The sequence below is a fragment of the Paraburkholderia ferrariae NBRC 106233 genome, from assembly GCF_000685035.1.
Lineage (GTDB): Bacteria > Pseudomonadota > Gammaproteobacteria > Burkholderiales > Burkholderiaceae > Paraburkholderia > Paraburkholderia ferrariae.
The window spans coordinates 1-56,523 of sequence record NZ_BAYB01000012.1 but is presented as its reverse complement, the minus strand read 5'-3'; the positions used below and the strand labels follow the sequence as shown (position 1 = coordinate 56,523).

At 66.6% G+C, this 56,523-nt stretch carries 53 protein-coding genes (1 of these 53 only partly in view); 25 read left to right on the top strand and 28 right to left on the bottom strand.

The window, feature by feature from the left end; translation table 11 throughout:
- Positions 1-957: the 3' portion of an ABC transporter substrate-binding protein gene (locus BFE01S_RS14120; protein WP_028226072.1), read on the top strand. 213 nt of this gene lie to the left of the window's left edge; only the last 957 of its 1,170 coding nucleotides appear in the window; its start codon lies beyond the left edge, outside the window; the stop codon is at positions 955-957.
- A gap of 18 nt (positions 958-975) precedes the next feature.
- On the opposite strand, the gene BFE01S_RS14115 is transcribed toward BFE01S_RS14120, so the two are convergent.
- From BFE01S_RS14115 to BFE01S_RS14085, 7 genes are all read right to left on the bottom strand, one after another.
- Positions 976-2,121 carry a Gfo/Idh/MocA family protein gene (locus BFE01S_RS14115; protein ID WP_028226071.1) on the bottom strand — a complete coding sequence of 382 codons (1,146 nt, stop codon included), beginning with the start codon at positions 2,119-2,121 and terminating at the stop codon, positions 976-978.
- 65 nt (positions 2,122-2,186) lie between these two features.
- Entirely contained in the window at positions 2,187-3,236 is a 1,050-nt protein-coding gene (locus BFE01S_RS14110) for a sugar phosphate isomerase/epimerase family protein (RefSeq protein ID WP_028226070.1), read from the bottom strand.
- Between the two features lie 109 nt (positions 3,237-3,345).
- Entirely contained in the window at positions 3,346-4,314 is a 969-nt protein-coding gene (locus BFE01S_RS14105) for a substrate-binding domain-containing protein (protein ID WP_028226069.1), read from the bottom strand.
- A 144-nt stretch (positions 4,315-4,458) separates the two neighbouring features.
- Complete coding sequence (locus tag BFE01S_RS14100) at positions 4,459-5,484, bottom strand: ABC transporter permease (RefSeq protein ID WP_028226068.1); 1,026 nt, start codon at positions 5,482-5,484, stop codon at positions 4,459-4,461.
- Positions 5,465-6,952, bottom strand: a complete 1,488-nt coding sequence (locus tag BFE01S_RS14095; RefSeq protein ID WP_028226067.1) for a sugar ABC transporter ATP-binding protein — start codon at positions 6,950-6,952, stop codon at positions 5,465-5,467. Before BFE01S_RS14095 ends, BFE01S_RS14100 begins: the two co-directional genes overlap by 20 nt.
- 189 nt (positions 6,953-7,141) lie before the next feature.
- Positions 7,142-8,221 (bottom strand): LacI family DNA-binding transcriptional regulator, encoded by a 1,080-nt coding sequence (locus tag BFE01S_RS14090; protein WP_042337660.1) that lies wholly within the window; start codon positions 8,219-8,221, stop codon positions 7,142-7,144.
- 54 nt (positions 8,222-8,275) lie between these two features.
- A complete protein-coding gene (locus BFE01S_RS14085; RefSeq protein WP_156967006.1) occupies positions 8,276-8,533 on the bottom strand; it encodes a hypothetical protein in 258 nt (85 codons plus the stop codon).
- Between BFE01S_RS14085 and BFE01S_RS14080 the strand changes: the two genes are divergently transcribed.
- The 14 genes from BFE01S_RS14080 to ureG all read left to right on the top strand — a co-directional run bounded on the left by BFE01S_RS14080 (position 8,519) and on the right by ureG (position 22,407).
- Positions 8,519-9,172, top strand: coding sequence for a protein-L-isoaspartate O-methyltransferase family protein (locus tag BFE01S_RS14080; RefSeq protein WP_028226064.1), 654 nt, complete (start codon positions 8,519-8,521; stop codon positions 9,170-9,172). The two genes, BFE01S_RS14085 and BFE01S_RS14080, sit on opposite strands and share 15 nt — an antisense overlap.
- Positions 9,173-9,248: 76 nt before the next feature.
- Positions 9,249-9,572, top strand: coding sequence for a rhodanese-like domain-containing protein (locus BFE01S_RS14075; protein WP_028226063.1), 324 nt, complete (start codon positions 9,249-9,251; stop codon positions 9,570-9,572).
- 543 nt (positions 9,573-10,115) lie between these two features.
- Positions 10,116-11,414: an urea ABC transporter substrate-binding protein gene (gene urtA, locus BFE01S_RS14070; RefSeq protein WP_028226062.1), complete on the top strand. Its 1,299-nt coding sequence runs from the start codon at positions 10,116-10,118 to the stop codon at positions 11,412-11,414.
- Between the two features lie 82 nt (positions 11,415-11,496).
- A complete protein-coding gene (gene urtB, locus BFE01S_RS14065) occupies positions 11,497-13,116 on the top strand; it encodes an urea ABC transporter permease subunit UrtB (RefSeq protein WP_028226061.1) in 1,620 nt (539 codons plus the stop codon).
- Position 13,117: 1 nt separating this feature from the next.
- On the top strand, positions 13,118-14,338 hold the full coding sequence (gene urtC / locus BFE01S_RS38585; RefSeq protein ID WP_042337659.1) for an urea ABC transporter permease subunit UrtC: 1,221 nt from the start codon (positions 13,118-13,120) through the stop codon (positions 14,336-14,338).
- Complete coding sequence (gene urtD / locus BFE01S_RS14055; protein ID WP_407668211.1) at positions 14,335-15,240, top strand: urea ABC transporter ATP-binding protein UrtD; 906 nt, start codon at positions 14,335-14,337, stop codon at positions 15,238-15,240. Before urtC ends, urtD begins: the two co-directional genes overlap by 4 nt.
- Before the next feature lie 69 nt (positions 15,241-15,309).
- Positions 15,310-16,005, top strand: coding sequence for an urea ABC transporter ATP-binding subunit UrtE (gene urtE / locus BFE01S_RS14050; protein WP_028226059.1), 696 nt, complete (start codon positions 15,310-15,312; stop codon positions 16,003-16,005).
- An 820-nt stretch (positions 16,006-16,825) separates the two neighbouring features.
- Positions 16,826-17,722 carry an urease accessory protein UreD gene (locus BFE01S_RS14045; RefSeq protein WP_028226058.1) on the top strand — a complete coding sequence of 299 codons (897 nt, stop codon included), beginning with the start codon at positions 16,826-16,828 and terminating at the stop codon, positions 17,720-17,722.
- A 297-nt stretch (positions 17,723-18,019) separates the two neighbouring features.
- Complete coding sequence (gene ureA / locus BFE01S_RS14040; RefSeq protein WP_017773123.1) at positions 18,020-18,322, top strand: urease subunit gamma; 303 nt, start codon at positions 18,020-18,022, stop codon at positions 18,320-18,322.
- Between the two features lie 15 nt (positions 18,323-18,337).
- Entirely contained in the window at positions 18,338-18,643 is a 306-nt protein-coding gene (locus BFE01S_RS14035) for an urease subunit beta (RefSeq protein ID WP_028226057.1), read from the top strand.
- 49 nt (positions 18,644-18,692) lie between these two features.
- Positions 18,693-20,399, top strand: a complete 1,707-nt coding sequence (ureC, locus tag BFE01S_RS14030) for an urease subunit alpha (protein ID WP_028226056.1) — start codon at positions 18,693-18,695, stop codon at positions 20,397-20,399.
- Positions 20,400-20,449: 50 nt separating this feature from the next.
- Positions 20,450-21,091 carry an urease accessory protein UreE gene (ureE, locus tag BFE01S_RS14025; protein WP_028226055.1) on the top strand — a complete coding sequence of 214 codons (642 nt, stop codon included), beginning with the start codon at positions 20,450-20,452 and terminating at the stop codon, positions 21,089-21,091.
- A complete protein-coding gene (locus BFE01S_RS14020; RefSeq protein ID WP_028226054.1) occupies positions 21,078-21,758 on the top strand; it encodes an urease accessory protein UreF in 681 nt (226 codons plus the stop codon). The genes ureE and BFE01S_RS14020 overlap by 14 nt, the downstream gene beginning before the upstream one ends.
- Positions 21,759-21,771: 13 nt before the next feature.
- Entirely contained in the window at positions 21,772-22,407 is a 636-nt protein-coding gene (gene ureG, locus BFE01S_RS14015) for an urease accessory protein UreG (protein ID WP_042337658.1), read from the top strand.
- Between the two features lie 72 nt (positions 22,408-22,479).
- Here ureG and waaA read toward each other — a convergent pair whose 3' ends face one another.
- From waaA to BFE01S_RS42225, 15 genes are all read right to left on the bottom strand, one after another.
- Entirely contained in the window at positions 22,480-23,835 is a 1,356-nt protein-coding gene (gene waaA, locus BFE01S_RS14010) for a lipid IV(A) 3-deoxy-D-manno-octulosonic acid transferase (RefSeq protein ID WP_028226052.1), read from the bottom strand.
- A gap of 46 nt (positions 23,836-23,881) precedes the next feature.
- Positions 23,882-24,766 (bottom strand): Kdo hydroxylase family protein, encoded by an 885-nt coding sequence (locus BFE01S_RS14005; protein ID WP_028226051.1) that lies wholly within the window; start codon positions 24,764-24,766, stop codon positions 23,882-23,884.
- Between the two features lie 300 nt (positions 24,767-25,066).
- On the bottom strand, positions 25,067-26,068 hold the full coding sequence (gene waaC, locus BFE01S_RS14000) for a lipopolysaccharide heptosyltransferase I (RefSeq protein WP_028226050.1): 1,002 nt from the start codon (positions 26,066-26,068) through the stop codon (positions 25,067-25,069).
- A gap of 174 nt (positions 26,069-26,242) precedes the next feature.
- Entirely contained in the window at positions 26,243-27,673 is a 1,431-nt protein-coding gene (locus BFE01S_RS13995; protein ID WP_028226049.1) for a pilus assembly protein TadG-related protein, read from the bottom strand.
- 58 nt (positions 27,674-27,731) lie between these two features.
- Complete coding sequence (locus BFE01S_RS41885) at positions 27,732-28,244, bottom strand: TadE/TadG family type IV pilus assembly protein (RefSeq protein ID WP_052420877.1); 513 nt, start codon at positions 28,242-28,244, stop codon at positions 27,732-27,734.
- 44 nt (positions 28,245-28,288) lie between these two features.
- Positions 28,289-28,807 (bottom strand): TadE/TadG family type IV pilus assembly protein, encoded by a 519-nt coding sequence (locus BFE01S_RS13985; protein ID WP_084169823.1) that lies wholly within the window; start codon positions 28,805-28,807, stop codon positions 28,289-28,291.
- 40 nt (positions 28,808-28,847) lie between these two features.
- The gene (locus BFE01S_RS13980) at positions 28,848-29,828 is read right to left on the bottom strand and encodes a type II secretion system F family protein (protein ID WP_028226047.1); all 981 of its coding nucleotides are present in this window, start codon (positions 29,826-29,828) and stop codon (positions 28,848-28,850) included.
- A gap of 40 nt (positions 29,829-29,868) precedes the next feature.
- Positions 29,869-30,846, bottom strand: a complete 978-nt coding sequence (locus BFE01S_RS13975; RefSeq protein WP_028226046.1) for a type II secretion system F family protein — start codon at positions 30,844-30,846, stop codon at positions 29,869-29,871.
- A gap of 18 nt (positions 30,847-30,864) precedes the next feature.
- Positions 30,865-32,238, bottom strand: coding sequence for a CpaF family protein (locus BFE01S_RS13970; RefSeq protein WP_028226045.1), 1,374 nt, complete (start codon positions 32,236-32,238; stop codon positions 30,865-30,867).
- The gene (locus BFE01S_RS38575; RefSeq protein WP_063834418.1) at positions 32,225-33,493 is read right to left on the bottom strand and encodes an AAA family ATPase; all 1,269 of its coding nucleotides are present in this window, start codon (positions 33,491-33,493) and stop codon (positions 32,225-32,227) included. The genes BFE01S_RS13970 and BFE01S_RS38575 overlap by 14 nt, the downstream gene beginning before the upstream one ends.
- Before the next feature lie 20 nt (positions 33,494-33,513).
- A complete protein-coding gene (locus tag BFE01S_RS13960; RefSeq protein ID WP_028226044.1) occupies positions 33,514-33,822 on the bottom strand; it encodes a hypothetical protein in 309 nt (102 codons plus the stop codon).
- Positions 33,823-33,842: 20 nt separating this feature from the next.
- A complete protein-coding gene (locus tag BFE01S_RS38570) occupies positions 33,843-35,705 on the bottom strand; it encodes a type II and III secretion system protein family protein (RefSeq protein ID WP_084169821.1) in 1,863 nt (620 codons plus the stop codon).
- A 113-nt stretch (positions 35,706-35,818) separates the two neighbouring features.
- Positions 35,819-36,655, bottom strand: coding sequence for a Flp pilus assembly protein CpaB (cpaB, locus tag BFE01S_RS13950; protein ID WP_028226043.1), 837 nt, complete (start codon positions 36,653-36,655; stop codon positions 35,819-35,821).
- A gap of 48 nt (positions 36,656-36,703) precedes the next feature.
- A complete protein-coding gene (locus BFE01S_RS13945) occupies positions 36,704-37,264 on the bottom strand; it encodes an A24 family peptidase (RefSeq protein WP_028226042.1) in 561 nt (186 codons plus the stop codon).
- Positions 37,265-37,392: 128 nt separating this feature from the next.
- The gene (locus BFE01S_RS42225) at positions 37,393-37,563 is read right to left on the bottom strand and encodes a Flp family type IVb pilin (protein ID WP_062871680.1); all 171 of its coding nucleotides are present in this window, start codon (positions 37,561-37,563) and stop codon (positions 37,393-37,395) included.
- Between the two features lie 412 nt (positions 37,564-37,975).
- Between BFE01S_RS42225 and BFE01S_RS44265 the strand changes: the two genes are divergently transcribed.
- The 5 genes from BFE01S_RS44265 (at position 37,976) to BFE01S_RS38560 (ending at position 43,514) form a co-directional block, all read left to right on the top strand.
- Positions 37,976-38,179 carry a hypothetical protein gene (locus BFE01S_RS44265; RefSeq protein WP_156967005.1) on the top strand — a complete coding sequence of 68 codons (204 nt, stop codon included), beginning with the start codon at positions 37,976-37,978 and terminating at the stop codon, positions 38,177-38,179.
- Positions 38,180-38,599: 420 nt separating this feature from the next.
- A complete protein-coding gene (locus tag BFE01S_RS13935; RefSeq protein ID WP_028226041.1) occupies positions 38,600-39,841 on the top strand; it encodes a glycosyltransferase family 87 protein in 1,242 nt (413 codons plus the stop codon).
- A complete protein-coding gene (locus tag BFE01S_RS38565) occupies positions 39,838-41,112 on the top strand; it encodes a glycosyltransferase family 87 protein (protein ID WP_042337657.1) in 1,275 nt (424 codons plus the stop codon). The genes BFE01S_RS13935 and BFE01S_RS38565 overlap by 4 nt, the downstream gene beginning before the upstream one ends.
- The gene (locus BFE01S_RS13925; RefSeq protein ID WP_042337656.1) at positions 41,109-42,203 is read left to right on the top strand and encodes a glycosyltransferase family 2 protein; all 1,095 of its coding nucleotides are present in this window, start codon (positions 41,109-41,111) and stop codon (positions 42,201-42,203) included. Before BFE01S_RS38565 ends, BFE01S_RS13925 begins: the two co-directional genes overlap by 4 nt.
- Positions 42,204-42,230: 27 nt before the next feature.
- Complete coding sequence (locus BFE01S_RS38560) at positions 42,231-43,514, top strand: glycosyltransferase family 87 protein (RefSeq protein ID WP_169742630.1); 1,284 nt, start codon at positions 42,231-42,233, stop codon at positions 43,512-43,514.
- Here BFE01S_RS38560 and BFE01S_RS13915 read toward each other — a convergent pair.
- Together BFE01S_RS13915 and BFE01S_RS13910 are read right to left on the bottom strand one after the other, a co-directional pair.
- Positions 43,511-43,879, bottom strand: coding sequence for a GtrA family protein (locus BFE01S_RS13915; RefSeq protein WP_028226039.1), 369 nt, complete (start codon positions 43,877-43,879; stop codon positions 43,511-43,513). The genes BFE01S_RS38560 and BFE01S_RS13915 overlap by 4 nt on opposite strands.
- A 222-nt stretch (positions 43,880-44,101) precedes the next feature.
- On the bottom strand, positions 44,102-45,496 hold the full coding sequence (locus BFE01S_RS13910) for a phosphomannomutase/phosphoglucomutase (RefSeq protein WP_028226038.1): 1,395 nt from the start codon (positions 45,494-45,496) through the stop codon (positions 44,102-44,104).
- 305 nt (positions 45,497-45,801) lie between these two features.
- Here BFE01S_RS13910 and BFE01S_RS13905 point away from each other — a divergent pair, with 305 nt between their 5' ends.
- The 5 genes from BFE01S_RS13905 to cysC all read left to right on the top strand — a co-directional run bounded on the left by BFE01S_RS13905 (position 45,802) and on the right by cysC (position 51,760).
- On the top strand, positions 45,802-47,073 hold the full coding sequence (locus BFE01S_RS13905; RefSeq protein WP_028226037.1) for an oligosaccharide flippase family protein: 1,272 nt from the start codon (positions 45,802-45,804) through the stop codon (positions 47,071-47,073).
- Positions 47,070-47,888 carry a glycosyltransferase gene (locus BFE01S_RS13900; RefSeq protein ID WP_028226036.1) on the top strand — a complete coding sequence of 273 codons (819 nt, stop codon included), beginning with the start codon at positions 47,070-47,072 and terminating at the stop codon, positions 47,886-47,888. Before BFE01S_RS13905 ends, BFE01S_RS13900 begins: the two co-directional genes overlap by 4 nt.
- 883 nt (positions 47,889-48,771) lie before the next feature.
- A complete protein-coding gene (locus BFE01S_RS13895; protein WP_042337655.1) occupies positions 48,772-49,932 on the top strand; it encodes a glycosyltransferase family 4 protein in 1,161 nt (386 codons plus the stop codon).
- Positions 49,933-49,967: 35 nt separating this feature from the next.
- Complete coding sequence (gene galE, locus BFE01S_RS13890) at positions 49,968-50,999, top strand: UDP-glucose 4-epimerase GalE (RefSeq protein WP_028226034.1); 1,032 nt, start codon at positions 49,968-49,970, stop codon at positions 50,997-50,999.
- Positions 51,000-51,154: 155 nt separating this feature from the next.
- A complete protein-coding gene (gene cysC / locus BFE01S_RS38555) occupies positions 51,155-51,760 on the top strand; it encodes an adenylyl-sulfate kinase (protein WP_245621103.1) in 606 nt (201 codons plus the stop codon).
- Between the two features lie 54 nt (positions 51,761-51,814).
- On the opposite strand, the gene BFE01S_RS13880 is transcribed toward cysC, so the two are convergent.
- From BFE01S_RS13880 to BFE01S_RS13865, 4 genes are read right to left on the bottom strand one after another with little or no spacing between them, the layout of a single operon-like run.
- On the bottom strand, positions 51,815-53,698 hold the full coding sequence (locus BFE01S_RS13880) for a polysaccharide biosynthesis protein (protein ID WP_028226033.1): 1,884 nt from the start codon (positions 53,696-53,698) through the stop codon (positions 51,815-51,817).
- Positions 53,698-54,711 (bottom strand): MraY family glycosyltransferase, encoded by a 1,014-nt coding sequence (locus BFE01S_RS13875; RefSeq protein WP_245621102.1) that lies wholly within the window; start codon positions 54,709-54,711, stop codon positions 53,698-53,700. The genes BFE01S_RS13880 and BFE01S_RS13875 overlap by 1 nt, the downstream gene beginning before the upstream one ends.
- Positions 54,712-54,731: 20 nt before the next feature.
- Entirely contained in the window at positions 54,732-55,706 is a 975-nt protein-coding gene (locus tag BFE01S_RS13870; protein WP_028226031.1) for an NAD-dependent epimerase/dehydratase family protein, read from the bottom strand.
- Positions 55,703-56,521 carry a glycosyltransferase family 2 protein gene (locus BFE01S_RS13865; protein ID WP_052420874.1) on the bottom strand — a complete coding sequence of 273 codons (819 nt, stop codon included), beginning with the start codon at positions 56,519-56,521 and terminating at the stop codon, positions 55,703-55,705. Before BFE01S_RS13865 ends, BFE01S_RS13870 begins: the two co-directional genes overlap by 4 nt.
- Positions 56,522-56,523: the final 2 nt, after the last annotated feature.

Genomic DNA, 56,523 nt, shown 5'->3' with positions numbered 1-56,523 from the left:
GACGGCTCCGATCCGGGCGCGGCCGTGCGCAACATCCGCAAGCTCATCAACGAAGACCACGTGGACGTGATCGTCGGCCCGAACATCACGCCGGCCGCGCTCGCGGCGCTCGATCCGGCCGCCGAAAGCCACACGCCGATGATCACGCTGGTGGGTTCGGCTTCGGTGGTCGAGCCGCAGGAAGGGCCGCGCGTGTGGGCGTTCAAGATGGCGCAGACCGACGCCGCCATGGCCGACGTGATGACCCGCTACATGGCCGCGCACAACGTGAAGACGGTGGGCTTCATCGGCTTTGCGGACAGCTACGGCGACAGCTGGCTCAAGGAGTTCACGAAGTTCGCAGCCGGGCGGCACATCCAGATCGTGGCGACCGAGCGCTTTAACCGCACCGACGCGAGCGTGACGGGCCAGGTGCTCAAGCTGATCGCGGCGAAGCCCGACGCGGTGCTGATCGCCGGCGCCGGCACGCCCACCGTGCTGCCGCAGCGCACGCTGGTGGAGCGCGGCTACAAGGGGCCGATCTACCAGACGCACGGCATCGCCACGCCCGAATTCATCAAGCTGGGCGGCAAGGACGTGGAAGGCACGCTGTTCCCGACCCAGCCCGTGGTCGTCGCGCGCACGCTGCCCGCCGACGAGCCGGCGCAGAAAGCGGCACTCGCCTTCGTCGAGGCTTACGAGGCGAAGTACGGGCCCGGCACGGTCACGCAGTTCGCCGGCGACGCGGCAGGCGTGTATCCGCGCCTGCAGGACGCCGTCGCGCGCGCTCTCAAGACGGCCCAGCCCGGCACCGAGGCGTTCCGCGTCGCGCTGCGCAGTGCGCTGGAGCAGGCCCACGACGTGGTGGTGCCGAACGGCTTCGTCACCACGAGCCCCGCCGATCACGTCGGGCTCGACCAGCGCGCGAGCGTGATGGGGACGATCCGCGACGGCAAGTTCGTCTATCTCGCGCAGTAAGCGCCGGCGCGCGCCAGGCTAGCGCGCGATCTGCTGCCACGCGCCGTCCGCCGCGCTGCTCGCCAGCACGGCGGCAATGAAGCGCAGTCCTTCGACGCCGTCGTCGACGGTGGTCAGCATGTGGCTCTCGGGCGGCGCGGCCACGCCCGCCTCGCGTGCGGCGATCTGCGCCGCGGCGTCGCGATAGAGCTGCGCAAACGCTTCCAGGTAGCCCTCCGGATGCCCGGCCGGCACGCGCGTCGCATGGCGCGCCGCCGCGCCGCTCACCCGTGCGCGCGTGAGCCGCTGCGCCTCGCCGCCTTGCGGCGTGAACCACAGGACATTGGGCTCTTCCTGATCGAACGCGAGCCCGCCCTTCGTTCCGTACACGCGCAGCCGCAGCGCGTTCTCCGCGCCGCTCGCCACCTGGCTTGCCCACAGCATGCCGCGCGCGCCGCCCGCGTAGCGCAGCATCGCCTGCACGTGGTCGTCCACGCGCCTGCCCGGCACGAAGGTATGGACCTCCGCGGCCAGCGCATCGGGCACGAGGCCACTCACGAAGGCCGCGAGCTGGTACGCGTGCGTGCCGATATCGCCGAGACACCCGGCCGGCCCCGCGAGCGCGGGATCGGTCCGCCAGCCCGCCTGGCGGTTCGTGCCGTCGCGCTCGACGGGTGTGGCGAGCCAGTCCTGCGCGTATTCCACCTGCACGATGCGCACCTCGCCGATCTCGCCCGCCGCGACCATTTCGCGCGCGTGGCGCACGAGCGGATAGCCCGAGTAGGTATGGGTGAGCGCGAACACGAGCCCGGCTTCGCGCGCGTGCTGCGCGAGCGCCTCGCCTTCGGCGAGCGAAACGGCCAGCGGCTTGTCGCAGATCACGTGAATGCCCGCGTCCATGAAGGCGTGCGCCACGGGCGCATGCAGATGGTTGGGCGTGACGATGGCCACGGCGTCGATGCCGTCGCCGAGCGTGCCCTCCACGCGCGCCATCTCGCGCCAGTCGGCATAGCTGCGCGTGAGGCCGAGCGCCTCGGCGCTCAACTGGGCGCGCACCGGATCGGAGGAAAGCGCGCCGGCAACCAGCTCGAACGCGTCGTCGAGGCGCGCCGCGATGCGATGCACCGCGCCGATGAATGCGCCCTCGCCGCCGCCCACCATGCCGAGCCTGAGTCTTTGTGTCATTGCGTTGCTCCTTGCGTTGCACCCTTGCGTTGCGCCTGCGTTGGCCCTTGCACGAGCGCATTCGTTCAGATCCCCAGCACGCCCTTCAACTGCGCCGCATCCACGCCGCTGCCGGCGAAGTCGTCGAAGGCATGCTCCGCCACGCGGATGAGGTGGCGCCGGATGAACTCCACGCCCTCTTTCGCGCCATCGTGCGGATGCTTGAGCGCGCACTCCCATTCAAGCACGGCCCAGCCCGGGTAGTCGTACTGCGTGAGCTTCGAGAAGATCGCGCCGAAATCGACCTGCCCGTCGCCGAGCGACCGGAAGCGCCCGGCGCGCTCGACCCAGCCGCTGTAGCCGCCATAGACGCCCTGCCTGCCGGTGGGGCGAAATTCGGCATCCTTCACATGGAAAGCCTTGATGCGCGGGTGATAGAGATCGATGAACGCGAGGTAGTCGAGCTGCTGCAGCACGAAGTGGCTCGGGTCGTAGAGGATGTTCGCGCGCGGATGATCGTGCACCGCCGCAAGAAAGCGCTCGAACGTTACGCCATCGTGCAGGTCCTCGCCCGGATGCAGTTCGTAGCAGACGTCCACGCCCGCCGCGTCGAACGCATCGAGAATGGGCCGCCAGCGCTGCGCGAGCGCTTCGAAGGCCGTCTCGACGAGTCCCGCCGGCCGCTGCGGCCACGGGTAGAGATACGGCCAGGCGAGCGCACCGGAAAACGTGACGTGCGCCTTCAGGCCGAGGTTCTGCGAAGCGCGCGCCGCCAGCATGAGCTGATCGATCGCCCATGCGGTGCGCGCCTCGCGGTTGCCGCGCACGTGCGGCGGCGCGAAGCCATCGAAGAGCGTGTCGTAAGCGGGATGCACGGCGACGAGCTGACCCTGCAGATGCGTCGAGAGTTCGGTGATCGCAATGCCGGTGTCGTCGGCGATCCGGCGCAGGTCGTCGCAATACGCCGTGCTCGCGGCGGCCTGTTCGAGATCGACGAGGCATGGGTCCGTGGGCACCTGGATGCCCTTGTAACCCAGATGCGCGGCCCAGCCGGCCAGATGCGCGAAGCTGTCGAACGGGGCTTCGTCGCCGAGAAACTGCGCAAGAAAAATCGCGGGGCCCTGGATGGTCTTCATCGGCCGCTCTCCTCCGGGGTCCGCCGCGCCCTGCGATTGCCCGCATGCAGGTGCGCGGCGGCGGTTGACGATGGCGAACCCGCCACACTCATCGGCATCAGCCAGGCGATCAGAATGGCGAGTCGGGGAAGTAGAACTCCTTCGCGTTCTCCTTCGTGATGAGCACCGAAGGAATGATCGTCTTCGCCGGCAGCGCCTTGCCCGCGAGGCGCGCCTCGGCCGTCATCCTGATCGCGTCGTAGATGAATTTCGGCGAATAGGAAACGTCGGCGCGGACCAGCGGGTCGCCGTCCATCACGCGCTTGACCATGTCCTTCGAGCCCGCGCCGCCGAACACGATCTTGACGTCGGTGCGCTTCGCCTGGTCGATCGCCTTGAGCACGCCCACGGCCATGTCGTCGTCGGCGGCCCAGACGGCGTCGATGTGCGGGAAGCGCGTGAGGTAGTCCTGCATCGTGCGGAACGCGTCGTCGCGATTCCAGTTGGCGTACTTCGCGTCGAGAATCTTCATGTTCGGGTAGTGCTTCAGCACCGACGTGAAGGCAGTCCAGCGCTCGTTGTCGAGCGTGGTGGGAATGCCGCGCAGCGCCACGATGTCGCCACGGCCGTTGAGCTCCTTCGCGAGGTATTCCGCGGGAATGCGGCCGAACGCCGTGTTGTCGCCGGCCACGTAAGCGTCCTGCGCGCTCGTGTCGGTGAGCCCGCGATCGACCACGGTCACGTACACGCCCTGCTTCTTCACCTGCGCGACAGGCTGCGTGAGCGACGCCGATTCGTACGGGAAGATCACGAGCGCGTTGATCTTGTTGACGGTCACGAGATCCTGGAGCTGGTTCGCCTGATCGGGCGCGTTGGCCGCGGTCTTCACGATGATCTTCAGATCCGGGTGCGCCTTTTCGAGGTCGCTCTTCGCCTTGTTCGCCCACCATACGATGCCGCCCGTAAAGCCGTGGTCGGCGGTGGGAATCGCCACGCCCAGCGTCACCTTGTCGTCGGCGCGCGCGATCCCCGCGCCGAACGTCGCCGCGAGGCCAAGCGCGAGTGCGCCCGCGCCGACGGCCCGAATCATCTTCTTCATGGTGTTGTCTCCTGTCATGCGCTCACGCGCGAGCGTCTCGGTGAAATTAGCGCTGCCTCCTTCGACTGCCGGTCTGCGATGCTGCGTGCTGCCTTCTTCTCTTGTTTCGCACTACGTATTTTTTCCGATGGGCGTGCTTTCGCCCTACCTGCGCCCGCGCTGCAGAAACGCCACGGCGATGATCGCCACGCCCTGCACGGCCGCGTTCAGATACACGCTGATGATGCTCGTGAGGTTGAGGATGTTGGCGATCACCGAGAGCAGCACGGCGCCGACCACCGTGCCGGCCACGCGCCCTTCGCCGCCCTTGAGCGCCGTGCCGCCCACCACCACGGCGGCGATCGCTTCGAGCTCCCAAAGCAGGCCCGTCGTGGGCGTGGCCGAGCCGAGCCGCGGCACGTAAAGCACGGTGGCGACCCCCACGCACATGCCGAGCAGCACATAGGTCGCGCACTTCACGCGATCGACGCGAATCGCCGCATAGCGCGCAACCTGTTCGTTCGAACCGATTGCCTGGACATGCCGGCCGAACGCCGTGCGATTGAGGATCAGCGCGCCGCCCAGCGCGACGAGCGCGAACACCCACACGGGCACCGGCACGCCGAAGAGGCTCGCGTAATACACGGGGCCGTACAGATCGACGAGATTGTTCTGCAGCGTGAGCGCGCCGCCGTCCGCGAGCCAGGTGAGCACCGAGCGGAAGATGCCGAGCGTGCCGAGCGTCACGATGAACGGCTCGATGCGTCCGCGCGTGATGAGCAGCCCGTGTGCGAGGCCGAAGAGCGCCCCGAGCACGAGCGCGAGCGCCATGCCGGTCAGCACGATTGCGAGCGGCGCCAACGTATGCGTACCCACGCCGGCTGCGAGCGTGTTCATGGTCCAGATCATCGCGCCCGCGATCAGCGCGGCCATCGAGCCGACCGAGAGATCGATGCCGCCCGAAATGATCACGAAGGTCATGCCGACGGCGATGATGCCGATAAACGAGGTGCGCGTGAGCACGTTGAGCAGGTTGCCGGCCGTGGCGAAGTCGCGATTGAGCGCGGTGCCCAGCACGCACAGCGCGATCAGCCCGAGCAGCGGCCCCACGCCCGCGAGGCGCTGCACGAGCGCGGCGAGCCGGCGCGCACGGCCGTGCGCCGCGGCGGCTTCAGTGGGTGCCGGTTGCATGGGCGATCAACTCCTCTTCGTTCAGATGGTCGCGCCCGAGCGTCGCGACGAGGCGCCCCGCCCGCATCACGGCAACGCGATGCGCGAGGCCGATCAACTCCACGAGTTCGGACGAAATGACGACTACCGCGCGCCCGGAGGCCGCGAGCCGCTGGATCAGGAAATAGATGTCGCGCTTCGCGCCCACGTCCACGCCGCGCGTCGGTTCGTCGAGCACGATCACGCGCGGGTCCGGTTGCAGAAACTTGGCGAGCGCGAGCTTCTGCTGGTTGCCGCCCGAGAGCATGCGCGCGCGGCTCGCCAGATCGCCCGTGCGGATGCCGAATTCGCGCACGGCTCTTTCCAGTGCGCGGCGCTCGGCCTTCGGGTCGAGCAGCAGCTTGCCGTAGCGATCGAGCGTCATGAGCGTGAGGTTGTCCTGCAGGCTCAGGTTCATGTGCAGGCCCCGGCCCTTGCGGTCCTCGCTCAGATACGCGAGCCCGTGGCGCACCGCGTCGCGCGGATGGCGCAGCGGCACCGGCCGCCCGTCGATCTCGACGACGCCCGCGCTGCGCTCGCGCAGGGCCACGATCGCCTCGAAAGCCTCGGTGCGCCCCGCGCCGACCAGCCCCGCGAAACCCAGGATCTCGCCCGCGCGCACCTCGAAGCTCAGATCCTCGACCCAGCCCGGCACGGCAAGGCCGCTCACGCGCAGCGCCACGGGCGCATCGGCGCGCGCCTCGGTTTTGTGCGGGAACATGTCGGAGACGTCGCGGCCCACCATCAGGTTCGCCATCTGCTGGCGCGCGAGCCCCGCCGTCGGGCTCGCCGCGACGAAGCGGCCGTCGCGCATCACGATCACGTCGTCGGTGATGCGCTCAACCTCGTCGAGCTTGTGCGAGATGTAGACGATGGTCGTGCCGTCCTCGCGCAGCCGCTCCATCAGCGCGAAGAGCCGCGCCGTCTCGGCGGGCGTGAGCGTCGCGGTGGGTTCGTCCATGATGAGCAGGCGCGCATGGCGCGAGAGCGCCTTCGCGATCTCCACCAACTGCTTCTCCGCCACGATCAGGTCGCGCACTTTCGTATCGGGGTCGCGTGCGAGCCCCACCTGCGCGAGCAACTCGCGCGCTTCGCGGCGCATCGCCGTGTCGTCGACCAGGAGGCCGCGCCGTTTTTCGTGGCCGAGGAAGATGTTCTGCGCGATCGTCAGATGCTCGGCGAGATTGAATTCCTGATGGATCAGCACGATGCCCGCCTGCTCGGCCTCGCGCGAGCCTTCGAAGCGGCGCGTCTCGCCGTCGATCGCGATCTCGCCCGCGCTCGGCGCTTCGTAGCCGGCCAGGATCTTCATGAGCGTGGACTTGCCCGCGCCGTTCTCGCCGAGCAGGCCATGAATGCGCCCCGGCGCGAGCTCGAAGCTCACGCCGTGCAGCACGCGCACGGGACCGAAGTCCTTGCGGATCTCGTGGAACTTCACGGCAACGCTCATGAGCGGCCGCTCCTCCTCGATGACGATGTGGGCGATCTGGCACACGCGGAGCCGCGGGCGGCCTGCGCCGCCCGCCCCGCTCCGCGGGTCCCCTCCTGCTTCTAGCGCTTCTACCGCGCTACCCCCGCTGCTATGCATTGCCGGCAGCGGCATGCGGCACCGCGCCGCCCGGCCTTTCCCTTGCCCCGCTCAGCCGCTCTGCCGCACCACCAGCCGGTGCGGCAGCAGCACGCCCGGCACGCGCGCCTCGCGAACGGCGAGACGCTGCAGCAGAAGCCGCGCGGCCGTCTCGCCGAGTTCGCGCATGGGCTGCGCGACCGTCGTGAGCGGCGGATCGATCTGCGCCGCCAGCGCGATGTCGTCGAAGCCCACCACGGCCACGTCGTCGGGCACGCGCCGGCCGGCGCCGCGCAGGCCGTTGATCACGCCCACCGCGAGCGTGTCCGAGACCGCGAAAATCGCGTCCGGCGGCGCAGCCTGCTGCATGAGCACCGCGGCCGCCCCGGCGCCCGCGCCATAGTCGAGGCAGTTCACGTTGACGCGCCACGCGTCGCGCGCTTCGAGCCCAGCCTCGGCGAGCGCGTCGAGATAGCCGTCGCGGCGCTGCTGGGCGTAGAGGTAGTGCTCGTCCGAATTGATGAGCGCGATGCGCCGCCGGCCGCGTGCGATCAGATGCCGCACGGCGTCGCGGGCGGCGAGGAAGTTGTCGATGCCCACGTACGGCACGCCCACGCCCGGATCGAATTCGCAGCAGGCCACCCACGGCAGCGCGGTCGATTCGGCGGCGAGCGCGTGCTGGACCGTGGCCGGATCGAGGCAGATGGCGCCATCCGCGCGATGGCGGCGCAGCAGGTCGAAGTAGCTGCGCTCGCGGCCCGCGTCGGCGCCGGTGTCGCACAACAGCATGAAATAGCCGTGCTGGCGCGCCACGCCGTCGATGCCGCGCACGATCTCCGCGTAAAACGGGTTGCCGAAGTCCGGCACCATGGTCAGGAGCAGGCGGCTCTCCGCCGTGCGCAGGTTGCGCGCGAGTTCGTTGACGCGGTAGCCGCTCGTCTCGATCTCGGCGAGCACGCGCTCGCGCGTGGCGGCCCGCACGTTCGCGTGGCCGTTGAGCACGCGCGAGACCGTCGCCACCGACACCCCGACGCGTGCCGCCACCTGGGCAATGGAGCCGCCGCGCGGCCCGGCGGCGTCCGGGCCGGCATGGCCGTCTGCCGCAGGGGGCTGCGCGGGGTCGGGCGGATTGCGTCGAGGCTGGGCGGGCATGGCCTGGCGGGTGTCGGGGTCGGGGTGTCGAGGTCGGTCGAGCAGTGCGGAGCGTTAAAAAGTCACGTCGAAAAGCGGCACCAAAATGTAATCGATTACATTTTTGGTTCGAAGCGCGCCAAAGTTCAAGTGCGCCGAAGCCAGGAGAAACACCAATGCCGCCGCGCCGATCCGCTGCCGTCCGGCAGGCGCCACGGCAAAGGGGTTTGATACAATCCTGCGGATCGCCCGGACGCCTTGCGTGGCGGGGTCCAGACCGCGATCCCAACCGAATCCGAACCACAACGCCCAGTCACCATGAACATCGAACAAGCGCGTTTCAACATGATCGAACAGCAGATCCGCCCCTGGGAGGTGCTCGACCAGGACGTGCTCAATCTGCTTTCGATCGTCAAGCGTGAGCATTTCGTCCCCGCCGCCTATGCGGACATCGCGTTCGCCGACCTGGAGATCCCGCTGCCCAACGGCCAGCACATGCTGGCGCCGCGCATCGAGGCGCGCGTGCTGCAGGAACTCGCGGTGAAAAAGCACGAAAGCGTGCTGGAGATCGGCGCCGGTTCGGGTTACATGGCGGCGCTGCTCGCCCACCGCGCGCAGAAGGTGTTGACGGTGGAAATCGACCCGGAACTCGCCGAATTCGCGCGCGCGAACTTCGTAAAGAACGGCGTGCTCAATGCGGAAGTCGCGCTCGGTGACGGCGCGCGCGGCTGGGCCGCCAATGCACCCTACGACGTGATCTGCGTCTCGGGCGGCCTGCCGGTCCTCCCGCAGGAGTTGCTGGAGCAGATCAAGGTGGGCGGCCGCATCGCCGCCTTCGTCGGCACCGCGCCGGTGATGGAAGCGCAGATCATCACCCGCATCGACGAAAAGCAATACCGTATTGCCAGCGTGTTCGAGACGTATGTCGAGCCGCTCGAAAACGCCATTCAACTGCCGCGCTTCAAGTTCTAGGATACGTCCCGGCGCGCGCCGGCCGCCGGGCGGCACGTTCTACCCGGCCCAGCCTTTTCACGACTTCGAGTTTTCCATGCAGAATCTGACCGCTCCCGCCCTTGCCGAATGGCTCGCCGATTCCTCGCGTGCCGCCCCTGTCCTGCTCGACGTGCGCGAGCCCTGGGAGATCGAGACGGCGAAGATCGCCGGCTGCGTGTCGATCCCCATGCGCGAAATCCCCGCACGCAGCGAAGAACTCGATGACGAGGCGCAGATCGTCTGCGTGTGCCACCACGGCGGCCGCAGCGCCCAGGTGGCGATGTTCCTCGAATCGCGCGGCTTTACGAAGGTGTTCAACCTGCAAGGCGGGATTGACGCGTGGTCGCGCCAGGTCGATCCCAAGGTGCCCACTTACTGACCGGCGGCAAGGCTGTCGCGGCCACGCGCCCGCCGGCCAGTTACGCTTGATTGATGGCTCCTGAAGAAGGGCGCGGTCCATGCCGCGCCCTTTTGCTTTTTAAGCGCGCGGTTTCGCTCGACGCGTCGCTCCCCTTCCCCCTCCCTCTCTCCTGCGCCTTGCGCAGCGCCAGCGCCCCCCGCAAAACGTACACAAGGGTGCAGCGCCCGCACCTTTCAGGCACCTGCATGCGCTTCGATGCATCGGCTGCCACACCTTGGCGCATCGGCGCGCGTGATCGCACGCCCGAACGCACTGAGACGATGCAAAGCGCCCGAACATGCGCCTTCGTGCACCAGTTTCGCCTGCGGGCGAGGGCCGTCGCACGGCCGCGCCGTCACGCCGCTGCCTTGATGCGCAGGCACCACGCATATTCGCAAGCCGTTTTCACAACTGGCACAGCGCTTGCAGAAAGAGACGCGCAAGACAGGCCATAACAAGGGGCGGCGCGTAACCACATGCGCCGTATCCGCGACTTACCCTCCCACCGTCAAGGGGAACTTAATGAAACGTCGTAGTCTGTTGAAACTGGGGACGATGTCCGGCGCGCTCGCGGTAGCGGGACGCATACCGTTCGCACACGCCGATACCGGCAGCGGGCCGATCAAGGTTGGCGTGCTGCATTCGCTCTCGGGCACGATGGCGATTTCGGAAACTTCGCTCAAGGATACGGCGCTCATGACCTTCGCCGACATCAACGCGAAGGGCGGCGTGATGGGACGCCAGATCGAACCGGTGGTGGTGGACCCGGCCTCCAACTGGCCGCTCTTCGCCGAAAAGGCGCGCCAGCTCCTCACCCAGGACAAGGTCGCCGCCGTGTTCGGCTGCTGGACTTCGGTGTCGCGCAAGTCGGTGCTGCCCGTGTTCGAGGAACTGAACGGCCTGCTCTACTACCCCGTGCAGTACGAAGGCGAGGAGATGTCGCGCAACGTGTTCTACACGGGCGCCGCGCCGAACCAGCAGGCCATTCCCGCCACGGAATACCTGATGAGCAACGAAGGCGGCGGCGCGAAGCGCTTCTTCCTGCTCGGCACCGACTACGTCTACCCGCGCACGACCAACAAGATCCTGCGCGCCTTCCTCAACGCCAAGGGCGTCCAGGACGCCGATATTCAGGAGGTCTACACACCGTTCGGCCACAGCGACTATCAGACCATCGTCGCCAACATCAAGACCTTCTCGCAAAGCGGCAAGACCTGCGTGATCTCGACCATCAACGGCGATTCGAACGTGCCGTTCTACAAGGAGCTCGGCAACCAGGGGCTGAAGGCCACCGACGTGCCCGTGGTCGCGTTCTCGGTGGGCGAGGAAGAACTGCGCGGCATCGACACGAAACCGCTCGTGGGCAATCTCGCGGCATGGAACTACTTCATGTCGCTGCGCAACCCCGAGAACACGAAGTTCAAGGCGATGTTCGCCGACTGGGTGAAGAAGAACAACCTGCCCGGCGGCAGCAAGCGCGTGACCAACGACCCGATGGAAGCGACCTTCGTGGGCATCCACATGTGGAAGCAGGCCGTGGAGAAGGCGAAGAGCACCGATGTGGACAAGGTGCGCGTCGCGATGATCGGTCAGGAGTTCGCGGCGCCGAGCGGCTACACGCTCAAGATGGACGGCAATCACCATCTGTGGAAGCCGGTGATGATCGGCGAAGTGCGCGCCGACGGCCAGTTCAACGTGGTGTGGCGGACCAGGACGACCATCCGCGCCCAGCCGTGGAGCCCGTACATCCCCGGCGACAAGGGCAAGCCGGATGTGGTGTCGTCGATTCCCGACTTCCTGCGCCGCCGCCGCGTGGCCTGAGTCAGCCCACCTGGCCTCGCAAGGACGCGGCCCGCCGGCCGCGTCCACATGATCCATCCGGTCGCCTTTTCAGGTCCTGCCCATGAAATTCCGCCCCTTTCTGCGCACGCTGGCCGTGTTCGCATGGCTTGGGTGCGCCAGCCACGCCGCGTTCGCGCTCGATGCCACCGACGTGACACCGCTTGGCGGCGACGACTTCGACGCCAAGTCCGCGGCCATCGACAAGCTCATCGCCACGCGCGACGCCGCCTCGCTCGCCCTGCTCAAGGCGCTCGCCAACGACGACGTGACCGCCACCGACGCGGGCGAAGTGCTCCTGCAGGACGGCGACACCGCACGCGACGCGATCACGGGCAAACCCGTTGCCGCCGACGTGGCGCAGTCGGCCCAGCCCGTCACGCTCAACAACCTGCTGCGCTCGAAGGTGGCCGGCGCGATCTCGGGCCTGCAACTGGACTCGCCCGACCTCGAAACGCGGCGCGCCGCCGTTGCGGCGCTCCTGAAGAACCCCGACCCGTCGATGAAGCCGATGATCGACGCGGCCCGCGCGAAGGAAACCGACCCCACGCTCAAGCGCCGCCTCGACACGCTCTGGGCGATGACCGCGCTGCACAACCCCGACGCCGCCATCCGGCTCGAAGCCGCGAAGCTCGTGGCCGCGCGCCACGATCTCGACATGTACGAACTGCTGCGCCCGCTCGTCGCGAAGACCGCCGCCGGCGCCTGGGCCGAGCCCGACGCGCGCGTGCGCGCCGCCGCGCAGAACGGCATCAATGCGCTCGATTCGATCCAGCGCCGCAACGAAATCCTCGGCACGCTGTTCGCCGGTCTCTCGCTCGGCAGCGTGCTGCTGCTCGCCGCGCTCGGCCTCGCCATCACGTACGGCCTCATCGGCGTCATCAACATGGCGCACGGCGAGTTCCTCATGATCGGCGCCTACGCCACCTATGTCGTGCAAACGCTCGTGCAGCGCTACGCGCCCGGCGCGTTCGACTGGTATCCGCTCTTCGCCATTCCCGTGTCGTTCGTCGCCGCCGCGCTGGTGGGCGCCGTGATCGAGCGCCTCGTGATCCGCCATCTCTATGGGCGGCCGCTCGAAACGCTGCTCACCACCTTCGGCATCAGCCTGATCCTGATTCAGGCCACGCGCACGATCTTCGGCGCGCAAAACGTGGAAGTGGAAAATCCCTCGTGGATGAGCGGCGGCGTGACCGTCATGCAGAGCCTCATCCTGCCGTACAACCGGATCGCGATTCTTGCGTTCTCGCTGATCGTGGTGGGCATTGCGTGGGCCGTGCTCACGAAAACGCGCCTTGGCCTCTTCGTGCGCGCCGTCACGCAGAACCGCCGCATGGCGGCGTGCGTGGGCGTGCGCACCGCGCGCGTCGATGCCTGGGCGTTCGCGTTCGGCGCCGGCATCGCGGGACTCGGCGGCTGCGCGCTCTCGCAGATCGGCAACGTCGGGCCGGACCTCGGCCAGAGCTACATCATCGATTCGTTCATGGCCGTGGTGCTGGGCGGCGTGGGCCAGATCGCGGGCACCGTGATCGGCGGCTTCGGGCTCGGGCTCATCAGCAAGGCCATCGAACCGTTCTGGGGGGCCGTGCTTGCAAAGATCGCGGTGCTCGTGCTGATCGTGCTGTTCATCCAGAAGCGTCCGCAGGGGCTGTTCGCCTTGAAGGGCCGCAGCGCGGAGGCATGAGATGACCATCGCCACCCATGACACCGCCCACGCGCCCTATGGCGCGCCCACGCCGCGGCACGGCGACGACCCCGAAACGTTCGCGCTCGGCCTGCCCGCGCGGCCGCCGCTGCTCTCGCGCGGCGCGTGGCTCGCGCTCGTCGCGCTCATTCTCGCCATCGGGGTGGGCGTGCCGCTGTGCGCGCTGGTGCTGCCGCAATCCAGCGCGCTCCACCTCTCGGCCTACTCGATGACGCTCGCCGGCAAGTTCATGTGCTATGCGATTGCCGCGCTCGCGCTCGATCTCGTGTGGGGCTACTGCGGCGTCCTGAGCCTCGGCCACGGCCTTTTCTTCGCGCTGGGCGGCTACGCCATCGGCATGTACCTGATGCGCGAGATCGGCCACGACAGCGTGTACGGCAGCGACCTGCCCGACTTCATGGTGTTCCTGAACTGGCACCGGCTGCCGTGGTACTGGGAAGGCACCCAGCATCTCGGGTATGCACTCGCGCTCGTGGTGCTCGTGCCCGCCGTGGTGGCCTGGGTGTTCGGCTTCTTCACGTTCCGCTCGCGCGTGAAAGGCGTGTACCTCTCCATCATCACGCAGGCCACGACCTTCGCGGCCATGCTGCTCTTCTACCGCAACGAAACGGGCTTCGGCGGCAACAACGGCTTCACGGACTTCAAGCGCATCGCGGGCTTTCCCATCACGCATCCCGGTACGCGCACCGTGCTGTTTCTCATGACGTTCGCCGCGCTCGTGCTGGCCTTTCTCGCGGCGCGCGCGATCGTCACCTCGAAGCTCGGCCGCGTCGTGACCGCCGTGCGCGACGGCGAAACGCGCCTCATGTTCCTCGGCTACAGCCCGCTTGGCTACAAGCTTTTCGTGTGGACCGTTTCGGCCATCCTGTGCGGCATCGCGGGCGCGCTCTACGTGCCGCAGGTGGGCATCATCAACCCGAGCGAGATGTCGCCCGGCAACTCCATCGAAATGGCGATCTGGGTGGCCGTGGGCGGACGCGGCACGCTCATCGGCCCCATCATCGGCGCCTTCGCCGTGAATGGCGCGAAGAGCTTCTTCACCGCCTACTTCGCCGAATACTGGCTGTTCTTCCTCGGCCTGATCTTCGTGCTCGTCCCGCTGTTGCTGCCCAACGGGATCATGGGCCTCGTCGAGCTTGCCCTGAAGCGGATGAAGGGCACGACGGGGACGCACGGAACGAAGGGAGCCCGCAAAACATGAAGCCGGAACACGAGGCGCGCATGAACGGACACGCAATATTGCACGACCCGCTGGGCCACAACCCCTTCGACAACGCAGGCGAGCACGACGAACTCACGCTTTCCGGCGTCGCCGGACTGGGGCATGTGGTCGAACCCGGCGCGATCGACACCTCGCACGGCACGATCCTCTATCTGGAAGACGTGACGGTGAGCTTCGACGGCTTTCGCGCACTCAACAAGCTCACGCTCTCGATCGACGTGGGCGAGCTGCGCTGCGTGATCGGCCCGAACGGCGCGGGCAAGACGACGATGATGGATGTCATCACGGGCAAGACCGAACCCGATTCGGGCAAGGTATTCCTCGGTCAGACGCTCGACCTCACGCGCATGAACGAGCCTGCGATTGCACGCGCCGGGATTGGCCGCAAGTTTCAGAAGCCTACGGTGTTCGAGCAGCACCCCGTGTGGGAGAACCTCGAACTCGCGATGAAGGCGGACAAGGGCTGGTTCGCCTCGCTGCGCGCGCGCCTCGGCCGCGAAGCGCAGGCAAAGATCGAAGAAACGCTCGAGGTGATCCGGCTGGAGGGCGACGCGCGGCGACTCGCGGGCGAACTCTCGCACGGCCAGAAACAGCGGCTCGAGATCGGCATGCTGCTGATGCAGCAGCCCGCCCTGCTGCTGCTCGACGAACCGGCGGCGGGCATGACCGACGACGAAACCATGGAACTCGCGGCGCTCCTGAACCGGCTGCGCGGCGGCTGCTCGATGATGGTGGTCGAGCACGACATGGAGTTCGTCGCGGCGCTCGCTGGCGAAACCGGCCGCGTGACCGTGATGGCCGAAGGCAGCGTGCTGGCCGAAGGCACGCTCGACGCGGTCAAACGCGAAGAAGCGGTGATCGAATCGTACCTGGGACGCTAGGCAAGACTGGCGGCAGGACCTCGCAAAGACAGCACTAACAGGCATCAACAGGTAAAAGCAGGCATCGACATGCTGACTATCGACTCGCTGAACCAGTACTACGGCGGCAGCCACATTCTGCGCAACGTCTCGATGACGGTGCCCGAAGGCCAGCTTACCGTGCTGCTCGGGCGCAACGGCGTGGGCAAGACCACGCTGCTGCGCTGCCTGATGGGCGTGGTGCCGACGAAGAGCGGCGCCATCGCCTGGAACGAGCAGGTGCTCACGAAACTGCCTACGTGGTCGCGCGTCGCGCATGGGCTTGCCTATGTGCCCCAGGGGCGCGATATTTTTCCCCGGCTGAGCGTGGAAGAAAACCTGCTTGTGGGCGCGGCCAGCAAGAAGCGGGCGCCTTCGAAGGTGCCCGAGCATATCTACCGGCTCTTTCCCGTGCTGGAGGACATGAAGGCAAGACGCGGCGGCGATCTTTCGGGCGGCCAGCAGCAGCAGCTCGCGATCGGGCGCGCTCTTATGAGCGAACCGAGGCTTCTGATTCTCGACGAACCGACCGAGGGCATTCAGCCTTCGATCATCCAGGACATCGGGAGGACGCTGCGCCAGCTCGTGGAGGAGATGCAGATGACTGTGCTGCTCGTTGAGCAGTACTACGATTTTGCCAAGGCGATTGCCGATCGCTACTGGGTGATGAGCCGCGGGGAGATTGTTGCCGGGGGCGCAGGGGCGGATATGGATGCCGATGGGGTTAGGGGGTTAATTGCGGTTTGAGGGGGTGGGGATTTTGCTGTTCTTTTTGCTTTTGCAGTTTTTTTTTGCTTTTGCAGTTTTTTTTGCTTTTGGGGTTTCTTGTTGCCGTGGTGGTTTGCCTGGGTTGCCCCTGTGCGGGGCGGCACCTACTTTTCTTTGCGGCGGCAAAGAAAAGTAGGCAAAAGAAAGCCGCTTAAACCGCCAGTGTGACGCAGTGGACCACTCGCCGTTATGGGTAGTGGCTCCGGGGCGTCTGCCATCACTCGCCGTCCGCCGGAGTGACAAGGCGCTCATCCCTCCGGCGGCGCTACGCGCCCCGAGGGGCATAACCCAAACCGGGGGTATGCATACCCCGATGCCCAACAGAAAGTTCGGTGTCCTTTGCAAACCTTTCCGCAGAGCGCGTAGTGCGAAGCGGGATGAATGAGCCCTTTGTCACCAGGCTGGAGGGTGCGAGGCGACAGATGCCCCGGAGCCACTACCGATAATGGTGTGAGAAGAATGGTGGCAGGCATTGGCGGTTTAAGCGGCTTTCTTTTGCCTACTTTTCTTTGCCGCTGCAAAGAAAAGTAGGTGCCGCCCCGCACAGGGGCAACCCAGGCAAACCACCACGGCAACAAGAAACCCCAAAAGCACAAAAAAACAAGCCCCACAAACCAGAATCAAAAAACCCCGCCCCAATAGAGGGGAAAGACACCCCACCGAACAACGGCCATCTTGCACGGCAACAGCAAAAAACCTATATTCGGACGAATCCGACCAGCGCGAACCCCATGCCGAATCGGCTGACAAGCGAGATAAAAGACTTGTCCCCCGCCCTAAAGCCCCGTTCCCCTCCAGCATGTCGCTTCACGAAAATCACTCGGCGCTCGTCGCCCATACCCCCACAACCCAGGAATGGCGCGCGCGCCTCGAACTCGGTTTCGTGCGCCACGGCGACCGTACAACGCTCGCCCATCGCCTGCATAAAGGGCCGCTGCGCGTGCAACGCCCGCTCTACCCCGAAGGCAACGCCATCTGCCACGCGGTAATCGTGCATCCCCCCGCAGGCATTGCGGGCGGCGACCGGCTCGACATCGAGGTGAGCGTCGGCGCCCACACGCATGCCGTGCTGACTACGCCAGGCGCCACCAAGTGGTACAAGTCGAACGGCCGCGTGGCGCGGCAACGCATTGCAATCGCCGTGGGCGAAGGCGCGAAACTCGACTGGCTGCCGCAAAACAACCTCGTCTTCGATCACGCGCACGCGGAGCTGGAATTCGCGCTCACGCTCGGTGCGAACGCGACGGCCATCGGCTGGGACGCCGTGCAACTCGGCCGCCAGGCCGCGGGCGAGCGCTGGTCCGCCGGCATGCTGCGCTCGGTCGCACGCATCGTCCAGTCGCCGCGCGATGGTGCCGAGGGCAGCAACCTGCTGTGGTTCGAACGCGCGCTCATCGACGCAGCCGATCCGCTGCGCGACGCACCGCAAGGGCTCGCCGGCTATCCGGCATTCGGCGTGCTATGGGCCTGCGGCCCCGCCTGCACCGATGTCCTCGCACAGGAACTCGCGGCCACCCTGCCATTCGACGATGCGCTGCGCGGCGGCGCTAGCTGCGTCTGTCCGGGCGTGCTGGTGGTGCGCGTGCTGGCCCGCTCGATGGAACCGCTGCAGCAGGCGCTCACGCGCTGCTGGACCACGCTGCGACCCATCGTGCATGGCGTCGAAGCCACACCACTGCGTCTATGGACCACCTGAGCCACCCCTTCGCGCGTCGTAATGCACCACGTCGGGGCGATCCCGCACCGCCACAGATCGACTCACCGCACATAGACACCACTTCGGTGCAATAAAACCCCGGAAATGGTGCGGCCAACCCTGTCCCCTTCACTGGCACATACCTTGCTGTGAGCTTGCAGGCCCGTGCGTGGATCGCCCACGCCATTGCAATGGAACCGTAAATAGGCTCCGGTATGCTGCGGCAGAACGACTCCGGGCCACCCGCGTCGGGCCGCGCGCCTGCCACGCCCCCGACGCCCCAACCGACTCAGAACGATGAAGCTCACGCCACGCGAGAAAGACAAGCTCCTCATCTTCACCGCCGCGCTGCTCGCCGAACGGCGCCGTGCGCGCGGCCTCAAGCTCAACTATCCGGAGGCCGTGGCGTTCATCAGCGCCGCGCTCATGGAAGCCGCCCGCGACGGCAAGACGGTGGCCGAAGTCATGCACTACGGCACGACGCTGCTCACGCGCGACGACGTAATGGAAGGCGTGCCGGAGATGATCCCCGACATTCAGGTGGAAGCGACCTTTCCGGACGGCACGAAGCTCGTTACCGTTCACCACCCGATTCCGTGAACGAGCGAGGCATCCATGATCCCAGGCGAAATGCTGATCGACGACGGCGAGATCGAACTGAACGCCGGCCGCGAGACCGTCACCGTCACGGTGGCGAACACGGGTGACCGGCCGGTGCAGGTCGGCTCGCATTTTCACTTCTACGAAGTCAACGACGCGCTCTCGTTCGAGCGCGAGGCCGCGCGCGGCTTTCGCCTGAACATCGCGGCCGGCACGGCCGTGCGCTTCGAGCCGGGCCAGGAGCGCACCGTCGAGCTCGTGGCGCTGGCCGGCGAGCGCGCCGTATACGGTTTCAACGGCAAGGTCATGGGCCCGCTCTGAGCGCACCGCACTCACGCCCCCACGCGCCGAATCCATCAGGAATCCTGAGATGACATTGAAAATCGGCCGCCGCGCCTATGCGGAGATGTTCGGCCCCACCACCGGCGACCGCGTGCGCCTCGCCGACACCGAGCTCATCATCGAAGTCGAGCGCGACTACACCGTCTACGGCGACGAAGTGAAGTTCGGCGGCGGCAAGGTGATCCGCGACGGCATGGGCCAGTCGCAGCGCCTCGCGGCCGAGGTGGCCGACACCGTTGTCACGAACGCCGTGATCGTCGATCACTGGGGCATCGTGAAGGCCGACATCGGCATCAAGGACGGGCGCGTCTGGCGCATCGGCAAGGCCGGCAACCCCGACGTGCAGCCGGCCGTGACGATTCCCATCGGCGCTTCGACCGAAGTGATCGCGGGCGAAGGGCAGATCGTGACGGCGGGCGGCATCGATACGCACATCCACTTCATCAGCCCGCAGCAGATCGACGAGGCGCTCGCCTCGGGCGTGACCACGATGCTCGGCGGCGGCACCGGCCCCGCCACCGGCACCAACGCCACCACCTGCACGCCGGGCCCGTGGCACATGGAGCGCATGCTGCAGGCCGCGGACGGCTGGCCGATCAATCTGGGCTTCCTCGGCAAGGGCAACGTGAGCCTGCCCCAACCCGCCGAGGAGCAGATCGCCGCCGGCGCGATCGGCCTCAAGCTGCACGAGGACTGGGGGTCGACGCCGGCCGCCATCGACAACTGCCTCACCGTGGCCGACGCCACCGACACGCAGGTCGCCATCCACACCGACACGCTCAACGAATCGGGCTTCGTGGAAGCGACCGTGGGCGCCTTCAAGGGCCGCACGATCCACACGTACCACACGGAAGGCGCAGGCGGCGGCCACGCCCCCGACATCATCAAGGTGTGCGGCGAGCCCAACGTGCTGCCCTCCTCGACCAACCCCACGCGCCCGTACACCGTCAACACGCTCGACGAACACCTCGACATGCTGATGGTGTGCCATCACCTCGACCCCTCGATTGCCGAAGATATCGCGTTTGCCGAATCGCGCATCCGCCGCGAAACCATCGCCGCCGAAGACATCCTGCACGATCTCGGCGCGCTGTCGATGCTTTCGTCGGACTCCCAGGCAATGGGCCGCGTGGGTGAAGTCATCATCCGCACCTGGCAGACCGCGCACAAGATGAAGGTGCAGCGCGGCGCGCTGCCCGGCGACAGCGCGCGCAACGACAACTTCCGCGTGAAGCGCTACGTCGCCAAGTACACGATCAACCCGGCCATCACGCACGGCATCTCGCACGAAGTGGGGTCCGTCGAGCCCGGCAAGTGGGCCGATCTCGTGTTCTGGGAACCCGCGTTCTTCGGCATCAAGCCCTCGCTCATTCTCAAGGGCGGCATGATCGCGCTCGCGCAGATGGGCGACCCGAATGCATCGATTCCCACGCCGCAGCCGGTGCACTACCGCGAGATGTTCGCCGCGCGCGGACGGGCTCTCGGCCAGACGTCGCTCACCTTCGTCTCGCAGCTTGCGCTCGATCGCGGCGTGGCAGAGCGCTACGGCCTGCAAAAGCGCGTGGTGGCCGTGCGCGGCTGCCGCAACGTGACCAAGGCCGACATGATCCACAACGCGTGGCAACCGGCGATCAGCGTCGATCCCGAGACCTACCAGGTGGTGGCCGACGGCCAGTTGCTCACGTGCGAACCCGCCACGGTGCTGCCGATGGCCCAGCGTTACTTCCTTTTCTGAAACGAAACCGCCGCCGCGCTCCTGGCGATCGCGGCCGGGCAAGAACTGATATGCGCACGATCGACAAACGCCTCAACGCGAAGCTTGCACCGGTCCTGGTGAAGCGCGCGCCCACGCTCACGCTCCCCTACGACGCGCGCTGCAAGAGCCGCCTCGCCGCCACGCTCGACACGGGCGAAGAGGTGGGCGTGGTGCTGCCGCGCGGCACGGTGCTGCGTGACGGCGACATGCTGGTTGCCGACGACGGCGGCCTCGTGCGCGTGATCGCCGCCGCCGAAAGCGTGCTGCTCGTGCGCGCGCCCGACCGGCTCACGCTCACGCGCGCCGCGTACCACCTCGGCAACCGCCATACGCCGGTCGAAGTCGGGGCCGACGAACTGAAGCTCGAAGCCGACCCGGTGCTCGAAGACATGCTCAAGCGCCTCGGCGCGCAGGTCGAGCGCGCGACGCTGCCATTCCAGCCGGAAGCCGGCGCGTATGGCGGCGGCCATCGTCACGGCCACGACGAAACCTTCGCCGACGACTACGCCCTGGCCCAGCGCGTGTACGACGAGCACCACGGCCATGCGCACTCGCACGATCACCCGCACGATCACGGGCACAACCACGCGCACGATCCTGACCACGATCACGATCACGGCCACGTCCACGGTCCCGGTTGCGGACACGATCACGGCCATGCGCATCGCTGAACTCACCGCTCTGCTGCACCTGGCGTCGCCGGCGCTGCCGATCGGCGCGTTCAGCTACTCGCAGGGGCTCGAAGCGGCCATCGACGCCCACCTGGTCGAAACCGCCGACGACGCCGCGCGCTGGATAACAAGCGGTCTCGCGAACGTGCTCGCGCCGGGCGAACTGCCGTTCGTCGCGCATCAGCTCGAACGCTGGCGCACGCATGACGCCGCGGCACTGATCGCAGCGAATGCGGAGTTCATCGCGAGCCGCGAGTCGGAGGAGTTGCGCCGCGAGACGGCGCAGATGGGCTGGTCGTTGCGCCAGCTCTGCACGCAGCTCGAATGGGGCGACGCCGCGCACCGCGCCACGCTCGAACGCATGACACCCGTCGCGCAGCCCAGCGCTTACGCCCTCGCCGCATGGGCGCACGGCGCCGCGCCCGACGCGGCGCTCGCGGCCTACGCGTTCAGCTGGGTCGAGAACCAGACCGCGGCGGCGCTCAAGGCCGTGCCGCTCGGCCAGTTCGCGGGGCAGCGTATCATCGTCGCCTTGCGGCCCGTGATCGAAGCGGCCGTTGCCCGCGCGCTCGCCACGCCGCCCGACGCGCTCAACACCTTCGCGCCGCAACTCGGCATCCTTTCCGCGCGTCACGAATCGCAGTACTCGCGGCTCTTCCGCTCCTAGCTCTCCACGAATCATGAACGACACCAAGCGCACGAAAAAACTGCCGCCGCTGCGCGTCGGCGTAGGCGGCCCGGTGGGCTCCGGCAAGACCACCCTGCTCGAAATGCTCTGCAAGGCGATGCGCGAGCGCTACGACCTCGTCGCCATCACCAACGACATCTACACCAAGGAAGACCAGCGCCTCCTGACCGTGGCGGGCGCCCTGCCCGCCGAGCGCATCATGGGCGTGGAAACGGGCGGCTGCCCGCACACGGCGATCCGCGAAGACGCCTCGATCAACCTCGAAGCCGTGGACCAGATGCTCGCGCGCTTTCCCGATGCCGATATCGTCTTCATCGAGTCGGGCGGCGACAACCTCGCGGCCACCTTCAGCCCCGAGCTTTCCGACCTCACGATCTACGTGATCGACGTGGCGGGCGGCGAGAAGATTCCGCGCAAGGGCGGCCCCGGCATCACGAAGTCGGACCTGCTCGTCATCAACAAGACCGATCTCGCCCCGCTCGTGGGCGCGAACCTCGACGTGATGGCTTCCGATGCGAAGAAGATGCGCGGGGAGCGCCCCTTCGTGATGTGCAACCTGAAGGCGCTGGACGGCCTCGATCAGGTGATCGCGTTCATCGAGAAGAAGGGCTTGCTCGCGGCGAATTAAGCAGACCGAACGAACTGGTCTCGCAAGACGAAGGGGAGCGCAGATGAGCCGCGCCCTTCGTGCTTTTCGTGCTCAAAGGTCCAGCGAAGCGGACGAAGGCGACGACGCAGCGCCGGCGCCCGGCTCCGGCAACAACGTCATGAGCACATTCACCGTGCGCTCGGTCGCGCCGCGATGGCGCGCCGCGAACGCGGCCGCGGCCGCGCCCATCGCCACGCGCCGCGGCTTGTCCTCGAAGAGTTCGCGCAAGGCCCGCGCGAGGTCCGCCGGATCCTGCACCTGCAGCGCGGCACCGGCCGCCACGGCGTCGGCCGTGACCTGGGTGAAGTTGAACACGTGCGGGCCGATCAGCACCGGCACGCCCACGGCGCACGCCTCGATCAGGTTCTGGCCGCCCAGCGGCAGCAGGCTGCCGCCGATGAACGCCAGATCGGCGGCGGCATAGTACGCGCCCATCTCCCCCATCGAGTCGCCCAGCAGCACGTTCACGTCCAGCGCCAGCGCGCGCGGGCCCTCGTGCGCCGATGCGGCCGGCACGGCGGCGCCCTCGGCCCATTGCGAGCGGCGCACGAGCTTGAGATTCCTGCGCTGAACGAGCGCGGCGACCTCGTCGAAACGCTGCGGGTGGCGCGGCACGAGGATCAGCAGCGCGTCGGCAATGCCGAGCGCCGCAAACGCCTCCAGCACGCGTTCTTCTTCGCCCTCGCGCGTGCTGGCCGCCACCCACACGGGCCGCGCGCCGAACGCGCGGCGCCACTCGCGCCCGCGCGCAACGAGCGCCGGCGGGCTCGCCATGTCGAACTTCAGGTTGCCGAGCACCGCCACGTTGCGCGCGCCGAGTTCGGTGAGGCGCTCCGCATCGGCCGGGCTCTGCGCGAGCACGCGCGTAAAGCCGCCGAACACTTCCTTGACCGCCTGGCCGAACTTCGCCGCCCGCCGGTACGAGCGCGCCGACATGCGCGCGTTGGTCAGCACGAGCGGCACGTCGGCGCGCCGGCACTCGTCGATGAGCGTGGGCCACACTTCGGTCTCCATCACGAGGCCGAGCGACGGGCGCCACGCGCGCAGGAAACGCCGCACGGCAGACGGCGTGTCGTAGGGCAGATAGCAGCGCAGCACGCGATGGCCGAAGAGCTGCTCGCCCGCGGCGCGGCCGCCGGGAGTCATGTGCGTGAGCAACACGCGGGCGTCGGGTCGCGCGGCAAGCAGCGCATCGACGAGCGGCTGCGCCGCGCGCGTTTCTCCCACCGACACCGCGTGCACCCAGATGAGCGGCGCGTCGTCCTCGGGCAGGCGCCCCGCCGAGCGCCCGAAGCGCTCGCAGACATGCTCGCGATAGCCGCGCTCGCGCCGCGAACGGATGAAAAGGCGCAGCACCGCGAGCGGCGCGACGAGCCACCAGGCCGCACGATAAATGGCCCTCAGCATCGGGCCTCCGCGGGCTGCGCGCCGCGGCGCAAGAGAACGCACGCGCTCAAACCAGTTCCTTGCCCTTCAGGCGTTCGAGTATGCCGAGCGGCGCCCAGTCCGGATGCACCATGTCCTTCGCGGGCAGGAAGAAGGTCTGCTCCATCATGAACTGGCCGGACATCACCGCGTGCGAGGCGTGATCGGAGAAGCACACCCACACGCTGCCCGGCGGAAAGCCGATGGTCTCCTGCGGGCTCGTCTTCTGGTAGTCGAGGTCGGCCTTCATGCTGTCGTGCAGATTGAGCATCAAATGGTCGTACTCGCTGCGCGGCGACTTCGTGATGTGCAGCAGATGCTGCAGCCAGGCCGAACCCGGCATCTGCGGCTTGATGCGGGGGAGAAAACGCCTTGCCATGTCCTCGAACGGCTCGCCCACGCGCCACACGCGCGGCACGCCGTTCGGGTTCACGTTCGTGAAGACGCGCAGGATGCGCTCGCCGTAGTTGGGACGCGAGGGGAACGCATCCACGTGCAGGCGCGAATCGTCCTTGCGCCACGAGGTCTGGCGCGTTTCCACCTGGTGCAGGCGCAGGCTCGTGGGCGCCACGCGCAGCTTGCCGTCGTACTCGGGAAAGAGGCCGTCGACGAGCGTGCGCGCGCAGCTCTGGTAGCGCGCGATGAGCGCGCGCACCGCCGACTGCGTGACCGCGTCGCCCAGCACGCCGTGCAGCGCGCCGCCGTTCGGGTCGAGGCTGATGTTCTTGCGCCCGGGGTCGGCAATGGCCGGGTCGAGCAGCGCGCGCTCGCCGCCTTCCACCGGGAAGGCCAGGTTCGGAAAGTACAGCACCTTGCCCTGCTCGACGGCCTCGAGCAGCGTCTCGCGCGGCTGCGAAAGCTGCTGGCCGTGCCAGTCTGCGGAAGTGATTTCGATGATCTGGGATTCGTTCATGGTCGCCCCTGGAAGCGATGGATCGGGTTGCCTTGCGATACCGGCGGCGACGTCCGGCTCCCCGGGAGCGCATCGCACGCGGCCGCATCGGCATGCGCGGCCCGGAAGGCACGCCCGCATGCGTGGCAACCCTTATACCTGCCTGTCTGACCTGCCGCCTTGACCTGCGGCAGTGCGCCGTGCGCGTGGCCGCCGGGGCGCGTCGCAAGGCCGCGGCGGCGCCTGCATATGCCACCCCTGCGCCACCTGCGCGCCGCGGCGCGAGCCTTCTGCGCAGCCAACCCTGCAGCCAACTGCGCGTTACAGCAGCCCGAAGCCCGCCAGCGCGGTCTTCACCTGCGCCAGCGTGGGCGGCTGGCCCGCGGTGCCGAGATTGACGACGTTCGGCGACCAATAGCCGCCCGTGCGCCACGCGGTCGCGAAATTGTACAACTCGACGGTCGGCCGCTTCAGCGCCGCGGCAATGTGCACGAGGCCGGTATCGACGCCCACGGTCGCCGCCGCGCCGTCGATCAGGCCCACCACGGCGGGCAGCGAGAGCCGCGGCGGCACGATGGCCGCCTCGCCGAATTCGCGCGCGAGGCGCTCGCTCGTGGCCCGTTCGGCGTCGCTGCCCCACGGCAGCACGAGCGAAGCACCGCGGCGCACCAGCGCCTGGCCCAGTTCGATCCAGTGCGCATCGGGCCATTGCTTGTCGGCGCGCGACGTTGCGTGCACGAAGACCACGTAGGGCACCGGCAGGTTCAGGCCGAGGGCGGCCAGCGCCTGCCCGGCGCGCACGGTGTCGAGGCCGAACTCGATGTCGTCGGTGGGCTGGGGCGGCGGCTCGTCGAGCGCCGCCGCAACCAGTTGCCGGGTGCGCTCGACCACGTGGGTACGCGGCTCGATGCGGATCGCCCGGTCGTAGAAGAAGCGCACGGGCCACTCGTAGCCCGCGCCGTCCGTGCGGTTGCCGAGGCCCACGAGCGGGCCGCGGGCCCAGCTCGCCACCCACGCGGTCTTGATGAGGCCCTGGCAGTCGATCACGAGATCGTACTTCTCGGCGGCGAGCGCATGGCGGAACGCGGAAATTTCGCGCCAGTTGGCCGCGGAAAAGAGCCGCTTGCGCCAGCGGCGCAGCGAGAACGGAATCGCGCGGCGCACGCCGTGCACGAGTTCGACGAGCGACTGGAAGCTTTCCTCGACGAGCCAGTCGATCTGCGCGTGGGGATGCCGCCGGCGGATATCGGCGATCGCGGGCATGTTGTGGACGACGTCGCCGAGCGACGATACGCGCACGATGAGGATTTTTTGTACGCTCAAGAGAGGAATGGCGGCGATCTGCGCCGAACGATGCATTAATGGTCCGTGATTTTAACGCGGCGCGCGGGTGGGTGAGGAAAAGCCATGGGCCGAGGGTCGTGGGCGCACGGGCTTGAGCGGAGAAACACCAGGCTCCCCGGCGGGCCATACGCGCGCCGGGGCCGCCCCGGCGGCTCAGGTCGCGCCGGGCGGAATCAGGCGCGGCTTGGTGAGGCTATAGGTGATCTGCGTGAAGATCGCGCCGAGGCTGGACGTGCCGCCGGCGTTCGAGCAGGTGTCGGAATAGAAGTAGCCCGAGCCCGAGGAGATCGACTGCATGGTGCCGCACGGCGACCACGGCGTAGTGGCGTCGAGCCCCCTGGCGTTGCTGGAGGCGTCGCTGCACGGCTGCGTGGTGCTCGCGCCCGACTCGCCGCCGATATAGGCGATGGTGTAGATCAGCGTGGCGGTGGTGTTGGGCGACTGGACGGTTGCCTTGATCGCGTTGGCGACCGTCACGGCGTCGGCGCACTCGCTGCCGACGACCGAACTCGCGGAAACCGTGCTGCCGCTGCTGTTGGGCGCGAGCAGACTGCCGCTGCCGAGCTGCTTCGACGAGGACGACGCGTCGCCGTCGCTCAGCAGGATGATGGCGTTCTGCCCCGGCGGGCTCTGCGTATTCGAGAGGGCCAGCAATGCCGTCTGCGCGGCGTACAGCACGTCCCCGTAGAACGTGCCGAGACCGCCCGGCGCACTCATGCCGCCGCAACTGCCGCCGCCGAGCGCCTGCACCGTGGACGAACTCGTGTTGAGCGTGGTCGAGCTCGTGCCCGACGTGCCGCTCGTGCTGAGAAAGCCCGTGGAAAGCGGCGAAATCTGGTAGCTGAGGCCGGAGATCGAATAGCTGCCGGCAATGCCGGGCGACTTCTTCGAGCACGAGAAGTTATACGTGGACGAGAGCGGCGGAAAGACCATCAGCCCGACGTTGTCGCCCGCGTTGGTGAGCCCCTGCAGCAGCGAGCGGGCGCCCGCCTCCGCACAGGTCAGGCGCGTTTGCGTGACGCCGTTGATCGTACAGTTGCTGTCCGTGGTGTTCATCGAGGCCGTCGTGTCGAGAATGATCATCACGTTGTAGGGGGCGGGCTGCGAGCCGCCGCCCGCCGCCGCCTTCGAGGTGGCCGAGATCGGCACGGTCTTCACGCCGAACACCTGGGCGAAGAAGAGCGGCACGTTGGCTTGCTGCTGCACCTGGATGCCGTTGTAGCCCGAGGCCGCCTTCGCATACGGCAGCGGCGAGGACGCACTCGAAAGCTGCTGGCCCGTGATGTTCGTGGTCGTGACCGTCACGCCGCCGGGCAGGCCGTTGCCGGTCGCGCCGCTCTGGCCGGCGGCGTAGGACTGGGCATCGGCCTTGGCGGTGCTCCAGCTCTGCGTCCACAGGTCCAGGGCGCCCGCAAGCGCGGCGGCGTCGGTGGCGGCCTGCAGGCGGCGCTGGCTGTACACCACGTAGCCGATGTCGGTGCCGAGGGCGACAAAGCCGAGCAGCACGATCGTCGAGAGCGCCACGAGTATCGCCACTGCCCCGCGCTGACGATCGAGGCGCGTGCGCCGCTGGTTCCGTCTCATGATTTTCCCCTGGTGTGTGCCTGTTTTTGTGCGATGCATCTGTGCGCCTGCGCTGCCTTCACTCGACGCGCGCGTTCACGCTCACCGACGACGTGATCATCGACGAAGCCCCGCTCGCGAGCCCGAATGCGAAACTCTTCAGGAACGGCGCGAAGCTGTAGGTCACGGTGACGGTCGACGAGCCGCCCTGAGCGGCAGAAAGCGCAGTGGCGCAGGTACTGTCGCCCGTGCTCGCGCCCGATGCGCCGATGGCCATGCTCGCGCACTGCGTGTCGTTCACGAAGCTCGTCACGACCACGTTGCTCGTCGTGGCATTGAGCGTCGCCATCGTCGCCGAGACGGTGGACTGCGTGAGCGAGTACGGCTGGCTCACGCCGCGCTGCGCCGCGAAGTAGCGCGCGCCGGTGGAGGCGGCGCTCGCCACGACCGCGTAGTTCGCGAGATACCAGCCGAACTGCGCCACGCCGATCACGAGCATGACGACGAACGGCGCGATGATGGCGAACTCCACCACCGCTGCGCCCTGTTCTTTGCGCCGCGCTCGCGCGGTCCCCGAACGCCCTCGTTCCATGACACGGCTCCTCTTCGCCACGCCCCACGACCCGGCGCGCGCGCTCATTGCACGAGCTCCGACATCGAGACGGTCAGCGTCCTCGCCAGGAAGCTGCTGTTGCCGTACGACGTATCCGTGAACGGCGCGCCGAACCTGTAGGTGAGCGTGACCGTCGCCATCGTGCCGGCCGCGGGCGTGACGGTGCTCGACCCGAGCGCCGTCACGCAGGCGCTGTCCGACGTGCAGGTCGTGCCGCCCACGGTAAAGATCGCGGCGATGAGACCCGAAGCCTTGCCGCACAGCACCGAAGTGGACAGCGCGCCGCTGAGCGGCGTACCGGTGCCCGCCTGGGTGCCGACCTGCTGGATCGCGGTCTGCGCGTCGCTGCACGGGGTCGAGAAACCGCGCTCGGTGGCGAGCGTATGGGCCCCGGCCGCGGCCGACTGCACCATCACCACGTAGTTGTTGAAGAGCCAGCCGAAGTACACGATGCCGAGCACCACCAGCACGAGCAGCGGCAACACGAACGCCATCTCCACCGCGGCGGCGCCTCTTGCACGAAATCGACGAACGCGTTTCATGTCGCCTCCCGGCCCACTTTTCCGGTTGCCCGCCGGCCGCTCACTGGCCGCCCGCCATCGCCGGCAGCAGCACGCGATACACGTGAATGAAGGCGGGCCCCATCAGCACCACCATCAGCGCGGGAAAGATGCAGAACATCAGCGGGAACAGCAGCTTCAGCGCGATCTTCGCGGCCTGTTCCTCCGCGCGCATGCGCCGGCGCACGCGCAGCGTGTCGGAGAGCACGCGCAGCGACGCGCCGATGCTCGTGCCGAAGCGCTCGGCCTGGATCAGCATCGTGCTGAACGAATCGATGTCCTCCACACCGGTGCGCAGCGAAAAGTTGCGCAGCGCCTTCTCCTTCGAGAATCCGGAGCGGATCTCCAGCAGCAGCAGTTCGAGTTCGTCGGCCACCGCGGGACTGCGCAGCCGCACCTCTTCGGCCACCTTCATGAGCGCCGCATCGAGCCCGAGGCCCGCTTCCACACATACGGTCATGAGATCGATGGCGTCCGGGAAGTCCTCGAAGATCGTGCGCTGGCGCCTGGCAACGCAGCGTCCCACCACGAGGTTCGGCAGGTAGTAGCCCGTGCCCCCCAGCGAAATCAGCAGCGCCGTGAAGCCGACCGTGCTGCCCGTCATCGGGCTGCCGATCAGCCAGACCGCGGCCAGAAGCGGCAGCACGAGCGCGAGGGCCGTCTTCGCGGCGAAGTACACGGCGACCGCGCCCGGCTGCCGCCAGCCAGCGTTCATGAGCCGCACGCGCAGCGCCGAGACTTCCCAGCCCTCCTTCGGCACGGACAGCCGCGAGATGGGTCTCGACAATTCGACCAGCTTCTCGAACCAGACGCTGTCGTCGCGGCCGCCCGCCTCGCCCATGCGCGGCTCGATGCGGGGCTCGAAGCGCGGGCCCGCCGGCTGCTCGATGCGGTGGCGCATGTCGCGCGGCGAGAGCAGATGCATGAGCCCGAAGGCAAGCACGAACACGAGCGCGAACACGCCGCCCAGCATCAGCATTGAGGTCGTGTTGAGAAGTGTCATCGTCGTTCCCCGCCTTTTCCCGTTGTTTTCGCCCGCCCGCCTAGACGCGGATCGCGATGGTGCGGCGGATCCAGAACACGCCGATCACCATCAGCAGCGCCGCCGCCTGCACGACGTGCACGCCCGCCTCGTCCTGCCACAGCACGTCGAGAAAGCCCGGATTGAGCACCGACATCAGCCCGGCGGTCACGAACGGCAGCAGGATCAGGACCCATGCGGAAAGCTTGCCCTCGGCCGAGAGCACCCGCACTTTGTCGAACAGCTTGAAGCGCTCGCGCACAAGCGCGGTGATGCCGTCGAAAAGTTCGGCCAGGTTGCCGCCGGTCTCGCGCTGGATCAGCACCGCAATCACGAAGTAGCGCAGGTCGTGCACGGGCACGCGCTGTGCGAGGCTGGCGAGCGCGTCGTTGAGCGGCACGCCGTAGTTGATCTCGTCGAAGGTCGCGCGGAACTCCGCGCCCATCGGGTCGGCAAACTCCTCGCCCACCATCTGGATCGCCGCCGCGAAGGCATGCCCGGCACGCAGCGAACGCGCAAGCATGTCGCACGCGTCCGGCAATTGCCGCTCGAACTGGTAGAGCCGGCGCGCGCGGCGCCGGCGCAGGTAGAGCACGGGCAGCAGCGCGGCGAGCAGCGCCGCCGCGGCCGCATATCCGAACGGCGCCGGCAGCAGATAGCCCGCCAGCAGCACGAGCGGCGGCAGCGCCGCGCACAGGCCGAGGAGACGCGCGACCGACCAGCGTAGGTCGGCCTGGCGCAACTGGCGCTCGATTGCCTGGGAGAGCGAAAGATTCGCGAGGCTGCGGCGCAGCGGCGACGCGCTGCCGTCCGCGCGCGACTTGAGGATCGACAGCGTTTCGCGCGGGATGCCGCTCGCGGCCGACACCGCCTGGATACGCGACTCGAGGCGGCGCGCGGCGGCCCCGTGCCGGCTGTTCCAGACCATCCAGGCGCCCTCGATCGCCAGCACCACGGCGACGAACACGAGGACGACGGCAGCGTAGAAGATCGGGCTCATGCGTGTCTCCGCTCAGTCTCAGTTCGTCTCGAAGCGGCGCGCCGGATCGTAGATGTTCTCCGGCAGCGTGACGCCGAACGCCTGCAGCCGCTCCGAGAATTTCGGCCGCACGCCGGTCGCGCAGAAGTAGCCGCGCACCGCGCCGGTCGAGTCGATGCCCGTGCGGCGGAACGTGAAGATCTCCTGCATGTTGACCACGTCGCCTTCGAGGCCCGTGAGCTCCGAAATGCTCATGATCTTGCGGCGGCCGTCCGTGAGACGCGCAGCCTGGACAACCACGGTGATCGCCGAGGCGATCTGCTGACGCATCGTCCGCGGCGGCAGCGCGAGGCCCGCGAGGCTGATCATGTTTTCGAGCCGCGTGAGCGCGTCGCGCGGGGTATTCGCATGGATCGTGGCAAGCGATCCTTCGTGGCCCGTATTCATCGCGTTGAGCATGTCGAGCGCTTCGGCGCCGCGCACTTCGCCGAGGATGATGCGGTCGGGCCGCATGCGCAGCGCGTTGCGCACGAGCGAGCGCTGCGTGATCTCGCCGCGCCCTTCGATGTTGGGCGGCCGCGTTTCGAGCCTGAGAACGTGCTGCTGGCGCAGTTGCAGTTCGGCGGCGTCTTCGATCGTCACGATGCGCTCGTCGTTGGGAATGAAGCCCGAGAGCACGTTGAGCAGGGTGGTCTTGCCGCTGCCCGTGCCGCCCGAAATCAGGATGTTCACCTTGGCGCGCGCCAGCCCGTCGAGCACCTCGGCCATCGGCGGCGTGAGCGTTTGCAGCGAGACGAGGTCGGGCACCTGCAGCGGATTGACGGCAAAGCGGCGGATCGAAACGAGCGGGCCGTCCACCGCCGAAGGCGGAATGATTGCGTTCACGCGCGAGCCGTCGGGCAGGCGCGCGTCCACCATCGGGCTCGATTCGTCGATGCGGCGGCCCACGCGCGAGACGATCTTCTCGATCACCTTCATGAGGTGCGCGTCGTCGTAGAACGTGATGTCGGTGAGTTCGAGCCGCCCGCGGCGCTCCACGTAGGTCTGCTTCGCGGTGTTCACGAGAATGTCGGACACCGTGGGGTCGCGTAGCAGGACTTCGAGCGGGCCGAAGCCGAACATCTCGTCGTAGACGTCGATGGTGAGCTGGCGCCGTTCGAGGTCGTTCGCGGGTTCCTTGCGCTCGTCGAGAATGCGCGCGATCAGCAGGCCGATCTCGCTGCGGATCTGCTCTTCGGGCATGCGCACAAGCCGCTCCAGCTCCACGCGGTCGAGCACCGTGAGGTGCATCTCGCGCTTGAGCCGCTGATACGCCTCCGATTTCGTGCGCACCGCGAGCGCCGCGGCGGCCGCTTCGTCGCGCTCGCCCACGAGCTGCAAGCGGTTTCCTGCAATCTGGTCACGAAGCGACATGATGCTGCTCCCCTCTCAGTACCGCGGATTCGTTGCCGCCGGACGGGTTGCCGCCGGCGTGCGAAGCGGAGGCGCGGCGCCCCATCAGACGGCCGAAGAGCGACTCGCGCTGCGCGCTCTTCTGCTCGCCGCCCGCCACACCGCTCGCGAGCTTTGCCGAAAGGCCGCGCAGGCTGCGCGCAAGCGCGCTCTTGCGCGCGGCCTCGGAGACCGGCAGGCCGTGGTTGACCGCCTCGATCGCGGCGCGCGGGTCTTCCGGCACGACGTGAAACGGAGCGTGCCCGAGCGTGCGCTCGATCGCCTCGCGGGCCCGTGCGCCTTCCTTGCCGTAGCGGTTCAGCACGAGGCGAATGCGCTCGTTGCCGTAGCCGAGCGAGCCGAGGATTTCGAGCAGGCGCCGCCCCGCGTGCAGATGCGGCATGGTCGCGTGGAGCACGACGTGAATGTGGTCGCTGCGGTCGAGCGCGAGCATGGACAGCTGGTTGATCGACTGGCCGATATCGACCACCACGAAGTCGTAGCGCGGCGTCGCCACGCCGAGAATCCATTCGAGCCGGTCGGCGCGGATCCCGGCGGCCTTCACCGGGTCGCCGGCGCCCGCCAGGATGTCGAAGTTCTCGGCCGCGTGAATCACGCTCGCCTCGAAGAACGCCGCGTCCATGCGATCGATCTGCGCGCTCATCTGATCGAGCGTCGACGGCGCCGACGACGAACTGATGAGGAACGCCGCGTCGGCGAACTGCTGGTTCAGATCGACGAGCAGCACGCGCTTTTTCTCGATGCATGCCATGCCGTGCGCGACGTTCGCGGCCAGAAAGCTCGTACCCACGCCGCCGCGGCTCGACATGAATGCAGCGATGGGCGTCCTGCGCGACGCGTCGGCGGGACGCTGCCCCACCGCGCGCTGCAGCGCGTCGCCCAGCCCCTCTGCATCGAGCGGCCAGTTCAGCACGTCGCGCACGCCGGCGCGCATCGCGGCAATCACCGTCGTCGAGCTCGTATCGGCCGTGACCAGCACGCACGTGAGGCGGGGATGGCGGCGGCAGAGTTCCGCGATCGTGGCGAGTTCGGTGCTGCCGGGCGACGGCACATCGACGATCAGCACGTCGAAGGCGCCGAGCATGTCGCCGCGGTCGAGCAGCAGCGCCGGGCCGCCGGCCACGCGCGTGGTGCGGTAGTTGCCGCACGCGGCGATCAGGCGTGCGGCCTGGTCGAGCCGCTCCGGGTCGTTCGAAATGGTCAGGATATCGATCATGATGGTTGCCCCGCCGGTCCTTACTGCCCTGTTGCGCCGCTCGTGCCGCCGCTCACCCCGATCGCGTAGGGGTTCGCGGACACCACCGGCTGCCTGAACGACTTGTCGTAGAGATCCATGGCGGACACCGCCGCATTGCCGTCGATGCCCTGCGGCGACGGCGCATTCTCGCCAGCGTGCGGATCGATGATCTGCACCTGCGCCGACGTGCGCGCGGCCTCGCCGAAGTGCGCATCCCAGATCGGCGTGCTGGTCATGCAGCCGCCGAGTGCCGCGCAGGCGGCGACGAGAAGCGCCGCGCGCGCCACAACGATAGTCTCGAGTTTCATGTCGGTCCCCTCGGCTCGCATCAGTGATCCGCGGCGGCGGCCTGGGCGGCGGCCGTCACGACTTGCTGGTTGGTCAGATCGACGCGCGCCAGGTACTTCACATGCGCTGCATCGCTTTGCGCCGCGGGCTCGGGCGCGGCCGCCGCGTCGCGCTCGGGCTCAGGCTTCGGCGCGCTGCCGCTGCGCAGCGAAACCGGCGTGCCGGGCGCGGGAGGGGCGGCGGGCGTGGCCGGCCCGCTCATCGGCTGGCCCGCAGGCGGGACCGGTTGCATGGGCTGGCGGGGCTGGGCGGGCATAGCCGGGGCAGCCGGCTGCGCGGGCGCCGCGCCGTTGGCCTTGTTCGCGAACGCCGCAGCGGCGGCGCGCCCTTCCATGTCGCCCGTTGCATACACATCCGCTTCGTGCGGCTGCGTGAAGCTGTCCGTCGGCAGGCGGTACTGGGCCGTCTGCACCGGATGCACGAGATGCGGCGTCACGACGAAGACGAGCTCGGAGCGGTCCTGCTGGAACGAGGTGCTGCGAAAGAGCGCGCCGAGCACCGGCAGTTCGCCGATGCCGGGCAGCGCCTTGAGCGAACCCGTCACGTTGTTGCTGATGAGGCCGCCGATCGCGAACGACTCGCCGTCGCGCATCTGCACCGTGGTCGAGGCGCGCCGCGTGGTGATGAGCGGCAGGATCGAGGTTCCGCTCACGTTGGCCGCGCTGATTGTCACGCCGGTTGGCGAGAGTTCCGAGACCTCCGGCGACACCTTCAGGTTGATGCGCCCGTTGCCGAGCACCGTGGGCGTGAACTTGAGCCCGACGCCGTACTCCTCTTCCTGCAGCACGATGGCCGTGGCGCCCGTGCCCGAACTGCTCTGCGGCACCGGGATGAACACTTCGCCGCCGGCAAGGAAGGTGGCCTCCTGTCCGCTGATCGTGACGAGATTGGGTTCGGCCAGGATCTTGACGAGGTTATCGGTCTTCTGTGCATCGACGGAAAGCTGGAACGGCTTGTTGTTCGCCTTGCTGATGCCGATCGCACTCGACACCCCCGCCAGCAGGTTGCTCACGAGGGCGCCCGACCACGAGCCGAAGCCGCCCTGGATGTTCACGGCCGCGCCGAGCTGGTCGATGAGGGTCTTGTCCACCTCGGCCACCTTCACTTCGAGCATCACCTGTTCCGGCGAATCGACGGTGAGCATGTTGAGCACGCCACCCTTCGTACCGTTGCCGGTCTGGCCGTGCGCGACGCTATAGATCGTCGCGATCTGCGCGGCCTGCTGCGCGGCCTGCGAGCTCGACACGTGGCCCATCAGCACGAGATTGTCGGCGGCGGTGGAAACGCGGATGTCGTGCTCGTCGGGTAACAACTGCGCGAGCGACGCCTGCAGCCCCCCCGCATCCGCGTTGACGACGACGTCGATCACCTCGCAGGCGCCGCTGCGCCCCTGGATGATCATGTTGGTCGTGCCCACGGATTCGCCGAGCACATAGAGGGTCTGCGGCGAAACCATGGTCGCCTGCGCGACGCTCGGGTCGCCGAGCGTGCGGTTGCGCACCGGCTCGTCGATGGGCACGAGAATCGACTTGCCGAGCGGCACGACGATGCTGCGTTCGCCGCGCACCGCGCCCACGCAGTTGGGCCCGTGCAGCGGGACGGCCGGCGCATGCGCGGCGGCCCCGGAAGCCGGCGCGGGCGCCATGCTGATCGTCATCTGCATCGGGCCGCCCGCCATCGGCATCGCGGCGGCGCGCGCGCCCGCGGCGCTCTGTGCCGCTTCCTCGGCCATCGCCTGGGAGACGCCGATGAGCCCCACGCACGTCATGGCGGCACAGACCCACCGCACCCGGTGCGTCGCTGCGCGAGCGCCCCCCTGCAACACCCTCTGACTGGCTTTCATGTCGTTATACCCCGTAGCTCGATGCAGCTGGAATTCGGTTATGTGCGTCCGTGCGGGTCGTTCTGCCCGGGCGCTGCCCTCGAGAATTTGTTTCTAATGTGTTCTTGATGCGTTCAGAAGCATTCCTGACTACCTGTCACCCCGGACAGCACGCCCACGCACTCGCGCTTGACCTCCGCGCGGGCGTACCTGACGTGAACCGCCGGCTTGGGCGCCGCCGGCGCCGAGGCCGGCAGATCGGGCGCGCCGAGCAGCGTCATCTTGGTCGCGCCGTCCGTCGAGAGCTTGTCCTTGTCGATCTGGTTGCGCAGCACGAGCGAGAGGTTGCCCACGCTGCGCGCGAGATCGAGCTTCTCCGCCTGCTCGGGCGTGACTTCCAGCGTCACCGCGTTCACGACCTTCGGCTGCGTCTCGTCGCGGCTCACCTCCTGCGCGACCGCGAGTACCAGGATGCGTTCGAGCACGATCTTCGAAATGCTCTGGCCGTTGGCGCTGCTGTTCTTGCCTTCCGGCGACTGCGTGTTGACGATCACGTCGACGTAGTTGCCCGGCAGCGCGAAGCCCGCCACGCCCACCACGTCGTTCACGCGCACCGTGATGGCGCGATGGCCTTCGTCGATCATCGCCGAGAGGCCGCCCCGGGTGCCCACCGGGGCGAGCCTGGATTCGAGCACCGGCTCGCCGCGCGAGAGGCTCGTGCGCACCACGCGCCCTTCGAGCGCCTTCAGGTCCGTGAAGGTGCCGGGCGGCACGCTGTCCTTGGGCCAGCTCACGGTACGGACCATGGTCCCCGTGATGGGCTGGCCGAGGCCGATGTCGTCGGTTGCGACCGCAACCGACGTCACCGCGTCCGAAGACGTCTGCATCAGCCAGTGAGAGGCGAACACCACGGCCGCCAACCCCGCCAGCAGCGCGACGACGAACATGAGCACTGCACGACTGTTATTCATGGTCCCCTCCTCGAACGCACGACTTTCTTTCGATCCGGCACGGCCCGTTCAGCCGGCCATGGCAAACAGCACCCCCAGTGTCCCCGCCGCGATGGCGACGCCGTAGGGCAAGGAACCGACCGATGGGCCGGGCGCTTCGATCTGCGCTATCGACAGCGGCATTGCCGATGCCAAAGGCAGCTTGTGCAGCACGCCGGGCAGCATGGCCCGCACGTTGCGCAGCAACTGGGCGAGCCGGCCCTGGCACACGACGATCAGCACCGAGCCTGCCCCACCCAGCACAAACGTTGCGAGAGCAACATGGCAGGCCGCGTTCACGCCCAGCCACGCGCCAACCATGGCCATGAGCTTGACGTCGCCGGCCGCCATGCCGCGCAGCAGATAAAACGGCATAAAGGCGGCAAATCCCGTGGCCGCGCCGGCCAGCCAGGCGGTGGCGCCCGAGGGTGCACCGTGCAGCCAGACCTGAACCGCCAGCGCGCCGAAGAGGCCCGATCCGACGAGCCAGTTCGGAATGCGGCGTGCAACGAGATCCGTGCTTGCGGCAACCAGCACCCATGCGGTCACGCACAGCGGAACGGGATGCGGGGGAAGCGGGGCGAGGTGCATGGCGGTCTCGGTAAGGTCGGCTTGCGCGATCCGGAATGGTCTGAACGACGGATCAATACGACTGCGTGCGGATATTCGAGTTATGCGAAGTGCCGGGCGGACCGCACGGTGCCCGCCCGGCGCTCGCGTCACGTGCTCGCAGCGAGGTCCGAAAACACCTTGCTGAGGTTCGAGCCGATGGTGGTCACACCTGCGATGATGGCCAGCGCGATCAGCGCTGCAATGAGGCCATATTCGATCGCGGTCACACCACCATCGTCCTTCAGGAAGCGCTTGGCGCCGGCAATGATTTGAGTCATGACTAACCCCTTGTTGGAAGATTGACTACCTGACTACCCCGAAACAGCCCGATTCTCAGGGCTACGAACGACTTCTACTTCAATAAGTACCGCCAGGCGATTACGTTTTAGGCGATGCGAAATGGATTGTGTGTTCGGTTGTGCACGCATCCTTTCACGTCGTCGCCGCTTGATGACATCGAACAACACCGCAAACGTATTACCGCTCCCAGGCACCGGCAGAACGCTCACCACTCCTGCGATCCGATGTGCCGAAGTACAGAAACGGCAGCATCGATCACGCGCAGTGTTCGATGGGCGGCAGCGACAGGAATCGGGAGGAGTGTCGTCTCGCGGATGAAGCGGATGTGGGTCACACGCTTCGCGAGGACGGTTTTCCGCCTTGCGAATGTGTCCCGCTTCGCGAGACTTCATGACGATCCGCTCCCACCGTGTTTGCCCGGCTGAGCGGCGTCGTTTTACTACCCCCGATGTGTCGCGGCGGCCGGTGGACGAAGCCCCGGCTTCCGCTCTCGAACCTTTTTTCTGTTATGCGTTTTTCCCGCATTACCGGCCCATTAACCCTGAATCCTGCTTTGAAGAAAATGGAATTAGCGAGCTGGCGACTTCTTTTTAAGCGACGGAGAAGAGAACGTATGTGGGAAACGGCACATATTTTCCCGCCGGGACGCCGAAATACGGGTAGAACCCGACCCCGCCGGCACCGTGGAAGCCTTTACTTAACCGCCATTTGACTGCGGAGCCAGGGTCTGCCCGGAGGGGGTGTCCGAGACGCCAGGAAAAACATTTTCTGGGCGCAATCGATTGCGGCACGTTCAGAAGCCGCTTCGTCTTTTTCATTGATTTCGAAATGTTCGATTCGTCACGCTCGCGGATCGAATGGCATTGAATGGGGCAATTCCGGTCGAACATAATTCGCCAACAAGATCCGGCTGACCGGCAGACCGGATCGACAAAAAGCAGACCAGACACAACACAAATTTCATTCGGAATCCGGCACGAGCAAGAGGTCGGGTCATCACGAACGGACGGGGATATGGATCTTTCCATCAAAGAAGCCATCGGGACACGACGGCCAGTACGCACCTGGATCACACGCTCGCGGGTTCGCCTGTACGCTCTTGCGGCGCTCGCGCTCTACGCCGTGTTCATTGCCATCTGGTCCCTGCACAGCACCGGCTTCACGGACACGGGCATTGCCCGCCCCGCCACCGACTTCTCCGTATTCTGGGCGGCGTCGCACGTGATGCTGCACGGCGCGAGCTGGCAGGCCTACGACCCGGCGACCTTCGCTTCGATCGAGCGCGCGCTCTTCGGCAATCGCGAAGAGTTCGCGTTCCTGCCGTGGCTCTACCCGCCCACGTTTCTGCTCGTCGTCACGCCGCTCTCGCTTCTGCCGCTGCCGCTCTCCTATGCACTCGCAACGATTGCCGGTCTCGTCGTTTTCTCGTGGGCGGCCATGCGTCTCTCGGGCCTCGCATCGACGTCGATCGGGCGCGACGTCGGTGTCCTCGCGCTCGTGGCAAGCCCGGGCGTGTTCGTCGCGGCACTCTACGGCCAGAATTCGCTCTTGACCGCAGCGCTCGTCGCCTCCGCCATGCTTTGGCTCGACAAGCGGCCTGTACTCTCCGGCATTTTGATCGGTTTGCTAAGCATCAAGCCACAAATGGCGCTGCTCTTTCCGTTCGTGCTGATCGCAACGCGCGCGTGGCGTACGGTGACTTCCGCGGCCATCACGGCGAGCCTCTTCACGCTCACGAGCACACTGCTCTGCGGCACGCAGACCCTCGCGATGTTCCTCGCGAACACACGCTTCGCGCGCGAGTCCATTCTCGAGCGCAATGATCACTTCTGGTGCTGCTCGCCCTCCGCCTTTGCCGCCCTGCGCTCGGCCGGTTTGCCGCTGTGGTCCGCCTACGCGGCGCAGGCGCTCGTGACCTGCGTGGCGATCGGCGTGGCCTGCTCGGTGTGGCGCGGCACGCGCGACGTGCGGCTTCGCGCCAGCGTCTTCGTCATCGCCACGCTGCTTGCGAATCCCTATGTGTGGCACTACGAACTCGCCTGGCTCGGCATTGCGCTTGCTGCCCTCTTCGCCCTCGGCCAGAGCGGGGGCTGGCTGCGCGGCGAGCAAACCTTGCTCGCCGCGGGCTGGCTGCTGCCGCTCTTCGAGCTCGCCAATAGCGTTGCGCGGCTGCCGCAGGCCGGCGTGGTCGTCCTCCTGCTCATGCTGATGATGGTCCTGCGCCGCCAGCGCCTCACGATGGGAGTCCGTTCATGAACCCGCTCATCCAGGCGCCCGCGCGCGCCGCCGCCGCGCCGCATTCCCGGGTCGGCCAGACCCGCCCGCATTGGCTGAACAGCGAACGCCTGCGGCTTTATCCGCTGGTCGCGCTCGCATGCTATGTCCTCGCCACGCTCTCGTATCTCGTGCGCGTGCTCTGGCTGCACCCCGGCGAGCACCTCGGCCCGATCTCGCTCGACTTCGTCGCCTTCTGGAGCGCGTCGCATCTCGCGCTGCAAGGGCATGCCATGAGCGCCTATCACGTCCCGACGATCACGGCGGTGGAAACCGCAGCGCTCGGCCACGACGTCGGCCTCCTGCCATGGCTGTATCCGCCGACCTTCCTGCTCTTCGTCTATCCCCTCGCGCTGATGCCGTATCGCCTTGCCGCGACGGTCTTTCTGGGGTTCACGCTGCTCGCGTTCGTCGCCGTCTGCCATGCGACGCTGCCGAGGCGCCGCGTCGCGCTGATCGCGCTCGCGTTTCCCGGCGCGGCCATCGTTCTGGCCGCCGGCCAGAACGGCCTGCTTACCGCCTCCTTTATCGGACTCGGCCTCGTGATGCTCGAGCGCCGGCCCTGGCTTGCCGGATTCTGCCTGGGCCTGCTGTGCATCAAGCCGCACCTTGCCGTGCTGATTCCGCTCGCGCTCCTGGGCTCGCGCTCGTGGCGCGCGCTCTTCGCGACTGCCGCCACCGCGCTCGCCATGCTCGCGGTCTCCACGCTCGCCTTCGGCTTTGGCACGCTCCAGGCCTTCGTGCAGAACATGGGGCTGATCGCGGGATTCGTCGATAGCGGCGTGGCCGCGCTCGCGCGCATCCCCACGTTCTTCTCGCTCGCGAGAATGCTCCACGTACCCACTTCGCTGGCCTATGCGCTGCAGGGCGTATCGGCCTGCGTGGGCGCCCTCGCCGTGATCTACGCATGGTGGCGCCCGTGCGCCTTTGAGTTGCGCGCCGCGACGCTGGTCTGCGCAACGCTGATGGTGAGCCCCTACCTGTTCGACTACGACCTCACCTGGTACGGCATCCTGATCGTCTGGTTTGCCCGCTACGCACTGAAGCGCGGTTTTCTGCGCTGGGAGAAAGAGTGGCTCGCGCTGCTCTGGGTCGTACCCGTGAGTGGCATCGCGGTGATCGACCGCCTGCACTTCCAGTTCTTCCCTCTCGTTACCTGCCTCACCCTCGCGATGCTGCTGCGCCGCGTCGCCCTCGAGAGACGCATGTCCGCCGGTATGGCTTGCCGCCTTGCGGCACAGGAGACACCATGAAGCCCCTCTTCCCCGACAACGCAGCCACGGGCGACGCGCCCGCAAGGAAGCCGCTGATCTCCCTGGTCGCGCCGTTCTACAACGAGTGCGAGGCTGTCGAGACGTTCTTCGAACGGGTGCTGGACGTGCTTGGGCGCGTGCCGGCAATCCGCTTCGAGATCGTCTGCGTCAACGACGGCAGCCGCGACGGCACGCTCGAAAAGCTGGTCGCCATGAGCGAGCGGGACCGCCGCGTGAAGGTCGTGGACTTCACGCGCAACTTCGGCAAGGAGGCGGCGCTCACCGCCGGGCTTGACGAGGCATCGGGCGATGCGGTCGTCGTCATCGACGCCGATCTGCAGGACCCGCCCTCGCTGATCCCGGAGATGATCGAACGCTGGCGCGCCGGCGCCGAGGTCGTGCTCGCACGGCGCGCCAGTCGCGCCTGCGATTCATTCCTCAAGCGCACTACAGCCGCGCTCTTCTATCGCGTTCACAATAAGCTCTCCGAAGTGAAAATCCCGGAGAACGTGGGCGACTTTCGCCTCATGGACCGCCAGGTCGTCAACGCGCTGCGCAGCCTGCCCGAGCGCCACCGCTTCATGAAGGGGCTGTTCGCGTGGGTAGGCTTCCAGACCGTGACGATCGACTACGAGCGCCCGCCGCGCACCGCGGGCAACACCAAGTTCTCGGGCTGGCGCCTGTGGAACTTCGCGCTCGAAGGCATCACGAGCTTCAGCACCGTGCCGCTGCGCAGCTGGACCTATATCGGCGGCGCAATCGCCTTACTGGCGTTCTGCTACGGCGGCTTCATCATCGGGCGGACCGTGCTGTTCGGCAATCCCGTGCCGGGCTACGCCTCGCTGATTTCGGTGCTGCTTTTCATGAGCGGCATCCAGTTGGCCGGCATCGGCGTGATTGGTGAATATATCGGCCGGATCTACGACGAATCGAAGAAGCGGCCAATCTATCTGATCCGCCGCCGCTACGAAGCGCCCAGCAAGGTCAGCACGCTCCCCGTGCAACCTGCCAACGTGCGCGGCAGCGGCAACGCGGCGATCGACCTCGCCCGCAGGCGCAGCGGCGCGCGTCTGCGTGTGATGAGCCGGTAGTCCGCGCCCATGCGACGCATGCCGGTCATGAGCGACACGACGACGCGCATCGCTGGCGCGCGCGGCCCCATCGCGCCGCTGCGCTGGCTCACGCGCGATCGCATTGCGCTGTACGGTGCGGCGTGTCTCGTGCTGCAAGCCTCGCTGCTGGGTATCTGGGCCATCGCGTACTGGCGCCTGCACGTGCCGGGCGTCCCGCTGCCCGGCTCCGATTTCCGCGTTTTCTGGTGTGCATCGCAGGTTTCGCTACGCGACAGTGCGCTCGCGGCATTCGATCAGTCGCGCATGCTGGCGTGCGAGGCCGAGCTGCAGGCCGGCACGCCGCTCGCGCAGATGTTCGGACCCTGGGTCTATCCGCCGCCCTTCCAGTTGCTCGTGTATCCGCTCGCCTTGCTGCGCTATGCGGGTGCCTATGCGGTCTTCATGGGCGTGAGCTTGAGCGCCTGCCTGTGGGCCTGCGCACCGGCCATGCGGACAAGGCCGCTGCCGTGGGTCGTCGTGCTCGCCTTCCCCGGTTTTGCGGTCATGGCCGTGCACGGTCAGAATTCGTTGCTGACGCTCGCCCTCGCCGCCGGCGCGCTCGGCTTGCTCGACACCGCGCCCGTGTGGGCCGGCGTCTGTGCCGGGTTGCTCGTCATCAAGCCTCAGTTGGCGCCGCTGTTTCCCCTCCTGTTCCTGTGCGGCCGCCACTATCGGGCTCTGGTGGCGGCAATGGGGAGCGCCGCGTGCCTGTGCGCCGTGAGCGTGTTCTCGTTCGGCTGGCCGCTATGGCTGGCGTGCCTCCATACGCTTGCGTGGTTTCAGGACGCCGCACTCGATCGCGACGGCGGCCATCTCTGGTGTGCCATGCCAACCGTATTCGCCCTGGCAAAACACATGGGCGCCACGCAGGGTTGCGCGCTCGCGCTGCATGGAGCACTCGCCGCGGTCGCCGTGGGCACGACCGCGCTGGCGTGGTACCGGCATGCGGACCGGAACCTCTGCACGGCAGCCGCCGTCGTTGCGGCACTGCTCATTCCACCGTATCTGGTGTACTACGAGCTCGCGTGGCTGCTGCTGCCGGTCATCTATTTGTGTGCCTATGCGCGTTCCCGGCAGGGGCCGCGGTCGTCGATCTACGCGATCTATGCCGCGTATGCGCTCGCAGCGACCGCGTGGTGCGCTCCATGCGCTGCTTTCCTCGCGATCGTGCTGACGGGCACGTGCCAATGGGTAGTGGTGCTGCTGCCGCTCATGCTCGCGGCAATACTGCGCGAGGCGTTTCTCCTCTCGGGCCGCCGCCGCTCGAACAGCGCCGCGCTTCCCGTTTAACTCGCCCGATAGGTCCAGCGCGAGTGCATGACATACGAAACGGCGGGAATACAAACGACCACAGCCAGCGTCGGCAGCCACATATTCTGCCGGCCGCAGGCGAGGGGAATCAGCGCCGCGACGAGAAACCCGCCGAGCGACACGGCGCCAAACCGCAGAAAACGCGCAAAGGTCGGCTGCGAGGAGAAGCTCCACAGCGTCTGGAGCAGGAAGGACACGACATTGGCCACGACGAACGCCGTGACGTTCGCGACGGTGGAGTCGCGCACGATCCATTCGAACACACACCAGGCGACCGAAACGTGGACGCCCGTGGCAACGCCGCCCGAGACGATGAACCTGACGATGCGCGGCGTGCGTTGCATGTGCGTTTCCCCTGCGGGCGAGCGGTTGCGATCTCGGCGGCGCGACGCACCGCCCGCACCCGCGACAATGTGTGAAATGAAGTATGGAGGAATCGCGGCGCGCCCGGTTGCGCTAAGCGCGTGGGAATGTTCACCGCTGCACACAGCAGCAACGAGCGGCAACCATAGACAAAAAAAGCCCGGCAGAAGCCGGGCTCTTCTCGCCGCAGGGCGTGCTGCCGACTAGAACGGCAGCTTCGCATCCGGCTTTTCCGCGAGGATCACGCGCTTGAAGTCGGCCTGGATGCGCGCGAGCGCAGCGTCGTTGTCGGCTTCGAAGCGCATCACCACCACCGGCGTCGTATTCGACGAGCGCGCGAGGCCGAAGCCATCCGGATACTCCACGCGCAGGCCGTCGATGGTGATGACCTCGTCGGCGCCCGTGAACTTCGCGTTCTGCTGCAGCTTCGCAATCAGCGCAAAGTTCTCGCCCTCCTCCAGCTTCAGTTGCAGCTCCGGCGTGGCGTGCGAGTTCGGCAGGCTGTTGAGCAACTGGCTCGGGTCGGCCACGCGCGTGAGGATTTCGAGCAGGCGCGCGCCCGTGTACAGGCCGTCGTCGAAACCGTACCAGCGGTCCTTGAAGAACACGTGGCCGCTCATTTCGCCCGCGAGCGGCGCGCCGGTTTCGCGCAGCTTCGCCTTCACGAGCGAGTGGCCCGTCTTCCACATGAGCGGCTCGCCGCCCTTGTCCTTCACCCACTTCGCGAGATTGCGCGTGCACTTCACGTCGTAGATGATCTGCTTGCCCGGGTTGCGCGAGAGCACTTCCTCGGCGAACAGCATGAGCTGACGATCCGGATAGATGATCTGGCCGTCCTTCGTCACGACGCCGAGGCGGTCGCCGTCGCCGTCGAACGCGAAGCCGATTTCGGCATCGGTTTCCTTGAGCGCGCGGATCACGTCCTGCAGGTTTTCGGGGTGCGCAGGGTCCGGATGGTGGTTCGGGAACGTGCCGTCCACCTGCGTGAAGAGCTCGACGAGCTCGCAGCCCATGGCTTTGAAGAGACGCGGCGCGAGGTCGCCCGCCACGCCGTTGCCGGTGTCCACGACGATCTTGATCGGGCGCGAGAGCTTCACATCGCCCACGATGCGCGCCACATATTCGTCGGCGATGTCGTACTTCGTGTAGCTGCCCTCGCCCGAGTCGAAGCGGCCAGCCACGATGCGCTGGTAGAGCGCCTGGATCTGGTCGCCGTAGATCGCCTTGCCGCGCAGGACCATCTTGAAGCCGTTGTAGTCGGGCGGGTTGTGGCTGCCCGTCACGACGATGCACGAATCGATCACGCGCTCGCCTTCGGGCAGCCTGAGCGGCACGCTCGCGGCAAAGTAGCCCACCGGCGTGGGCACCATGCCCACGTCCACCACGTCCACGCCGGCCTCGCACAGGCCGTCGCCCAGCGCGCGGATCAGGTCCGGGCCCGAGAGCCGGCCGTCGCGCGCGATCACCACGGCGTCGCCGCCCTGTGCGCGCACTTCGCTGCCGAACGCGCGGCCAATGGCGCGGGCCGTGTCGGTGTCGAGCGTCTTGCCGACCACGCCGCGAATGTCGTAGGCCTTGAAAATCGATTGAGAGATCATGATGAAGCTCGCTGTCCGTCGTTCATTGAATAATGCGCTTATTCGTAACACACCGCGGCGGCATTCTTATGCAGGCGGTTACGAAAAGTCGAATCCGTTACAAACTATAATTGCGGTTTTTTGGCCGCTCGTCCTGTGCGCAGAGCCGTGTACGCGCAGGCTGCCGGACTTTTCCCGGGCGCCTGAACCGCCAATGCACCTGTTAAGGCACCCATTTTAATGCCTCGCCGTTTCCCGACGATAAAATCGACGATGCCAGAAGCGCGTCCCCTGTGCACGCAGCGTGCCCGCCGTACCGCCACGCCATGCCGAGCCTCTTGAACATCCGGCGCTACGCCAACCCGGACGTGGCGCGGGCGCTCTCCAACATCGTCTGGCTGGGCCTCGAACGGGTCACGCAGATCGCTGTCGCCATTGTGATCAGCGGCGTGCTGGCGCGCTATTTCGGCCCGGACGTGTTCGGCAAGTGGCAGTACGCCAATACGCTGCTGCTCGTGCTCGCCCCCATCACCTGGGTCTGCGGCGCGGAGATCCTCGTGCCGACCATCGTCAACCGGCCCCCGCAGGAACTGGGCACCGTGCTCGGCAGTGCGTTTGCCTTGCGCATCGGCGTCTCGGCCGCCGCGCTGCTGCTGACCTGGGCGGGCATCGCGGCGGGCGCGACCGACCCGCTCGTCGGCGCGATGCTCGCCGGGCTCGCGTTGACCATGCTGTTTCGCGAGCCTTTCGTCGGCGTAATCAACGCCTGGCTGCAGAGCATGACTTACAGCAAGCCGCAATTGCTGGCGAGCATGACGACGGCCGTCATCAAGGCGCTCCTCGTCTGGCTGCTCGCGCGCGCGGCTTTCCCGGCCGCGGGCTTCGGCTGGCTCTGGGCGCTCGAAGCGGCCGCGATCGGCGCGGCCCTCGTGCTCTACTACCGGCGCCGCCATGGCGGCAAGCTCGGCTGGCACGTGGAGCGCACGCTGTTCCGCCACTTCGCCACGGCCGGCACCGTGTTCTGGCTCGGCCTCATCTGCATGTACCTGTTCCTGAAGCTCGACCGGCTCATGCTCGAACGCACGATCTCGTTCGCCGATCTGGGCCGCTACTCGGCCGCGCAGCAGCTCAACGAAAACTGGATCACGCTCGCGCTCATGCTCGCGCAGACCATCGCCCCCGCCTTTGTCTATCGCGTGCAGGAAGCGGCGCAGCTCAAGCGCAACCTCGTGCGGCTCTTCGCCATGACGGCCGTGCTGATGATCGCGGGTGCGCTCGTGCTCGACGCCCTGGCCGGCTTCATCATCGGCCATGTGTTCGGCCCCGCCTACGCCGAGGCGGCCGGCATTTTCCGCTGGGCGGTCTGGCTTTCGGTGCCCGCGGGCATCGAGGCGATTGGCAACCTCATCGTGCTCAAGTACCAGGCCAAGTTCGTCCTGCTCGCGAAATGGCTGCTCGCGCTCGCCGTGGCCTTTGCCGTGAACCTCGTGGCCATCGGGCGCCTCGGCGCCTATGGCGCACTCGCCGGACTCGCGGCGGGCTACGTGGCCGCCGCGTGCGTGAACTTCTATTACATCCGCTTCAAGCTGGCCTCATGACGAACACCCCCGCCACCGCACGCGAAGGCGCACTCGCCGACGTCGCCGTGCTGATGCCCGCCTTTAACGGCCAGGCCGATGTCGAACGCACGCTGGCGTCGTTCAAGGAGGACGCGCCGATCTACGCGCTCGTCGTGGACGACGGCAGCACGCCGCCGATCGCCGCGCCCGATCTGCCGGGCATGCAGGTGGAGATCCTGCGCATGCCGAAGAACGGCGGCATCGAGCGTGCGCTGGAAGCCGGCATCGACGCACTCGCGGCGCGCGGCTTCCGCTATGCGGCGCGCATCGACGCGGGCGACCTGAGCGTGCCGCAGCGGCTCGCAAAGCAGCGCGCGCGCATGGAAGCCTCGCCCGCGCTCGCGGCGCTCGGCATGTGGACCCAGGTGGTGACGCGCAGCGGCGAGCCGCTCTTCATGCTGCGCCCGGCAGTGCAGCCGCAGCAACTCAAGCGCGAACGCCTGCTGCGCTCGCCGCTCGTCCATCCTTCCGTGATGTTGCGCGTGGAAGCGGTCAAGGTCGTGGGCAACTACCGCCGTCAATACCCGGCCGCCGAGGATCTCGATCTGTTCCTGCGGCTGATGCGGCGCTACGACTGCGCGAACCTGCCCGAACTGGGGCTCTTCTACGAGGTCAACGAGGGGGGCATCAGCGCCACGAAGCGGCGCCGGCAGATCGTTTCGACGCTGCGCCTGCAACTGGCCTACCTGAATGTGTTCAACTGGCGCGACTGGGCGGGGCTCGCAAAAAGCCTGCTGCACTTTGTCATGCCTTACCGGACGCTGCAGCGGATCAAACGGCGCCTGTTCGCGTGAGCGAGGCGCTGCTCCGCTAACGCGCCAGGCAGCAAGGCGCGGCACGGCGCAGCTACTTTTTGTTCGTACTGCAATCATAGGTGTACTCGCCAGGCGGCGCGCCGCCTTCGCGAAGCACGAGATCGATCCGGCAGGTGGCGCCGGCCTGCGAAGCAGAAATGGCTTTGCCCGTGCCGTCCAGTCCTTGTCGTCCTTGAGATGCCACGTGCCCGCGCTGATGCCCTGCACGATCAGATGCATCACGGCCGCCTCGATGGCCTCGCGCACGCGCAGCTGCGCCGGCTCGGTATAGGTGAGCCCGGCATCGACCTGCAACGGGTTCTGATAGCCGACGAGCCGGTGCTCGTACTCTACCCAGACGAGACTGCCCCAGCGCCCGCCGGGGCACTCGTGGATCGAGATGCTGTAGCGTTCCGCGAGCGGCTAGTCGCACCAGACGGCGGTTGCTGCTCGTTTGCAGGCTCCCTTCCCCCAGTACTGTCAAAAATGGCGCACGCGATTTCGCCGCGCCCAGAATCGTGGTCTTCAAAATTCGGCCCCCGTTTTTCCGCCTTCTTACGTTCGCGGCTGCGTGTGCGGGGGTTAGGAGGCGGGAAGTGTGCCAGTGGGATGCGGGGCGCATGGGCGAAGCGGTGCCAAGGACCACGGTGCGGCCCTTGACACGGTTTTACCGTCGGCACGGAAGACACGCCAGGCGGGTCTGAAACGCGCCTCAGGGGCCAAAGGTCACGTGGCACCTTTCAAACGACGTAACGCACCGGCCGTAACACGGAGTAAGAGAAATGAGCGTCGGCTAAAATGTGCGCCGCAGCAGATCCGTCCGGTTTTCCGGCCCATCCCGGCAGCCTGCCCGCACGCCCTGAACCAACCCGACACCGTCTTTGTGAACTCGCACGCCGCTCCCGCCAACCGGTCCGCCTCCGCCCTGCACATCGCACTCGTCTGCAACACAGCCTGGGCGATCTACACTTATCGTCACGGGTTGCTGCGCGCACTCACGCAAGCCGGAGCGCGGGTCACCGTCATCGCGCCGCGTGATCGGACCTTCGAACCGCTGGAGGCGATGGGATGCCGCTGCATCGACCTGCCCGTGGCCTCGAAGGGCACGAATCCCCTGCACGACCTCGGTACGCTGCGCGCGCTCTACCACCGCTATCGGTCACTCAAGCCGGACGTCGTCTTTCATTACACGATCAAGCCCAATATCTATGGATCGATCGCGGCATGGCTCGCACGGGTGCCCTCGCTGGCCGTTACGACAGGGCTTGGCTACGTGTTCATCCAGAAGAGCCGGGCCGCGCAGGTCGCCAAGCTGCTCTATCGCTTTGCCTTTCGCTTTCCGCGCGAAGTGTGGTTTCTCAACCAGGACGACGAAGCAGCCTTCAGGAGCGGGAATCTGCTGGCTCATCCGGAACGGGCCCGGCTGCTGCACGGCGAAGGCGTGGATCTCGAACAGTTCGCCTTCACCCCGCTGCCCGAACGCGACACGTTTTCTTTCGTGCTGATCGGCCGGCTGCTGTGGGACAAGGGCGTTGGCGAGTACGTCGAGGCTGCGCGGGCCCTGAAAGCCCGCTACCCGCGTGCGCGCTTCCAGTTGCTGGGGCCGGTGGGCGTGGACAACCCGAGCGCGATCTCGCGCGGGGACGTGGCCGCGTGGGAGCGCGAGGGCATCGTCGAATACCTCGGCGAAACGGCCGACGTGCGGCCCTTCATCGAGGCCGCCGATTGCGTCGTGCTGCCCTCCTACCGGGAAGGCGTACCGCGAACGCTGATGGAGGCCAGCGCCATGGGGCGTCCCATCGTGGCGACGGACGTACCCGGCTGCCGGGAAGTCGTCGAAAATGGCGTAAACGGCCTGCTTTGCGACGCGCGCAGCGCCGCATCGCTGACTGAACGGCTCACAGACATGCTGGAGCTCGCACCGGCCGAACGCAAGAAAATGGCCGGGGCCGGCAGAAAAAAAATCGAAAAAGAATTCGACGAACGCGCTGTGATACAACGCTACCGTGAACTCGTCCGCCATCTCACTGGCGTAACGTTTTAGGCACACTACACCTCATTCGAAATACGGGATACAGCATGGCAACCACACATTCCAAAGGCACCATTCTCGTCACGGGTGGCGCCGGCTATATCGGCTCGCATACCTGTGTCGAATTGCTCAACGGCGAGTACGACGTAATCGTCGTGGACAATCTCGTCAACAGCCGCCGCGAATCGCTCGCTCGCGTCACGCAGATTACCGGCAAACCGGTCACGTTCTACGAAGCCGATGCCTGTGACGAAGCAGCCCTCACCCGTATCTTCGAAAAGCATGCCGTCACGGGCGTGATCCACTTCGCGGCGCTCAAGGCCGTGGGGGAATCGGTCGCCAAGCCGATCGAGTACTACCGCAACAATCTGGACAGCCTGCTGGCCGTGCTCAATGTGATGCGCCGGCACGGCGTGAAGCAGTTCGTCTTCAGTTCGTCCGCCACGGTGTACGGCGTGCCCGAGAGCTCGCCCATCGACGAAACCTTCCCGCTCTTTGCGACGAATCCCTACGGGCAGTCCAAGCTCATCGCCGAGCAGATCCTGCGCGACCTCGTCATTTCCGATCCGTCCTGGCGCATCGCGGTGCTGCGCTATTTCAATCCGGTCGGCGCACACGAGAGCGGGCTGATCGGCGAGGACCCGGCGGGCATTCCGAACAACCTCATGCCCTACGTGGCCCAGGTGGCGGTGGGCAAGCTCGAAAAACTGCGCGTGTTCGGCAGCGATTACCCCACTCCGGACGGGACGGGCGTGCGCGACTACATCCACGTTGTCGACCTGGCACGAGGGCACCTGTCCGCGCTCGACACACTCGCCGCGCGCGACGCCGGCTTTGTCGTGAACCTTGGAACGGGGCGAGGGTACAGCGTGCTCGAGGTCGTGAAGGCATTCGAAGCGGCCAGCGGCCGCCCGATTCCTTACGAAATCGTGGATCGCCGGCCCGGCGACGTGGCCGAGTGCTACGCCAACCCCGCGGCAGCCGGGCAATTGCTGGGATGGAAGGCCCAGTTCGGCATCGAGCGCATGTGCGAGGACCACTGGCGCTGGCAGGAGAAGAATCCGCGCGGGTTCGCATAAGAGACCGCGGCGGCCCTCAGCCGGAAAGTTGCGCCCGACACCAGCCAACCGGCTTTACACGCTGGCATCTATTGTTGCAGTTCATTACATAGCCGTTACATAGATTAAAAAAACGCTACAATTTGTACAATAACCGTCGAATTGGAGCGGGCGCAGTGAATACAACAACCCCCAAGGGAGTCGTGGTGTGGCTGACCGGCATGTCGGGTGCCGGCAAGTCAACGATCGCCCATGCTTTCGTCACCCAGATGCGCATGCTCGGCGCGCGGACAACGCTGCTCGACGGCGACGTCCTGCGGACCGGACTCAACTCGGATCTGGGTTTCAGCGACGAAGAGCGCACGGAGAACCTCCGGCGCGTGGCTCATGTGGCGGCGTTGTTTTGTGAGGAGGGGTTTGTGGCCGTTACGGCTACGATTTCGCCGAATGCCGAGCACCGTGAAAATGCGAGGAAGATTGTTGGTAGCGCCTCGTTCGTCGAGGTCTTTGTCGATACCCCGCTTGAAGTCTGCGAGTCGCGCGATCCCAAGGGTTTGTACAAGCGGGCGCGGCAGGGGGAAATTAAAGAATTCACAGGACTCGGCGCCCCCTATTACCGGCCGGTAAATCCGGACGTCACCGTGCTCACGCAAGGCGCAAGCGTGCGCCAGTGTGTGGATCAGATCGTGGAACACCTCTTTCGTGCAGGCCGTATTGACACGGAACTCGGCCAGCGCCTCGCCCCCGCGCCACAGCCGCAGTACGACACCCACCAATACTGATCGCCCTCCCCGGTCGCAACGGCAAGACACCGTCTTGCCGCTTCGCTCCCGCCTTTAGCTCGCGGCCCGCACCGATGCTGCGCCGACACTTTGCAGCTTCGGCGCACTCGGTGGCTGATATTCAGGCACCCAACGGCGCAAATCCCGACGCACTTCGTCGTCTCCCGGCACCCTGTGCTGCATGAGCCACGGCAACAGTTCGTCCAGCAAATTCTCGGGCACTTCCCTCGCTCGCGCGATACGCAGCTTCGGATGCGGTGTGCGCATCGTGGCCTCGTCATCGGCAAGCAGTTCTTCATACAATTTCTCGCCGGGCCGCAGTCCCGTATAGGCAATGCGGATCTGCTCATCCGTAAATCCATACAGGCGGATCAGGTCGCGGGCCAGATCGACGATCTTGACCGGCTTGCCCATGTCAAGAATAAAGATCTCGCCGCCGCGCCCCATGCTCGACGCCTGCAGCACGAGCTGCGAAGCCTCTGGAATCGTCATGAAGAAACGCGTGATCTCCGGGTGCGTAACCGTAACCGGGCCGCCTTTCGCGATCTGTTGCTGAAACTTCGGGATCACGCTACCCGCGCTGCCGAGCACATTGCCGAACCGCACCGTTTCGAACTGCGTACGCCCACTGGTCTGCTGAAGTGCCTGGCAAACCATTTCGGCAAGACGTTTGCTTGCGCCCATCACGTTCGTCGGATTGACAGCCTTGTCCGTCGAAATCAGCACGAAATGCCGGACCTGGTGCTTGATCGCCACCCGTGCAACCCGGTATGTACCCAGTACGTTGTTGCGAATCGCCTGCCATGCATTGAGCTCTTCCATGAGCGGCACGTGCTTGTAGGCCGCAGCATGGAACACGATGTGAGGCGAGTAGCGCGCCATCACCTGGTCAAGCAGAAGTGCGTCCTTGGCATCGCCAATGATCGGCACCATGGAGAGCTCTGGGAACCGCTCCCGGATTTCCTCCGTGAGCCGGTACATCGAATATTCGGATAAATCGAGCGCAACGAGCTGTACCGGCTCGAAACGCAATATCTGACGGCATAACTCCGAGCCAATAGATCCTCCCGCCCCTGTCACCATGACCACGCGGCCACTTAGAAGCGCCTCGACGTGCGGCGTGTCGATGTTGACCGCGTCGCGGCCCAGCAAGTCTTCGAGATCGATATTGCGGACCTGGGAGAGAAAGCCCTGTCCCGGCATGAGCTCAGTCAAAGCAGGCAGCATGAACGCCTTCACGCCTGCGCGCACACATTGGGTCGCGACATGGCGCTGGACCTCCGCCGATGCGGAAGGCATCGCGATAATGGCGAATTCGCAGCGCAGCGCTTCGGCCCAGTGCGCGATCTCGCTGATCGGCCCCAGTACCTTGTAGCCGTGGATCTCCCGGCCTTTCTTGGCTGGATCGTCGTCCAGAAGGCCTACGAGGCGCCACTCCGCAGAACGCGACAATTCCCGTGCAAGGCTTGCGCCGGCTCCGCCTGCGCCGACAACGATCACGGGTTTGCCTTGCGCAACGAGGCCGCCGTACAGATAAAACTCTTTGGTCGCGCGATAGAGGGCACGCGCACCGCCCATGACAAAAAACAGCAGAAGCGGCGAGACGATCAGTACGGAGCGCGGAATGATCGGCGAGGGCTGCACCATGACCGAGCCAACCATGACGATCAGCGCAGACGAGATGATTGCCTTCGAGATGCGCAAAAGGTCCGGGAGGCTCGCGAACACCCACATGCCGCGATATAGCCCAAAAATACGGAACATGACCGCATAGATCGGCAACACCCAGATCAGACTGCTAACCGCTCCCCTCCAGAATTCCGTTGGGACGGACGCGTTGAATCGCAGGAGATACGCGGTCAGCCACGCCGCGGCCACTCCGCCGATATCGAAGAGAAAAGCGCTGAACGAGAGCCAGGAGGCTTTATTGCGGAGCATCAGCGTTTGACCTCAGGTTGTCTGGTGAGCGACTCAACACGTCGCCAGCGCACGTCAATTGCCGCCCCCATCAGAATCAGGGCAACAGCCCAGGCTGCAACGATCCCCCACTGCAGCGCCGTGGACAATGCCAAGGCCCAAAGAGCAAGTATTGCGCCGGCCAACATGACCAGATACCACGTCAGTGCCGTTGCTGCATGACCGGTCCCGAGACGAACCATACGTTGATAGTAGTGTTCACGGTGGGCTTGCCAAAATTTTTCGCCGCGCAGCAGCCGCCGGATCAACGTCACTGAAGCATCGCCAATAAAAGGGGAGAACACAAGCGCAGGAAACCAGATCGGCCAGGCCCCGCCGCGCCAGCCCCAATAGCCCAGGGCCCCCGCCAGAAAGCCGCTTGGAATCGACCCGGCGTCGCCAAGAAAAATCTTCGCCGGATGAAAATTAAATAGCAAAAATCCTCCCGCAGCCCCCGCAACTGCGGCAGATGCCCAACCCAATTCGTGCATCTGTGCCGGTCCAAAAAGCGCCGCACCAGTGTACGCGCCGAAGCCGACCAGCGCCATGCCCCCCGCCAGACCGTCTGATCCGTCCATGAAATTGTAGAGATTGATGAGCCAGAGCATCAAAAACGCCAAAACCGCCAAAGCCCACCAGGGAACCGGTGCCGGATACGCGATAACGAGGACCAGCACAGCAATGAAGTGTGCAGCAAAACGCACACGCGCCGGCAAACCACGGCGGTCGTCGATCTGCGAAACCGACGCAAGCCAAGCGGCGCCGAGGGCAATGAGCCAGAGCGAAGGGGCCACAAGCAGAATCGCAAGCACGGCTACCGGTATCACCCCCCAACCGCCCACTCGCGGCGTAGGGCGCGCGTGAAGCGAACGCTCGTTCGGGACATCGGTAGCGAGACGCCACGCGAGGCCTGTTTTGAGCAGTATGCCCAGCAGCGCCGCGCACAACGCGGCGCAAATCAATGCGGTCGCCAGGGCGCACAAGGATATCGACATGGGTGCCTGCAACATCGGCTTTAGCGCTCTCCGTTCATTCCACGAGTGAAGCGAAACCAGCGCGCGGTCGCGGCCAGTCCTTCGTCCACCGTATAGGGGGTGGTCCATCCCAGCGTCGTGCGGATCAACGAATCGTCGACCCTCAGGCTCTGGGTCAGCCGGTCGATCTGGGCCACGCGCCCCGTCAGCATGCCTGCCGCGCGCAACAGAGAGACGGGCATCGGCACGAGCCGCGCCGGGCGGCCCAGATGGCTCCCCAATGCACGCAACAGGCCGGCCACCGACGGATCTTGATCGTCTCGCACGTAGAAGCACAAATTGGCAGCGCGCGGGTCAATGGCGCAATGCATGAGCGCATCCGCGAGGTTTTCCACATAAACGATGCTGCGGCGCGCTTCGACTGCCCCAAGCGGCAGCGGCAAACGACGCCACAGCGCATTCATCATCTGAAGAAAGTTCGCGCCGACACCCGGCCCATAAACCAGCGGCGGCCGCACGATCACGATTTCGAGACCGCTCTGTGCGCCATATTGCCAGAGCGCCTCCTCGGCCTGCAGTTTCGAGCAGCCATACGCGCCGGCGGGCGAAACCGGCATGGATTCGGCGAGCGGCACGCCGCCGTCCCACTCCGCCGCCGCCTTCACGCTGCTGACGAACACCAGACGCCGCACGCCGCGTTCATGCGCGGCCCGCGCCACCCGCAACGTACCTTCGACGTTGGTCGCACGAAAGGCGGCAAGCGGATCCGCCACCGTGTCGTTCATGACATGTACGCGCGCAGCGAGATGCACGACGCAGTCGGGTGCAAAATCGCGCGGCCAGGCCTCGGCCAGCCCCAAAAAGTCCGCTTCTCCGTGGCTCCATTGGCGCGTGGCGCCGGTGAACGCGCCTGGACGGCGTACGAGTGCCGTCACATCGTGGCCATGACTCGCCAGCGCGCCGCAAAGCGCGTGCCCGACGAAGCCGTTCGCACCGGTGACCAGAATGCTGCTCAAACCCACTTCCACCCGAACCGATTGAAGAATTTGAAGGCCGACTGGGCAAACATGCGAATGTGTGCCGTACCCTTGCGCGAAGCGCCGCCCCCGTGGTGCCGCACGCGCACCGCCGGCACATAGGCAACACGCGTCAGGTCGTGGGCCCGCAGGCTCAAATCATAGTCCTCGAAGTACAGGAAATAGCGGGGATCGAATCCGTCGAGCTTTTTCAGGACTTCCGAGCGGAACAGCATGAAACATCCGCTCACGATAGGCGGATCCCAGAACGTATCGCTCGGGTTGATGTGAGCACGCATCTCATAGCGCGCGAGCCGGCGCGCAAACGGGCGACGCATCGATGCCGGCAAGAAGCCTCGGACCAGAAGGTCGACGAGCGTGGGGTACTCGCGGCAGAGGTACTGCATCTGGCCCGCATCGTCGAATATGGCCGGCGTAAGGAGGCCTACCTCCGGGTGCGCATCCATGAAGTCGATTGCTGCCTCCAGCGCATCGGAATTCATATCGATGTCAGGATTCAGAATCAGATGGTATTGCCCGAGCGGCCGCGCAATGGCCAGATTGTGGCCGCGACCATAGCCGACGTTGCCGTGCCCGGCGATCAATGTGTGGCCAATCCCGGCGTGCGCTAGCGCATCGAGGCTTACACCCATGTCCGGCGTGCCACCGTTATCGATCAGGTAGAGATGGACTGCCTCTTCCTGGCCGGCCCGCTTCAGCGCGGCGCCCGCTGTGGCGAGGCCGGACAGCGTAGAAGCCAGCAATGCCTGATCGGGCCGGAACGCGACCACCGACGTGGAGAGTTTCAAAGGAATCG

What these genes read in the sequence shown, in the direction of transcription:
- BFE01S_RS13980 (WP_028226047.1), bottom strand. Translation starts at nt 29,828, where the DNA reads ATGACACTTCTCAACACGACCTCAATGCTGATGCTGGGCGGCGTGTTC.
- BFE01S_RS13910 (WP_028226038.1), bottom strand. Translation starts at nt 45,496, where the DNA reads ATGATCTCTCAATCGATTTTCAAGGCCTACGACATTCGCGGCGTGGTC.
- BFE01S_RS14110 (WP_028226070.1), bottom strand. Translation starts at nt 3,236, where the DNA reads ATGAAGACCATCCAGGGCCCCGCGATTTTTCTTGCGCAGTTTCTCGGC.
- BFE01S_RS14005 (WP_028226051.1), bottom strand. Translation starts at nt 24,766, where the DNA reads ATGAACGAATCCCAGATCATCGAAATCACTTCCGCAGACTGGCACGGC.
- BFE01S_RS42225 (WP_062871680.1), bottom strand. Translation starts at nt 37,563, where the DNA reads ATGACTCAAATCATTGCCGGCGCCAAGCGCTTCCTGAAGGACGATGGT.
- cpaB (WP_028226043.1), bottom strand. Translation starts at nt 36,655, where the DNA reads ATGAATAACAGTCGTGCAGTGCTCATGTTCGTCGTCGCGCTGCTGGCG.
- BFE01S_RS14020 (WP_028226054.1), top strand. Translation starts at nt 21,078, where the DNA reads ATGCGCATCGCTGAACTCACCGCTCTGCTGCACCTGGCGTCGCCGGCG.
- BFE01S_RS13975 (WP_028226046.1), bottom strand. Translation starts at nt 30,846, where the DNA reads ATGAGCCCGATCTTCTACGCTGCCGTCGTCCTCGTGTTCGTCGCCGTG.
- BFE01S_RS13915 (WP_028226039.1), bottom strand. Translation starts at nt 43,879, where the DNA reads ATGCAACGCACGCCGCGCATCGTCAGGTTCATCGTCTCGGGCGGCGTT.
- ureG (WP_042337658.1), top strand. Translation starts at nt 21,772, where the DNA reads ATGAACGACACCAAGCGCACGAAAAAACTGCCGCCGCTGCGCGTCGGC.
- BFE01S_RS14090 (WP_042337660.1), bottom strand. Translation starts at nt 8,221, where the DNA reads ATGCCCGCCCAGCCTCGACGCAATCCGCCCGACCCCGCGCAGCCCCCT.
- urtC (WP_042337659.1), top strand. Translation starts at nt 13,118, where the DNA reads ATGACCATCGCCACCCATGACACCGCCCACGCGCCCTATGGCGCGCCC.
- ureC (WP_028226056.1), top strand. Translation starts at nt 18,693, where the DNA reads ATGACATTGAAAATCGGCCGCCGCGCCTATGCGGAGATGTTCGGCCCC.
- BFE01S_RS13905 (WP_028226037.1), top strand. Translation starts at nt 45,802, where the DNA reads ATGCCGAGCCTCTTGAACATCCGGCGCTACGCCAACCCGGACGTGGCG.
- BFE01S_RS13880 (WP_028226033.1), bottom strand. Translation starts at nt 53,698, where the DNA reads ATGCTCCGCAATAAAGCCTCCTGGCTCTCGTTCAGCGCTTTTCTCTTC.
- waaA (WP_028226052.1), bottom strand. Translation starts at nt 23,835, where the DNA reads ATGCTGAGGGCCATTTATCGTGCGGCCTGGTGGCTCGTCGCGCCGCTC.
- BFE01S_RS41885 (WP_052420877.1), bottom strand. Translation starts at nt 28,244, where the DNA reads ATGGAACGAGGGCGTTCGGGGACCGCGCGAGCGCGGCGCAAAGAACAG.
- BFE01S_RS14045 (WP_028226058.1), top strand. Translation starts at nt 16,826, where the DNA reads ATGTCGCTTCACGAAAATCACTCGGCGCTCGTCGCCCATACCCCCACA.
- ureE (WP_028226055.1), top strand. Translation starts at nt 20,450, where the DNA reads ATGCGCACGATCGACAAACGCCTCAACGCGAAGCTTGCACCGGTCCTG.
- BFE01S_RS13995 (WP_028226049.1), bottom strand. Translation starts at nt 27,673, where the DNA reads ATGAGACGGAACCAGCGGCGCACGCGCCTCGATCGTCAGCGCGGGGCA.
- BFE01S_RS38560 (WP_169742630.1), top strand. Translation starts at nt 42,231, where the DNA reads ATGAGCGACACGACGACGCGCATCGCTGGCGCGCGCGGCCCCATCGCG.
- BFE01S_RS13925 (WP_042337656.1), top strand. Translation starts at nt 41,109, where the DNA reads ATGAAGCCCCTCTTCCCCGACAACGCAGCCACGGGCGACGCGCCCGCA.
- urtB (WP_028226061.1), top strand. Translation starts at nt 11,497, where the DNA reads ATGAAATTCCGCCCCTTTCTGCGCACGCTGGCCGTGTTCGCATGGCTT.
- urtE (WP_028226059.1), top strand. Translation starts at nt 15,310, where the DNA reads ATGCTGACTATCGACTCGCTGAACCAGTACTACGGCGGCAGCCACATT.
- BFE01S_RS13970 (WP_028226045.1), bottom strand. Translation starts at nt 32,238, where the DNA reads ATGTCGCTTCGTGACCAGATTGCAGGAAACCGCTTGCAGCTCGTGGGC.
- BFE01S_RS13985 (WP_084169823.1), bottom strand. Translation starts at nt 28,807, where the DNA reads ATGAAACGCGTTCGTCGATTTCGTGCAAGAGGCGCCGCCGCGGTGGAG.
- BFE01S_RS14100 (WP_028226068.1), bottom strand. Translation starts at nt 5,484, where the DNA reads ATGCAACCGGCACCCACTGAAGCCGCCGCGGCGCACGGCCGTGCGCGC.
- galE (WP_028226034.1), top strand. Translation starts at nt 49,968, where the DNA reads ATGGCAACCACACATTCCAAAGGCACCATTCTCGTCACGGGTGGCGCC.
- urtD (WP_407668211.1), top strand. Translation starts at nt 14,335, where the DNA reads ATGAAGCCGGAACACGAGGCGCGCATGAACGGACACGCAATATTGCAC.
- BFE01S_RS14105 (WP_028226069.1), bottom strand. Translation starts at nt 4,314, where the DNA reads ATGAAGAAGATGATTCGGGCCGTCGGCGCGGGCGCACTCGCGCTTGGC.
- BFE01S_RS13960 (WP_028226044.1), bottom strand. Translation starts at nt 33,822, where the DNA reads ATGAAACTCGAGACTATCGTTGTGGCGCGCGCGGCGCTTCTCGTCGCC.
- ureA (WP_017773123.1), top strand. Translation starts at nt 18,020, where the DNA reads ATGAAGCTCACGCCACGCGAGAAAGACAAGCTCCTCATCTTCACCGCC.
- BFE01S_RS38565 (WP_042337657.1), top strand. Translation starts at nt 39,838, where the DNA reads ATGAACCCGCTCATCCAGGCGCCCGCGCGCGCCGCCGCCGCGCCGCAT.
- BFE01S_RS14035 (WP_028226057.1), top strand. Translation starts at nt 18,338, where the DNA reads ATGATCCCAGGCGAAATGCTGATCGACGACGGCGAGATCGAACTGAAC.
- BFE01S_RS13945 (WP_028226042.1), bottom strand. Translation starts at nt 37,264, where the DNA reads ATGCACCTCGCCCCGCTTCCCCCGCATCCCGTTCCGCTGTGCGTGACC.
- BFE01S_RS14080 (WP_028226064.1), top strand. Translation starts at nt 8,519, where the DNA reads ATGAACATCGAACAAGCGCGTTTCAACATGATCGAACAGCAGATCCGC.
- BFE01S_RS14095 (WP_028226067.1), bottom strand. Translation starts at nt 6,952, where the DNA reads ATGAGCGTTGCCGTGAAGTTCCACGAGATCCGCAAGGACTTCGGTCCC.
- BFE01S_RS13900 (WP_028226036.1), top strand. Translation starts at nt 47,070, where the DNA reads ATGACGAACACCCCCGCCACCGCACGCGAAGGCGCACTCGCCGACGTC.
- BFE01S_RS38570 (WP_084169821.1), bottom strand. Translation starts at nt 35,705, where the DNA reads ATGAAAGCCAGTCAGAGGGTGTTGCAGGGGGGCGCTCGCGCAGCGACG.
- BFE01S_RS14115 (WP_028226071.1), bottom strand. Translation starts at nt 2,121, where the DNA reads ATGACACAAAGACTCAGGCTCGGCATGGTGGGCGGCGGCGAGGGCGCA.
- BFE01S_RS38575 (WP_063834418.1), bottom strand. Translation starts at nt 33,493, where the DNA reads ATGATCGATATCCTGACCATTTCGAACGACCCGGAGCGGCTCGACCAG.
- BFE01S_RS13935 (WP_028226041.1), top strand. Translation starts at nt 38,600, where the DNA reads ATGGATCTTTCCATCAAAGAAGCCATCGGGACACGACGGCCAGTACGC.
- BFE01S_RS13875 (WP_245621102.1), bottom strand. Translation starts at nt 54,711, where the DNA reads ATGTCGATATCCTTGTGCGCCCTGGCGACCGCATTGATTTGCGCCGCG.
- BFE01S_RS44265 (WP_156967005.1), top strand. Translation starts at nt 37,976, where the DNA reads ATGACGATCCGCTCCCACCGTGTTTGCCCGGCTGAGCGGCGTCGTTTT.
- urtA (WP_028226062.1), top strand. Translation starts at nt 10,116, where the DNA reads ATGAAACGTCGTAGTCTGTTGAAACTGGGGACGATGTCCGGCGCGCTC.
- BFE01S_RS14075 (WP_028226063.1), top strand. Translation starts at nt 9,249, where the DNA reads ATGCAGAATCTGACCGCTCCCGCCCTTGCCGAATGGCTCGCCGATTCC.